The sequence below is a fragment of the Corynebacterium sp. ACRQK genome (assembly GCF_022345965.1).
Lineage (GTDB): Bacteria > Actinomycetota > Actinomycetes > Mycobacteriales > Mycobacteriaceae > Corynebacterium.
In genome coordinates, this window is sequence record NZ_JAKRMU010000001.1 from 172,161 (window position 1) to 229,831 (window position 57,671).

Annotated in this window: 50 protein-coding genes and 7 tRNA genes (2 of these 57 cut by a window edge); 12 read left to right on the forward strand and 45 right to left on the reverse strand. The window is 62.5% G+C overall.

The annotated features are described in order from the left end of the window. The 9 genes from aroC to aspS all read right to left on the reverse strand — a co-directional run. A protein-coding gene (gene aroC / locus MHX63_RS00815) for a chorismate synthase (protein ID WP_239386778.1) crosses the window boundary here: on the reverse strand, positions 1–994 show its 5' portion. 266 nt of this gene lie to the left of the window's left edge; only the first 994 of its 1,260 coding nucleotides appear in the window; the start codon lies at positions 992–994; its stop codon lies off the left edge, out of view. Between the two features lie 54 nt (positions 995–1,048). After that, positions 1,049–1,504 (reverse strand): prepilin peptidase, encoded by a 456-nt coding sequence (locus MHX63_RS00820; RefSeq protein ID WP_239386780.1) that lies wholly within the window; start codon positions 1,502–1,504, stop codon positions 1,049–1,051. A gap of 101 nt (positions 1,505–1,605) precedes the next feature. Continuing rightward, the gene (locus tag MHX63_RS00825; protein WP_239386782.1) at positions 1,606–2,490 is read right to left on the reverse strand and encodes a shikimate dehydrogenase; all 885 of its coding nucleotides are present in this window, start codon (positions 2,488–2,490) and stop codon (positions 1,606–1,608) included. 95 nt (positions 2,491–2,585) lie between these two features. Then, complete coding sequence (gene mltG, locus MHX63_RS00830; RefSeq protein WP_370643982.1) at positions 2,586–3,722, reverse strand: endolytic transglycosylase MltG; 1,137 nt, start codon at positions 3,720–3,722, stop codon at positions 2,586–2,588. A gap of 134 nt (positions 3,723–3,856) precedes the next feature. Beyond that, complete coding sequence (gene ruvX / locus MHX63_RS00835) at positions 3,857–4,324, reverse strand: Holliday junction resolvase RuvX (protein ID WP_239386786.1); 468 nt, start codon at positions 4,322–4,324, stop codon at positions 3,857–3,859. Positions 4,325–4,345: 21 nt separating this feature from the next. Continuing rightward, entirely contained in the window at positions 4,346–7,009 is a 2,664-nt protein-coding gene (gene alaS, locus MHX63_RS00840) for an alanine--tRNA ligase (protein WP_239386788.1), read from the reverse strand. Positions 7,010–7,062: 53 nt separating this feature from the next. Beyond that, positions 7,063–8,457, reverse strand: a complete 1,395-nt coding sequence (locus MHX63_RS00845; RefSeq protein WP_239386789.1) for a replication-associated recombination protein A — start codon at positions 8,455–8,457, stop codon at positions 7,063–7,065. A gap of 19 nt (positions 8,458–8,476) precedes the next feature. Then, positions 8,477–9,763, reverse strand: a complete 1,287-nt coding sequence (locus MHX63_RS00850) for a phosphotransferase (RefSeq protein ID WP_239386790.1) — start codon at positions 9,761–9,763, stop codon at positions 8,477–8,479. Between the two features lie 10 nt (positions 9,764–9,773). Further along, positions 9,774–11,576, reverse strand: coding sequence for an aspartate--tRNA ligase (gene aspS / locus MHX63_RS00855; protein ID WP_239386792.1), 1,803 nt, complete (start codon positions 11,574–11,576; stop codon positions 9,774–9,776). Positions 11,577–11,676: 100 nt separating this feature from the next. Here aspS and MHX63_RS00860 point away from each other — a divergent pair, with 100 nt between their 5' ends. Further along, positions 11,677–12,639, forward strand: a complete 963-nt coding sequence (locus tag MHX63_RS00860) for a neutral zinc metallopeptidase (protein WP_370643945.1) — start codon at positions 11,677–11,679, stop codon at positions 12,637–12,639. 43 nt (positions 12,640–12,682) lie between these two features. Here the strand turns inward: MHX63_RS00860 and MHX63_RS00865 are convergent, their stop codons facing one another. The 4 genes from MHX63_RS00865 to MHX63_RS00880 form a co-directional block, all read right to left on the reverse strand. Further along, entirely contained in the window at positions 12,683–15,460 is a 2,778-nt protein-coding gene (locus tag MHX63_RS00865; protein ID WP_239386794.1) for an ExeM/NucH family extracellular endonuclease, read from the reverse strand. Positions 15,461–15,544: 84 nt separating this feature from the next. Further along, positions 15,545–17,728: a bifunctional UDP-sugar hydrolase/5'-nucleotidase gene (locus MHX63_RS00870; RefSeq protein ID WP_239386796.1), complete on the reverse strand. Its 2,184-nt coding sequence runs from the start codon at positions 17,726–17,728 to the stop codon at positions 15,545–15,547. A gap of 284 nt (positions 17,729–18,012) precedes the next feature. After that, positions 18,013–19,353, reverse strand: a complete 1,341-nt coding sequence (gene hisS / locus MHX63_RS00875; protein WP_239386798.1) for a histidine--tRNA ligase — start codon at positions 19,351–19,353, stop codon at positions 18,013–18,015. Between the two features lie 22 nt (positions 19,354–19,375). Further along, positions 19,376–20,050, reverse strand: a complete 675-nt coding sequence (locus MHX63_RS00880) for an MBL fold metallo-hydrolase (protein WP_239386799.1) — start codon at positions 20,048–20,050, stop codon at positions 19,376–19,378. Between the two features lie 113 nt (positions 20,051–20,163). Here MHX63_RS00880 and MHX63_RS00885 point away from each other — a divergent pair, with 113 nt between their 5' ends. Further along, positions 20,164–21,030, forward strand: coding sequence for a peptidylprolyl isomerase (locus MHX63_RS00885; RefSeq protein WP_239386800.1), 867 nt, complete (start codon positions 20,164–20,166; stop codon positions 21,028–21,030). 36 nt (positions 21,031–21,066) lie between these two features. Here the strand turns inward: MHX63_RS00885 and MHX63_RS00890 are convergent, their stop codons facing one another. From MHX63_RS00890 to MHX63_RS01005, 24 genes are all read right to left on the reverse strand, one after another. Then, complete coding sequence (locus tag MHX63_RS00890; protein ID WP_304504252.1) at positions 21,067–23,334, reverse strand: bifunctional (p)ppGpp synthetase/guanosine-3',5'-bis(diphosphate) 3'-pyrophosphohydrolase; 2,268 nt, start codon at positions 23,332–23,334, stop codon at positions 21,067–21,069. A 74-nt stretch (positions 23,335–23,408) separates the two neighbouring features. Beyond that, entirely contained in the window at positions 23,409–24,008 is a 600-nt protein-coding gene (locus tag MHX63_RS00895) for an adenine phosphoribosyltransferase (protein ID WP_255710130.1), read from the reverse strand. A gap of 95 nt (positions 24,009–24,103) precedes the next feature. Continuing rightward, on the reverse strand, positions 24,104–25,789 hold the full coding sequence (locus MHX63_RS00900; protein ID WP_239386801.1) for an ABC transporter substrate-binding protein: 1,686 nt from the start codon (positions 25,787–25,789) through the stop codon (positions 24,104–24,106). 57 nt (positions 25,790–25,846) lie between these two features. Beyond that, entirely contained in the window at positions 25,847–27,169 is a 1,323-nt protein-coding gene (secF, locus tag MHX63_RS00905) for a protein translocase subunit SecF (protein ID WP_239386803.1), read from the reverse strand. Next, entirely contained in the window at positions 27,170–29,077 is a 1,908-nt protein-coding gene (gene secD, locus MHX63_RS00910) for a protein translocase subunit SecD (protein WP_239386805.1), read from the reverse strand. Positions 29,078–29,190: 113 nt separating this feature from the next. Further along, positions 29,191–29,505: a preprotein translocase subunit YajC gene (gene yajC, locus MHX63_RS00915; RefSeq protein WP_239386807.1), complete on the reverse strand. Its 315-nt coding sequence runs from the start codon at positions 29,503–29,505 to the stop codon at positions 29,191–29,193. Between the two features lie 45 nt (positions 29,506–29,550). Then, complete coding sequence (ruvB, locus tag MHX63_RS00920) at positions 29,551–30,642, reverse strand: Holliday junction branch migration DNA helicase RuvB (RefSeq protein ID WP_239386809.1); 1,092 nt, start codon at positions 30,640–30,642, stop codon at positions 29,551–29,553. Between the two features lie 50 nt (positions 30,643–30,692). Continuing rightward, on the reverse strand, positions 30,693–31,328 hold the full coding sequence (gene ruvA, locus MHX63_RS00925; protein ID WP_239386811.1) for a Holliday junction branch migration protein RuvA: 636 nt from the start codon (positions 31,326–31,328) through the stop codon (positions 30,693–30,695). Then, a complete protein-coding gene (ruvC, locus tag MHX63_RS00930) occupies positions 31,325–31,888 on the reverse strand; it encodes a crossover junction endodeoxyribonuclease RuvC (RefSeq protein ID WP_239386812.1) in 564 nt (187 codons plus the stop codon). The genes ruvA and ruvC overlap by 4 nt, the downstream gene beginning before the upstream one ends. Before the next feature lie 31 nt (positions 31,889–31,919). After that, positions 31,920–32,675, reverse strand: a complete 756-nt coding sequence (locus tag MHX63_RS00935) for a YebC/PmpR family DNA-binding transcriptional regulator (RefSeq protein WP_239386813.1) — start codon at positions 32,673–32,675, stop codon at positions 31,920–31,922. A gap of 130 nt (positions 32,676–32,805) precedes the next feature. Continuing rightward, positions 32,806–33,393 carry a pyridoxal 5'-phosphate synthase glutaminase subunit PdxT gene (gene pdxT, locus MHX63_RS00940; RefSeq protein ID WP_239386815.1) on the reverse strand — a complete coding sequence of 196 codons (588 nt, stop codon included), beginning with the start codon at positions 33,391–33,393 and terminating at the stop codon, positions 32,806–32,808. A 4-nt stretch (positions 33,394–33,397) separates the two neighbouring features. Next, the gene (locus tag MHX63_RS00945; protein ID WP_239386817.1) at positions 33,398–34,261 is read right to left on the reverse strand and encodes an acyl-CoA thioesterase II; all 864 of its coding nucleotides are present in this window, start codon (positions 34,259–34,261) and stop codon (positions 33,398–33,400) included. Beyond that, positions 34,261–35,163 (reverse strand): pyridoxal 5'-phosphate synthase lyase subunit PdxS, encoded by a 903-nt coding sequence (gene pdxS / locus MHX63_RS00950; protein WP_370643948.1) that lies wholly within the window; start codon positions 35,161–35,163, stop codon positions 34,261–34,263. The genes MHX63_RS00945 and pdxS overlap by 1 nt, the downstream gene beginning before the upstream one ends. 102 nt (positions 35,164–35,265) lie before the next feature. After that, complete coding sequence (locus MHX63_RS00955) at positions 35,266–35,772, reverse strand: hypothetical protein (RefSeq protein ID WP_239386819.1); 507 nt, start codon at positions 35,770–35,772, stop codon at positions 35,266–35,268. After that, positions 35,769–36,950, reverse strand: coding sequence for a glycosyltransferase family 4 protein (locus tag MHX63_RS00960; RefSeq protein ID WP_239386820.1), 1,182 nt, complete (start codon positions 36,948–36,950; stop codon positions 35,769–35,771). Before MHX63_RS00960 ends, MHX63_RS00955 begins: the two co-directional genes overlap by 4 nt. After that, positions 36,947–37,915 (reverse strand): phosphatidylinositol mannoside acyltransferase, encoded by a 969-nt coding sequence (locus MHX63_RS00965; protein ID WP_239386822.1) that lies wholly within the window; start codon positions 37,913–37,915, stop codon positions 36,947–36,949. The genes MHX63_RS00960 and MHX63_RS00965 overlap by 4 nt, the downstream gene beginning before the upstream one ends. Beyond that, the gene (gene pgsA / locus MHX63_RS00970; RefSeq protein ID WP_239386824.1) at positions 37,915–38,580 is read right to left on the reverse strand and encodes a phosphatidylinositol phosphate synthase; all 666 of its coding nucleotides are present in this window, start codon (positions 38,578–38,580) and stop codon (positions 37,915–37,917) included. Before pgsA ends, MHX63_RS00965 begins: the two co-directional genes overlap by 1 nt. Positions 38,581–38,613: 33 nt before the next feature. Continuing rightward, a complete protein-coding gene (locus MHX63_RS00975) occupies positions 38,614–39,204 on the reverse strand; it encodes an HIT domain-containing protein (protein ID WP_239386826.1) in 591 nt (196 codons plus the stop codon). Between the two features lie 7 nt (positions 39,205–39,211). Then, positions 39,212–41,215 (reverse strand): threonine--tRNA ligase, encoded by a 2,004-nt coding sequence (gene thrS / locus MHX63_RS00980; protein WP_239387140.1) that lies wholly within the window; start codon positions 41,213–41,215, stop codon positions 39,212–39,214. A 145-nt stretch (positions 41,216–41,360) separates the two neighbouring features. Beyond that, positions 41,361–42,614, reverse strand: a complete 1,254-nt coding sequence (locus tag MHX63_RS00985; protein ID WP_239386828.1) for a Dyp-type peroxidase — start codon at positions 42,612–42,614, stop codon at positions 41,361–41,363. A gap of 5 nt (positions 42,615–42,619) precedes the next feature. Beyond that, positions 42,620–43,261: a copper chaperone PCu(A)C gene (locus MHX63_RS00990; protein WP_239386830.1), complete on the reverse strand. Its 642-nt coding sequence runs from the start codon at positions 43,259–43,261 to the stop codon at positions 42,620–42,622. 100 nt (positions 43,262–43,361) lie between these two features. After that, positions 43,362–43,682 (reverse strand): hypothetical protein, encoded by a 321-nt coding sequence (locus tag MHX63_RS00995; RefSeq protein ID WP_239386832.1) that lies wholly within the window; start codon positions 43,680–43,682, stop codon positions 43,362–43,364. A 69-nt stretch (positions 43,683–43,751) separates the two neighbouring features. After that, positions 43,752–44,333: a copper resistance CopC family protein gene (locus MHX63_RS01000; RefSeq protein ID WP_239386833.1), complete on the reverse strand. Its 582-nt coding sequence runs from the start codon at positions 44,331–44,333 to the stop codon at positions 43,752–43,754. 193 nt (positions 44,334–44,526) lie between these two features. Further along, positions 44,527–44,601, reverse strand: a tRNA-Val gene (locus tag MHX63_RS01005). A 234-nt stretch (positions 44,602–44,835) separates the two neighbouring features. Here MHX63_RS01005 and MHX63_RS01010 point away from each other — a divergent pair. From MHX63_RS01010 to msrB, 8 genes are all read left to right on the forward strand, one after another. Further along, positions 44,836–44,911, forward strand: a tRNA-Gly gene (locus MHX63_RS01010). 48 nt (positions 44,912–44,959) lie between these two features. Then, a tRNA-Val gene (locus tag MHX63_RS01015) sits at positions 44,960–45,031 on the forward strand. Between the two features lie 47 nt (positions 45,032–45,078). Then, positions 45,079–45,154: transfer RNA gene (locus MHX63_RS01020), tRNA-Gly, on the forward strand. A gap of 41 nt (positions 45,155–45,195) precedes the next feature. Continuing rightward, positions 45,196–45,270, forward strand: a tRNA-Cys gene (locus MHX63_RS01025). 28 nt (positions 45,271–45,298) lie between these two features. Beyond that, a tRNA-Val gene (locus tag MHX63_RS01030) sits at positions 45,299–45,370 on the forward strand. Positions 45,371–45,418: 48 nt separating this feature from the next. Then, positions 45,419–45,494: transfer RNA gene (locus tag MHX63_RS01035), tRNA-Gly, on the forward strand. Between the two features lie 91 nt (positions 45,495–45,585). Further along, complete coding sequence (locus MHX63_RS01040; RefSeq protein WP_239386834.1) at positions 45,586–46,851, forward strand: glycosyltransferase family 87 protein; 1,266 nt, start codon at positions 45,586–45,588, stop codon at positions 46,849–46,851. Further along, the gene (gene msrB, locus MHX63_RS01045; protein WP_239386836.1) at positions 46,844–47,278 is read left to right on the forward strand and encodes a peptide-methionine (R)-S-oxide reductase MsrB; all 435 of its coding nucleotides are present in this window, start codon (positions 46,844–46,846) and stop codon (positions 47,276–47,278) included. The genes MHX63_RS01040 and msrB overlap by 8 nt, the downstream gene beginning before the upstream one ends. 8 nt (positions 47,279–47,286) lie before the next feature. Here the strand turns inward: msrB and hemQ are convergent, their stop codons facing one another. The 3 genes from hemQ to hemE all read right to left on the reverse strand — a co-directional run bounded on the left by hemQ (position 47,287) and on the right by hemE (position 50,724). Then, entirely contained in the window at positions 47,287–48,003 is a 717-nt protein-coding gene (gene hemQ / locus MHX63_RS01050; protein ID WP_239386838.1) for a hydrogen peroxide-dependent heme synthase, read from the reverse strand. Positions 48,004–48,124: 121 nt separating this feature from the next. Next, entirely contained in the window at positions 48,125–49,570 is a 1,446-nt protein-coding gene (hemG, locus tag MHX63_RS01055) for a protoporphyrinogen oxidase (RefSeq protein ID WP_239386840.1), read from the reverse strand. Next, positions 49,567–50,724 (reverse strand): uroporphyrinogen decarboxylase, encoded by a 1,158-nt coding sequence (gene hemE / locus MHX63_RS01060; RefSeq protein ID WP_239386842.1) that lies wholly within the window; start codon positions 50,722–50,724, stop codon positions 49,567–49,569. Before hemE ends, hemG begins: the two co-directional genes overlap by 4 nt. A gap of 63 nt (positions 50,725–50,787) precedes the next feature. Between hemE and MHX63_RS01065 the strand changes: the two genes are divergently transcribed. Then, entirely contained in the window at positions 50,788–51,411 is a 624-nt protein-coding gene (locus MHX63_RS01065; RefSeq protein ID WP_370643949.1) for a DUF3000 domain-containing protein, read from the forward strand. Positions 51,412–51,492: 81 nt separating this feature from the next. After that, positions 51,493–52,764, forward strand: a complete 1,272-nt coding sequence (locus MHX63_RS01070; protein ID WP_239386844.1) for a ribonuclease D — start codon at positions 51,493–51,495, stop codon at positions 52,762–52,764. Here the strand turns inward: MHX63_RS01070 and dxs are convergent. From dxs to dut, 5 genes are all read right to left on the reverse strand, one after another. Continuing rightward, positions 52,761–54,653: a 1-deoxy-D-xylulose-5-phosphate synthase gene (gene dxs / locus MHX63_RS01075; RefSeq protein WP_239386846.1), complete on the reverse strand. Its 1,893-nt coding sequence runs from the start codon at positions 54,651–54,653 to the stop codon at positions 52,761–52,763. The two genes, MHX63_RS01070 and dxs, sit on opposite strands and share 4 nt — an antisense overlap. Positions 54,654–54,751: 98 nt before the next feature. Beyond that, a complete protein-coding gene (locus tag MHX63_RS01080) occupies positions 54,752–56,116 on the reverse strand; it encodes a class I SAM-dependent RNA methyltransferase (protein WP_239386847.1) in 1,365 nt (454 codons plus the stop codon). Next, positions 56,103–56,861: a DUF3159 domain-containing protein gene (locus MHX63_RS01085; RefSeq protein ID WP_239386848.1), complete on the reverse strand. Its 759-nt coding sequence runs from the start codon at positions 56,859–56,861 to the stop codon at positions 56,103–56,105. The genes MHX63_RS01080 and MHX63_RS01085 overlap by 14 nt, the downstream gene beginning before the upstream one ends. After that, the gene (locus MHX63_RS01090; protein ID WP_239386850.1) at positions 56,861–57,553 is read right to left on the reverse strand and encodes a DUF3710 domain-containing protein; all 693 of its coding nucleotides are present in this window, start codon (positions 57,551–57,553) and stop codon (positions 56,861–56,863) included. The genes MHX63_RS01085 and MHX63_RS01090 overlap by 1 nt, the downstream gene beginning before the upstream one ends. A gap of 72 nt (positions 57,554–57,625) precedes the next feature. Then, positions 57,626–57,671 carry the final stretch of a dUTP diphosphatase gene (gene dut / locus MHX63_RS01095; RefSeq protein ID WP_239386851.1) on the reverse strand. It continues 431 nt past the right edge of the window, so 46 of the gene's 477 nt are visible here — the last part of the coding sequence; the start codon falls outside the window, past its right edge — the gene reads right to left on this strand; its stop codon occupies positions 57,626–57,628.

A 57,671-nucleotide genomic window follows, 5' to 3' on the forward strand; every position in this document is an offset into this window, starting at 1 on the left:
TCTTCAGCGCTCGCGGGACGGTGCTGATGGGCTTCATTGCGGCGCGGACGCGCAGCTCCTCGCCGTTGGTCATGCCGCCTTCCAGGCCACCGGCACGGTTGCTCAGGCGATGTACGCCGCCGACGGCAGCCGCCTCCATTTCGTCGTGCGCCTCCGAGCCACGGCGGCGGGCTTCCTCGAAGCCATCGCCGATCTCCACGCCCTTGATCGCCTGAATGCCCATGAGGGCGGCGGCCAGCTGGGCATCCAGTCGCTCGTCACCGGAAACGTGGGAGCCCAGGCCGATCGGCAGGCCCTTTACAACGACCTCAACGATGCCGCCGAGGGTATCGCCGGACTTCTTTGCGGCCTTGATCTCGTCGATCATGGACTCTTCAGCAGCGGAATCGAAGGCGCGCACCGAAGAAGCATCGATACCCTCCAAGTCGGAGAATTCCGGGCTCGGTCCCTCGTATGGCTCGGAGCGGCCGATGCTGATGACGTGCGAGAGCACCTCCACCCCCAGCACTTCGCGCAGCAGGGCGCGAGCAAAAGTTCCGGCGGCCACGCGGGCGGCGGTCTCGCGGGCGGAGGAGCGCTCCAGAATGGGGCGGGCCTCCTCGTGGTCGTACTTCACCATGCCGGAGAAATCGGCGTGGCCCGGTCGCGGGCGGGTCAGCTTCGCACCGCGACCACTGGCCATCTCCTTTGCCACTTCCGGATCGGACTCGTCGATCGGATCTGCGGACATGATCGTCGTCCACTTCGGCCACTCAGTGTTGCCGATCATGACGGCCACCGGGCTACCCAGGGTCTTACCGTGGCGCACACCACCGACGAAGGTCACTTCGTCCGCCTCAAACTTCATGCGCGCGCCGCGACCGTAGCCCAGTCGACGGCGAGCCAGCTGATAAGAAACGTCTTCCCGAGTTACCCACAAACCGGCCGGGAGGTTTTCGATCATCGAAATGAGGGCCTGGCCGTGCGATTCACCTGCAGTAGTCCAACGAAGCATAAAGAGCATGATACAGGCCATATGCAGCCTTAGCTTCAATGACGTCCCGGATTATTAACAGAAGATTAATGACGCCACCACCACCGCTCCCGTTGCCACCAACATCGCTGGGCCGTGGGGACTCGCCCGATCCCCGCCTCCTTGTTGCCCACGGTGAAAGAAGCAGTGCATCACTCCACTCAAACCCATCGCTGCCAGAGCACCCAAAGGAGCGACGATAGCGGCCAGTGTTCCCGTCGTCAGCGCGAGCTTTGCATCCCCACCACCGGCGGCCAGACGAGGATGTAGCAGCGGAAGCCCGAAGGCCACCGCCCACCAGATCACACCGCCGAGTAACGCCCAGCCGTTAAGACCGGGGATGAGCACAGGCATGACCCCGGCGGCGGGTACCGCGGGAAGGGTTAGATAGTTGGGCAAACGGGCGGTGCGGGCGTCCATAAGAAAAAGGGCGACACCCCACGGCACGAAAAGTAGCAGCGGCCACCAGGAAACAAGCGAAGTTGCATTCACGCTTCGGAAGAATAGTCAGGCGCGCGGACAGACTCCCGTGCGCACTGCCTCCCGAAGGATCGGCCTGTGGATAGCGAAAATTTATCCACAGCGGGGAAAAGCTATGCTTGCGTCTTGGCTCGTAACACGGTATCCAGCATCAGCCCCTCCGGAGCCAGGTGGCCTGTGAACAGGCGGAACTGTTCCTCAGCCTGGCCCGCCAACATGCGCAGACCGTCGGCGTGTGGGATCGACCTCGCTTGAGCCGCGGAAAGCAACGGCGTGGGATAGGGGTCATAGATCACGTCCACGATGCCCGCGGCGGCGCACAGCCCCTCGGCCAGCGCCTCGGCGGCGTGAGCCGGGATCGTGGAGATCACGGCGGCGGCATCGGCGCAGGTCCCGGCGATGTCGGCTTCCTCGAAGCGGGCCCAGGAGAACTCCATGCCCATGGTCTCCACCACGGCCTGCAGGTTCAGGGCGCGCTCGGAACGCGCCAGCACCGTCACCTCGGTGACGCCGGCAGCCGCCAGCGCCGCAACGGCCGGGCGGGCAGTGCCTCCGTTGCCGACGATCACCGCTTTGGCGCCCTGCAGAGCGGAGGTGTCCGCGCCGTACAGGTGTTCCAGGCAGCGAGTCACACCGTCCACGTCCGTGTTGTCGGCCAGCCACCTCCCATCGCCTTGTGGCACAAGGGTGTTGGCGGAACCGATCTCTTGTGCCCGGCTCGTTGCCAGGTCAGCCAACTCCAAGGCGGCCTGCTTGCCGGGCATAGTCACGGAGAAACCGCGAACCTGATCGCCGCACTCCCTCAACAGGCGGCGGATGTCCCGCGACTCCCCCGCCTCCACGCGGTAGTAATCCATCTCTAGCCCCAGCGCGCGGTATCCGGCGTTGTGCAGCTGCGGGGACAGCGAGTGTTCGATCGGGCTACCCAGCACCGCACAGCGCATGCCGGGCGTCTCCAGGAATTCATCTACCGACAGCACATGGCCTGCGGCGGACATACTTATTCACCCTTTGCTTTTGAGTTTGGCTCTTGAGTTTGGCTTGTTCTGGGTTGAACTGGCTTGCACAGCCTTGCACAGCCTTGCCTCGAGGTCTAACGGTTCGAATCCAGCACACCGTTGCGGCGGGATTCCTCGATGGCCCGCTCGTGCGCGTCGAAGTCGCGGTTGAAGACGGTTCGTCCGTCGAGGTCGACGGTAACGAAGTACAGCCAGTCACCCTCTGCCGGGTTCTCGATCGCGTGGAGTGCCTGCAGGCCGGGCGAGGAAATCGGAGTGTCCGGCAGCCCCTGTTTGGCATAGGTGTTCCACGGGGTCTGGCGATGACGATCCTCGTCGGTGGTGGCGACCTCAACCTCGCTCAGATCGTAGTTCACCGTCGAGTCGAACTCGAGCTTCTGGTTCTCGTCCAGGCGGTTCAGGATCACCCGCGCAACCTTGTCGAAGTCGCCCTCCGGAGCCTCGCGCTCCACCAGGGAGGCCGCCACCAGCATGTCGTAAGGGCTTAGGCCGACATTCTCGGCGGAAGACAGTAGGCCGGTGTTTTCGTACTGCTCCTTGGAGGTCTTCAGCAGAGACTTCAGAATCTCCTCCGGGCTGCTGGTTGGGTCGAACAGATGCACGCCGGGGGAAATCAAGCCTTCGATGCGCTTCGGGTCATCACCGCGCGCATTCACCTTATCCACGGCCCAGTCCGCGATCTCCAGCTGCTCCGGCGGGGTCTGCGCCGCAGCCTTCTGCAGGTCTTCAACGGACACGCAGGTGTGCTCGTCCTGGCAGGTCTGTTCGGAGATCAGCGTGAAGATACCCTTGCGGTTATCGCCATCGACTACCTTCACATCTTGGAGGGTCAAGCCGTTGGGAATATCGACCACGCCGCGGCGGCGCTCATCGCTAGACAGCCACTCCAGGGCCTTGTCCGCGGACATTTGCTCTTGCAGCGGGTAGTAGCCCGCCTGCAGCTCCGGCTCCTTGCGTTCCGCGGCGGACATCAGGGCACGGCGGGAGCCCACCACGTCCTTTTCCACCAGCTGCTCGGACAGGCTATCCACGGAGTCGCCGGGCCCCACGCGCACCATGACGACGTTGCCGTTGCCCTCACCCTCGTAATCGCGCACAGCCACGACATCGCGCTGGTACCAGACGTAAGCACAGGTGCCAATCAATAGAACGACCAGAGCGATAGCCAGTGCGGCGGCGAGTTGACGGCGCCGTCTAAACTTCGGCTGCATGTTACGGGTCGGTCCCATAGATCCGTGTGGCCTTTCGTACTGGTTTACTCTTGGGTTTGCTCTTTAACGTCAAATACAAGCTGAGCCCAACAACGTTAAGCGTCGCCCGTCATTTTCTCACGAATTGGTAAATTTTAGGAAAGCGCGCGCCGCCGCGTGTCTAACCACCCCTGCAGAATGTATACTGCTGCGGCCTGGTCGATCTTCTTTCTGCCTTTTTTACTATTGACGCCGGAGGCGTGAAAAGCCTGCGTAGCGGCCATCGTAGACATTCTTTCGTCCACCATGCGCAGCGGAATATCCGGCAATTCCTCTTTAATCAGCCGGGCAAATTCCTCTGCATTCAGGGTGCTTTGTGTATGGTTTCCGCGCAGTGCAACCGGTAGTCCCACCACAATCTCCACCACGAAATTCTCCCGGCAGATCTCCGCCACACGCTGTACATCCGCGTCGTCAGCGGTGGCCTGGACGGTCTCCACGGGTGTGGCGAGGATGCAGTCCGGGTCCGAGATCGCCACTCCAATACGCACGGTGCCTACGTCGAGGCCGAGCCTCCGGCCGCGGCCGGGATCAGTGGCTGGATTGGGCTTCTCGGTCTGCATCAGCGAAAACTCCCCAGGCGACTATCCACGCAGTGCGCTCTTGACGGCCTCGATGCCGGCGGGGATGCCGGCGGCGTCCGAACCAGAGCCCTGCGCCATGGCCGGCTTACCGCCACCGCGACCAGAAACCTTCTCCCCGAAGGCCTTGACGAGATCGCCGGCCTTAATGCCCTTGTCCACAGCTGCGTCGTTTGCAGCGGCGACGAAAGGTACCTTTTCGCCGTCTACGGAAGCAAAGACCACGACGGCGGGCTCGGAGCCCAGGCGGTTCTTAGCATCCATGGCGAGGGTGCGCAGGTCACCGGCGGCCACGCCTTCGGGCAGCCGCTCGGCCAGAACCTTGACCTCGCCGATAGTTTCGGCCTTCTCCACCAGCTGGCCGACTTGCCCCTGCAACTGCTGGGCGCGCAGCTGCTGGATCTGCTTCTCGGCGGCCTTCAGCTTGGCGGTGAGCGCGTCGATGCGCTCGGGCAACTCCTCGCTAGGGGTCTTCAGGCTGGTGGCCAGGCCAGCCACCACAGACTTCTCAGAACTGAGGAAGCGGAAAGAATCCATGCCGGTGTAGGCCTCGATGCGGCGCACGCCGGAGCCGACGGAGGACTCGCCGAGTACAGAGATCGGGCCAACCTGGGAGGAGTGCTCAACGTGGAGGCCGCCGCACAGCTCCATGGAGAACGGTCCGCCGATCTCCACGACTCGCACCTCGGAACCGTAGTTCTCGCCGAACAGAGCCATAGCTCCCATCGCCTTGGCCTCCTCCAGGGAGGTTTCGATGGTGTTCACCTGGTAGTCGCTATCCACGGCGCCGTTGGCGATTTCCTCGATCTGGGACAGCTGGTGTTCGGTCAGTTGCTCGCCGTAGTTGAAGTCGAAGCGCAGGTAACCCGGCTTGTTCATGGAGCCCGCCTGAACTGCTGTGGGGCCCAGCACCTCGCGCAGGGCTGCGTGGATCAGGTGCGTACCGGAGTGCGCCTGACGGGCCTGATGGCGCCATGCCTTGTCAACCGTGGCCTGCACCTTCTGGCCCACGGCCAGCTCGCCGCCGCTGACGGTCACGTGGTGCACCCAGACCTTCTTGCCAACCTTCTGCACGTCCTCCACTCGGGCGGCACCCGAAGTAGAGGTCATCTCGCCACGGTCGGCCATCTGGCCACCGGCCTCGGCGTAGAACGGGGTGCGGTCCAGAATCACCTGGGCGGCTGCGCCGTCTGGAGCGGTCTCCACGAGCGCGCCGTCACGGATAATGCCCAGCACGGAAGCCTCGTCGGCCAGGTTCTCGTAGCCGGTGAACACAGTCGGGTGATTGTCCACGAACGGGCGGTAGATCGTCTGATCCACGTGGCCTAGCTTCTTGGCATTGTTGTCGGCCTTGGCGCGGGCCTTCTGCTCCGCCATCAGATCGTGGAAGCCGTCGATGTCCACCTTCAGGCCGGCCTCCGCGGCCATCTCCTGGGTGAGGTCGATCGGGAAGCCATGGGTGTCGTGCAGGGAGAAAGCAACGTCGCCCGGGACGGTATCCTCGCCGCGCTCCTTGGCGCCGTGTGCCCAGTGGTCGAACATCTGGGAACCAGATTCCAGGGTCTTCAGGAAGGACTTCTCCTCTGCCAGAGCTACGGCGCGAATGCGCTCGTAGTTCTCGGCGATCTCCGGGTAGGAAGGTGTCATGGTCTCCCGCACGGTGTCCATGAACTTCTCCAGGGTCTCCCCCGTCGCACCCAGCAGGCGGGCGGAGCGAATGATGCGGCGCAGCAGGCGGCGCAGGATGTAGCCGCGGCCCTCGTTGCCCGGGGTCACGCCGTCCAGCATCAGCATCAGACCGGTGCGGGAGTGGTCGGCGATCACGCGGAAGCGCACGTCGTTGGCCTGGTCGGCTCCGTACTTGGCGCCGGTGACCTCCTGGGCCACGTCGATCACAGGGCGCAGCAGGTCAGTCTCGTACACGTTGTCCACGCCCTGCAGGATGCAGGCGACACGCTCGATGCCCAGGCCGGTATCGATGTTCTTCTTCGGCAGCTTGCCGACGATCTCGAAGTTGCCCTTGCCCAGACCCTCGCCGCGCTCGTTCTCCATGAAAACGAGGTTCCAGATCTCGATGTAGCGGGTGTCATCGACGATCGGGCCGCCCTCCTGGCCGTGCTCCGGGCCGCGGTCGTAGTAGATCTCCGAGCAGGGACCACACGGGCCGGGAATACCCATGGACCAGTAGTTATCCTCCATGCCGAGGCGTTGGATCTTGTGCTCGGGCACGCCGATCTTCTTGTTCCAGATCTCCGCCGCTTCGTCGTCGTCGGTAAAAACGGTAACCCACAGGCGCTCCGGGTCCAGGCCCAGTCCGCCTTCTTCCACCGGATCGGTCAGCAGCGTCCAGGCGTGCGTGATCGCACCTTCCTTGAAGTAAGCGCCGAAGGAGAAGTTTCCCGCCATCTGAAAGAAAGTGTTGTGGCGGGTGGTGATGCCGACCTCGTCGATGTCCAGGGTGCGCACGCACTTCTGGATGGAGGTCGCCGTGCCGTTTTCAAACGGTGGGTTCTGCTGGCCCAAGAAGTAGGGCTTGAACGGAACCATGCCGGCGTTCACGAACAGAAGGTTCGGGTCGTCCAGGATCAGCGATGCGCTGGGTACCTCGGTGTGCCCGGCCTTGGTGAAGTGCTCGATGAAGCGCTGGCGGATCTCATGCGTTTGCACGGTGGCTTTACCTCGTAGAGTTCTATGTCGACTGTAAATGGAATGCGTACATTCTACCCCCGGGTCAGGAAGGAGCGAACGATAGCCCTAAGGCTACTCAAGCGTGCGGCGATGGTCTTTTCGTGCCCGTGGGTTGTCGGCTGGTAGTACACCGCGTCCTTCAGATCGTCCGGCAGGTACTGCTGCGGCACCACACCCTTGGGGTCGTCATGCGGATAGACGTACCCCACCGCGTTGCCCAGCGCCTTCGCCCCCTGGTAGTGGCCGTCGCGCAGATGAGCCGGAACGGCCCCGCCCTTGCCTGCCTGCACGTCCCCGATGGCAGAGTTGATGGCTGCGATCACCCCGTTGGACTTCGGCGCGGTCGCCAGGTGGATCGTGGCCTGCGCCAGGTTGAGCCGTGCCTCCGGCATGCCGATGAAGCTCACCGCGTGATATGCCGCCACCGCCACCTGCAGCGCCTGCGGGTCGGCCATGCCGATGTCCTCGCTGGCATGGATAACCAGTCTGCGGGCGATGAAGCGCGGATCCTCGCCACCTTCCAGCATGCGGGCTAGGTAGTGCAGCGCGGCGTCCGGATCCGAACCACGGATGGACTTAATGAAGGCACTGGTGATGTCGTAGTGCTGGTCGCCGTCGCGGTCGTATCTCACCACTGCCTTGTTGAGGGACTTTTTTACTTGTGACGCCACCAGCTCCGCCACGCCGTCCTCCCCATCCGGCTCGACTCCCTCGGCCGCGGCCTCCAGGTACGTCAAACTACGGCGGGCATCCCCGGCCGCCATGGCGACGAGCTGATCCATTGCCTCTGAGGTCACTCGCAGTCGGCCGGCGTATCCGCGCTCGTCGTCGAGGGCGCGTTGCAGTACGGTGCGAATGTCGGCGTCACTAAGGGAAGAGAGCTGGACAAGCAACGACCGCGACAACAGCGGCGACACCACAGAGAATGAAGGATTCTCGGTGGTGGCGGCGACCAATAGAACGGTGCGGTTCTCGACAGCGGAGAGCAGCGCGTCCTGCTGGGTTTTGGAGAATCGATGCACCTCGTCGATGAACAGCACGGTGTGCTCGCCCATGACCAGGCGCTTGCGGGCCTGCTCGATGATCGCGCGAACTTCCTTCACGCCGGAGTTCAGGGCGCTCAAGGCCTCGAAGCGGCGGCCAGAAGCCTGGGAAATGAGGCTGGCGATAGTGGTCTTTCCGGTGCCGGGCGGGCCATAGAGGATGACGGAGGTATCGCCCTGGCCCTCGATTAGTCGGCGAAGCGGCGAACCTGGGCCGAGAACCTTGTCCTGCCCTACCACCTCGTCGAGGCTGCGGGGGCGCATGCGAACCGCCAGTGGGGCGTGGGAGCCGGGGTGAAAATAGGCCTCGGCGGCGTGCGCTTCAGTTCCGTGTGTGGCTCCGGCGCCACTGCCCTGCTGACTTTGGGAAAACAGATCGTCCATCGACTTGAGGTTGCAGGGGCTATTCGTCACGCTCGTTCGGGAAGGCTCCCAGCTGCGACAGCACCTTCAACAGCACTCGAGCGAAGCCACCGATGGCTGTGAAATCCTGGGAATTGCGACGACGGGAGTAACGCTCGATGGCTTCTACTGTCGTGGCCAAGTCCTCGAGCTGTTCCTCTGACATGTGGCGGATCGAGCGGGAAACTTCCTGGTTGTCAGACTCTTCGCCGAAGACGAACGAAGAGTGCTTGGCAACCGAAAGCCGACCGTAGTACATCATGATCAACGACAGGAAGGCCCAACCGATGAGGGCGGACATGACCCAGTCGTGGAAGACCTCGTCGTCGGAGATGGCCGGCCAGATCTGCTGCGCCTCCGCACGCCAGGCGGCGAGGAATTCCGTGGTTTCCGGTTCGTCCAAAGCCGGGGTGGAATTATCCTGCGGGAATCCCGCAACTACGCAAGCGACGTCGAAAGCGGCGTCGCGGAAACCCGCCCACTCGTAGTCCAGCAGCACGACGTTATCGGTAAGCATTACGTTGTCGGGCGCCAGGTCAAAGGGGGTGAAGACTAGAAACTCGGACTTGCTCTGACGCTCGGCGGCCTTAGAGGCATAGCGCTGCACCACTGGGTCGATGGTCAGCCCGTTGGAAATCATAAGGTCCACGCCCGACTGGATGAGCTCGCCGACGTTGATGTCGGACTCTTCAATCGCCTCGGGGCTGATGTGGTGTCGCTGGCACTGGCGGCTCATCAGGGTGGAGTACGACTGCGCGCCGCCAAATGTAGCTGCGTGCATCTTGCCCAGCGAACGGCCGAGCTTGCGCAGAGCCCCGATGCGGGATTTGGCATCCTGCAGGGTCAACACGTCGGTAAAACTGGTGCCATCGCCCGCATCCGACAGGATCAGCAGTCGCTGGTCGATGTCATAACCCAGCAGTACCGGGCCAGGACGCACCGTCTCCGCCAGGGTGTTGGTGTACTGATAGGCCACAACTTCGCGGAGCATGCCCAGGGCATCCGGGCCGAACTCCCCTGCGTCGCTGGAACCCTCGTTTGAGCCATTGCCGGACCCGCCGTTGCCATCAGCGTTCGCGGCGGCCACGTCCCCTTCGCTTTCCGGCGGCAGCTGCTTGATAACCACCGTGCGTTCCTGCAGGAAGGGGTCAGCGGAAATCCGGCAGCGGAGTACCGTCGAGGAGCCACTCCCACCCAGATCCTGCGGATCGCTGAGCTCGGGTGAACCTCCGAAGCGGGTCGCCAAAACCTGGGTTGCCGCCTCGACAGTGGACTCGACTGATTGCACTACTATTCGCCTACTTTTCCTTCTGGCCCTTGGGGCCCTTCTTCGGCTTGAAATCGATACCGGATTCCTTACGCTGCTCCGCGGAGATCTCGCCAGGGGCATCGGTCAGCGGATCCACGCCGCCACCGGACTTCGGGAAAGCGATTACGTCGCGGATGGAATCGCAGCCGCCCAGCAGGGAGACGATGCGATCCCAACCGAAAGCGATGCCGCCGTGCGGCGGGGCGCCGAAAGCGAACGCATCCAGCAGGAAGCCGAACTTCTCGCGGGCCTCCTCCTCGGTGATTCCCATGACCTTGAACACGCGCTCCTGCACGCCTGGCTGGTGGATACGAATGGAACCGCCACCGATCTCATTGCCGTTACACACAATGTCGTAGGCGTAGGCCAGTGCCTCGCCCGGGTTCTCGTCGAAGTTATCCAGGTATTCCGGCTTCGGGGAGGTAAAAGCGTGGTGTACAGCGGTCCAGGCGGAGTGACCCAAAGCCACGTCGCCAGATGCCGTGGCGTCCACAGCTGGTTCGAACAGCGGGGCGTCTACAACCCAGGTGAAGGCCCAGTCGCCTTCCTTGATGAGGCCCAGCTTGTTAGCGATCTCGCCGCGGGCGGCACCCAGCAGGGCGCGGGACGGCTTGGTCTCGCCTGCGGCAAAGAAGATGCAGTCGCCCGGCTTGGCACCGACATGCTCCGCAATGCCCGCACGCTCTTCGTCGGTGATGTTCTTGGCCACCGGGCCGGACAGCTCGCCGTCCTCGCCCACCAGAATGTAGGCCAGGCCCTTCGCGCCGCGCTGCTTAGCCCACTCCTGCCAGGCATCCAGCTGGCGGCGGGGCTGGTCGGCTCCGCCATCCATGACCACGGCGCCGACGTACTCGTTTTGGAACACGCGGAAGGTGGTGTTCTTGAAGAAGTCAGTGCACTCGGTGATCTGGATGTCGAAGCGCAGATCCGGCTTGTCGGAGCCGTAGTACTTCATCGCATCGGCATAGGTCATGCGCGGGATCGGGGTGGAGATCTCGTAGCCGATCTCCTTCCAAATGGCCACCAGGATCTCCTCTGCCAGGGAAATCACGTCTTCCTGGTCCACGAAGGACATCTCGACGTCCAGCTGGGTGAATTCTGGCTGGCGGTCGGCGCGGAAGTCCTCGTCGCGGTAGCAGCGGGCGATCTGGTAGTAGCGCTCCATGCCAGCCACCATCAGCAGCTGCTTAAACAGCTGCGGGGACTGTGGCAGGGCGTAGAACGTCCCCGGGCGCAGGCGTGCGGGTACCAGGAAGTCGCGGGCGCCCTCCGGGGTGGAGCGGGTCAGCGTCGGGGTTTCGATCTCCGTGAAGTCGTGCTCGGCCAGAACCCCGCGGGCAGCCTGGTTCACCCGGGAGCGCAGGCGCAGCGCATCGCCCTGGGTCTTGCGGCGCAGATCCAGGTAGCGGTACTTCAGGCGGGTCTCCTCGCCTACCTCGCCAGAGGAAGATGGATCGTCAATCTGGAACGGCAGCGCCGCCGCCTCGTTCAGAACCTCCAGAGCGGACACGTTGACCTCGATGCCACCGGAAGCCAAGTTCGGGTTCTCCGAACCTTCCGGACGTGCCTCGACCACGCCGGTTACCTTCAGGCAGTACTCGCTGCGCAGGTCGTGCGCGCGCTCGGCCACCTCGGACTCACGGAAGACGACTTGTGCCACGCCGCTGCGGTCGCGCAGGTCGATGAAAATGACGCCACCGTGGTCACGTCGACGACCAACCCAGCCGGTCAGGGTCACTTCATCACCGATATTTTCTGGGCGCAGTTCGCCCGCCAGGTGTGTGCGCAGCACGTTCCTATAGTCCTTCCTCGATCTTTAGCCTTTTCGGCCTTACAGCTTACCTTGTCCGCAATGGGGTGTATACGTCGCCTGGCTATGGCACGATTCACTTGTGACTTTTAACAACAATCTGAACAATTACTCCGACCGTGGCAGCCGCGGCGGCACGGGCTCTGGCGGCGGCGGATTCGGCTTCGGCGGTGGCGGGGGTGGCAACCGTGGCGGAGGTGGCGGCCTGATTACCGCCCTACTCTTCAGCCGCATCGGCCGGCGCTTCGGCCTGCCCGGCATCATCATTGCCGCCATCGCGTTGTTCATCTTCAACGGTGGATTGGGAATGCTGGGCGGAAACAACGGCGCCGATCAGCGTGCGGGCGTCAATAGCAGTCAGGGCGGCGAGGGCTTCGAGCACTGCCAGACTGCCGAGGACGCCAACACCAACGACGATTGCCGCGTGTTGGCCACGGCGAAATCTGTCGACCAGTTCTGGAACTCGGCGCTGCCCGATGAGGCCGGGAAGAAGTACCGGGAACCGGGCTTGGTGCTCGCCGAAGGACAGACCAGCACCCGCTGCGGCTCTGCGAACCTCGCGAGCACCGGCCCGTTCTACTGCCCCGGCGACGAGACGGTCTACATGTCCGTCCCATTCTTCGACGAACTGAAGCAGATGGGCGGATCTAACGGTCCGTTCGCCCAGATGTACGTCACCGCTCACGAGTTCGGCCACCATGTACAACACCTGGAGGGCAACCTGGGGCTTAGCGACTACGACAACCCGGGTGAGGATTCGAACGCGGTGAAGATGGAGGTCCAGGCCGACTGCTACGCCGGCGTGTGGGCCCAGAACGCTGACAAGGGTGAGGACGCTCTGTTGGAGCCCCTCACCCAGGAACAGGTCGAGCAGGCTATTGCGACTGCTCGTTCTATTGGCGATGACGCCATCCAGTCCAGCTCCGGACAGGAAGTGGATCCCGACAAGTGGACCCACGGGTCTTCCGAAATGCGCGTGGACTGGTTTATGCGCGGCTACCAGGGCGGCACCATGAAGTCCTGCCACCAGGACTTCCAGCGCTAAGCTCCGCGCACGTAGCCCCGCGGCGCCCCCGCCTACAGCGCTCTTAACGCTGCGGCGGCAGGTAAGGGCGCAGCCAGTTCGGCACCGCGCTGGCCGGGATCAGGTGGTTCACCCAACCCCACAGGCCCGCACCAGCGGCACCCAGGCCGATGATTCCCAGGATGATCGTGGTGATAATGCCCGCCTTGGCGGAGCCGCTGAGCTCCGTCTTGGAACCACCCAGAGACCCGGTGGAACCAGTGGAACCCGAGGAGCCGCCCGGCTTGTCCGGGTTGGTCGAGTCGTCCGGGTCCGGCCCCGGCTGCGGATCTGCGCCCGGGGCGTTGAAGCCCACCTTGATCGGGTCGTGGTCCGAGGCACGGAACACGTTCGGCTCGTAGAAGTCCACCACGTTGTAGTTGCGGCGGGAGTACTCAAAAGCAACCGACTCGTCGGCGTTGATGTCCCAGACATCTGCGCCGGTGGCCATCTCGGTGGCCTTCTCGTTGGCCAGGACGTGGTCCAGGGAGCCCACTCGGCCACCGAATTGGTAGGAATGGCCGGCGTCGAACCTGGTCTCGAGGTTGGTGTAGCCGGCCTCCTCGATGATGCGGATGGCATCTTCCTTCGCGTAGGCATTGAAATCGCCCAGGATGAACTGGGGCTTGTCCTTGAAGTCCGCGTCCTCGCTCAGCCACTTAACGAGTTCGCGGGACATCTCCGCGCGCAGCTGGGCGTTGTTGCCCTGGCCGTCGCCCGTATCCGCGTCGCCACGAGCCACGCTGCCCTTGGACTTGTAGTGGTTCACAACGGCTACGAAAGCCTGCTCGTCCTTCGCACCCTTGTTCTTGAACTGCTGTGCCAGCGGCTGGCGGGCGATGCCATCGAAAGCCTCTGCGTCCAAAATCTTGGACTCCCCGACCGGCTCTACCTTCTCCGGCTGGTAGATGAACGCGGTGCGGATGACATCCTCGTTCTTCGCGACAGGCGCCGGGCTCTTCACGTACTCCCACTTGCCACCGGCCGCGTTGAGCTCGTCAACCAGGTGCTTCAGCGCCGCATCGCGGTCCTTGCCGAACTTGGCGGAGTTCTGGATCTCCTCCAGCCCCAGCACCGAAACATCCAGGGTGTTGATCGCCTTGACGATCTTGGCTTGCTGATCCTTGAACGCCTGCTCGGAGTAGGCACCGCGAACGGTGCACCTGTTAGCAGAGATCGGGTTACCCTCGCGATCCTTGTAGGCACCGCAGCCGGACTCATCTTGTCCCAGATCCGTGAAGTAGTTCAGAACGTTAAAGCTGGCGATGGAGTGGCTACCGCCGACCTCCTCGGGACCATTCTCCTCGGACGGGCGGGAATCCTCCCAGTGGATCGGCATATCGGCCTGTGCGGTATCGCCCGTGATTTGAGAAGTCGGCTGCAGAGACCACTTCTCAAAGCCGTAAGACAGCACCGTCGGCTGGGTGAAGCTCACCTGGTCGCCAGTGCGCAGGGACTTAATGCCCTCGGCGGTCTTCAAGTAAGTCTGTGGGGTGTTCTGGGCATCCTTGTTACGGAAGTAATTGAGGGTCGCTCCGTCGTCCAGGGTGACGATCTTCTTGGCATTGCCAGCCTCGTAAGCCTGCGCCTCTGCTCCCGGTGCCACCATTGAGGTCGCCTGGTACAGCGGCTCATTGCCTTCCACCAAGTCAACTGAACCGTACTGGTTCAGCTCGTAATTGTTGGTGACGGTGTAGGTAGCGGAAGGCTGGAACATCATGTGCTCGTTGGCCTCGCGGGTCTCCTCGTCCAAAGGAACGGGATCCTTGATCGGCTCCGGCTTCTCGCCGCAATCCTCCGAAGGGTTGGTGGACTCGGTGTACTGGGCAGATCCGATCTGGGTGGACTCGTAGTGCTCCCCCACCGTGCCGGTGACAACAACGCACTTGCTGAGGTCGGCCGGAGTGCCACCCTTGCCGGTGTACACAAACACCGCCTGGGATGCCTCGCCGGCCTTGCGCAGCTGTGCCGTGCCGCCCTCCTGGATCACGAAGCCATCCAGGCCGCCGGAGGGGTAACTTGCGGTGACCCATCCGGCAGTTTTGACCTGCTTATCCACCAGCGGGGACTGGTTCCCCGTCCCCTGAATGTCGGAGATCTTGTGCTCCTCAGCGTCCCCTGGCTGTTCCGGATTGGCAGGCTCCCCGGGATTCTCTGGCTGCTCTGGGTCTTCCGCGTCCGGATCCAGCGCGTCGCCACCGCTGTAACGCGGCTTGGGATCGCCGACGGTGAAGTCGGCACTGTTATCGTCCGTATCGTTGCCATCTTCACTACGGGCGGCTGCCTTGGCACTAGAAAGAGACACGGTGCCAGCGGTCTCGTTCACCTGTGCATTGCCATAACCTACGAGGTCGACCGCGGGGCTTCCAGCGGCCCACTTCTCGGAGGATTTAGACAATACGACGGTACCGGCCGAACCGCCCATGGCCAGGTCGCCACCGGTGGCGTCAGCAACAAAGTCTTGGGTACCGCCGTTACCCGCCGCGCCCTTGATCAGATAGAACGACTTCGGCTGGATGGTGCCCGACAGAGCGATCGGCTTACCGTTGTTCCCGCCCTTGGCGGAGAGGTACTGGACGGTCCAGCCATCGAGGCTGATCGGCTTATCGGTGGGGTTGAACAGCTCAACGTAATCGTTCTTCAACGTGGCGCCCTTGTTTCCGCCGCCGCCATAGACGGCGCTGATGACGACGTTATCGCCGGCCGGAGTGGCCAGGGCAGTCGGGACGGTGAGGACATTAGCGCCCAGGGCCAGCGCACTGAAGATGGCCACAGAAGTGATGGTCTTGAAACGAGCTTTCATGGATCTAGATCCTGCTTTCTGGTGAAGATAGCTCCCGCTGGTGAGGCGGGAGCTAGAGGTGATTGGGGTGCTGATTAAGTTGGCCTAGATGTGGAGCATGTCGCGCGCCCACTGCGGCAGCATGTCGCGGGCCCACTGCGGAACGATGTTGGCGGGGATGCCACCGTTCTTCTGCACCCAGGAAATGGCGGTGGCGCCACCGATGATGACGGCCAGAACGCCGATCACGGCAGCGATGACGCCGCCCTTGGAGGAACCGGACAGGGAGCCGTCCGTGCCCGGCTGTTCGTCACCTTCGCCCGGCTGTTCGTCACCTTCGCCCGGCTGTTCGACGCCGCACTCCTTGTTGCCTTCGACGGCAACCGGGAAGTTGAGCTCGCTGCCGGCGTCGGTGGTGATCTGCAGGAAGCCTGCCTCCTGCGGAACCGTCAGATTGACGGTTGCCTTGCCGGTCTCGTCGTGACCATCGGTGATGGTGTTATCCATCTTGCCGTTAGCTTCGGCACCCTCGATTGCGGTCTTGCCATCGCACTTCAAGAACTTGGCGGTCGCCGTGGTCGGCTTTTGCTCCTTGCCGGTGTAAGCCAGGGAGCTGAGGTTGACGGTGACGTCCTTCTTCGACGCCAGCACGCTACCGCGCAGGGCCTCATCGGAAACCTTTGCCTCATCCACGGCCGCGCCGGACAGCTGCACGCCGACGGAGGTCTGGTTCGGACGCACGGCAATGTCCTTATTGTCCTCTAGGTAGCGGTTGAACACGTCGATGTCCATCTGGCCCGCGTCCTGGAACTCGCCCTCGGCAAACGCATCGAAGCTATCACCACCGGTCAGAAGGAAGCTGGAGCCAGCCACGCGGTATTTCTTGTTCGGATCAAGAGGTTCACCATTGACGGAAACGTAGGTGATGCGCTTGCCCTGCTCGGCATCCGGGTCGTATGCGTACTGCACGTTCTCGGACAGGCCCAGGGCCAGCATCGGACGGTCTTGGCCCGGCTTCCACTGCTGCTCGAGGGCCTGCTTCAGCTGCTCACCGGTGATCTCCACTACACCCAGGGAGTTACCGAAGGGCTGAACCGCAAATGCCTCGGCGAAGGTCACGTCGCCGGAGGCCAAATCTTCGCGCACGCCGCCGGCGTTCATCACGCCCAAGTCGGCCTTCAGGTCAGTGAGCTGGTTCACGCCGTAGAGGGTGGCGTCCGCGATCATGGAGTTCAGGGAGGACTCGGTGCCACGGTTACCGCCGGATGCGCCGTCGGAGTTTGCGCCACGGTAGAAGTCGTTCTTCAGGGTGGTAACGACCTCCTCTCCCTCGATCTTCGCTGCGTCCTTCGCCGCGGACACGATGTTGGCCACCTCCTCATCCGGAGTGTCGCCACAAACGTCCATCATGTCCTTCGCGCTGCGGTTCTCGGCGGTGACGGACACGACCTTCTTGTCTGCCTTGTCGTAGACGATGTCGATGTCGGCCAAATCCATGCCGTAGTTGGACGGCTGCACCAGTACCGGGGAGCCGTCCAGTTTGCGCAGCACGTGAGTGTGGCCGGCGACGACCGCGTCCACCTTGTCGGAGAACTTGGAGTTGTCCATGCCCTCATGCACCAGGCCGATGACGACGTCTGCCTCGCCGGATTCCTTCAGGCGCTTAGCCTCCGCGTTGGTGGCCTCAACCGCATCATCGAAGCTCAGGCCCTCGATGCCAGCCGGGGAAACCAAGTTCGGGGTGTCCGCGGTGACGGTGCCGACGTAGCCGACCTTCACGCCGTCCATCTCAACGACCTCCGACGGCGCCATGTCGCTGCCCTTGACGTTGGCACCGAGGTACGGGAACTTTGCCAGCTTGTCGCCGTTCACGCCCACGCGATCCTTCAGGTCATCCCAGCCCTGGTCGAACTCGTGGTTGCCCACTGCGGAGGCCTCCAGTCCCATCGCGTTCAGCACGTCGAGGGTCGGCTTATCCTCCAGAATGGAAGACTCGAAGGGAGAACCACCGATGTTGTCACCTGCGGAAACGAAGCTGGTGTTCGGGTTAGCCTCGCGCTCCTTGTTGATATAGCAGGCCATGACGGCCGCGCCGGGCTTGCTGATCTCGCCCTTGCGGTCCTTGGCCTGGGAAAAGTGCCCGTGGAAGTCGGTGATGCCGAGGATATTCAGGCTCACCTGGTCGGCTTCGGCGGCATAGGCGGGAACGTTCAGGCCAGCAAGGGCCAGGGTCGGCGCCATGGCCATGGTTATGACGGCGCGGGAACTGCGGCGAGACAGCTTGAACACTTTGGGTTTCTCCTCGTTGAAAAGCTAAAAGGTTGAAAGCTTAAAGACGGAAAATTTCTAACTACAGCAAGTTGCACAGCGTAGACGTGTAACAACGTGGGAGAGCTAACCATCGAAAAGTGTTCTTGTCTCGACGAACTTTTTAGCCAAACGCTTTTCACCAGGCATTTAATGCTCGGTAAGATAAGTATTAATCTTTAATTCACCAAAAATACCCCCGCGTGGTGTTACGCAAGGGTAAGGATGTGGCGGATGTTACCTCCGCCTTGTTCTAAGCCGTTCTACTAAGCGCCTGTCGCCCTCTCTGCCGGCTTCTCCGTCTTCTCGGCCAGCAACTCCACGACTGCAGTCAGATCCACCTCGTGCTGTTCGTGTGCGCCGAGGTCCTTCACCGTCACCGTGCCCTCGGCCAGCTCCTTATCACCCAGCACCAGGGCATACAGTGCACCGGCACGGTCGGCGCCCTTCATGGCACCCTTCAACCCACGGTCGCCGTAGGACATATCGGCGGACACACCGCGCTCGCGCAGGTCGTCCACGATGCCCACCATGCGCCGCTTGGCCTCTTGCCCAAGTGCCACGCCGTAGACATCAACCCTTCTTCCTGTTGACGCCCTCTTCTCCTCCGCCTCAAGCGCCAGCAGCGCCCTATCGACACCCAGCCCGAAACCAATTCCGGAAAGATCCTGCCCGCCCAGCTGAGCCATCAGGCCGTCGTAGCGTCCACCGCCACCGATGCCGGACTGTGCGCCCAGGCCGTCGTGGACGAACTCAAAGCAGGTCTTGGTGTAGTAGTCTAGGCCGCGCACCATCCGCGGGTTGATGGTGTAGCCCACACCCAGGTCGTCCAGCAGCCCGGTCACGGTCTCGAAGTGCTCCCGGGAGGAATCGCTGAGGTGGTCCAGCATCAAGGGAGCCTCGGACAGCATCTCCTGCATCTCGGGGCGTTTATCATCCAAGACGCGCAGCGGGTTCAGCTGCGCACGGCGCTGCGTCTCCTCGTCCAGCGGCAGCTTGGCCAGGAAGTCCTGCAGCTTCTGCCGGTAGGCGGGGCGGTCGTCCCAGTCACCCAAGCTGGTCAGCTCCAGGCGGAAGCCGTTCAAGCCAATGGAGGTAAAGCAGCGGTGCGCCAGTGCAATGACCTCGGCGTCCAGAGCCGGATCGTCCACGCCGATGGCTTCCACGCCCACCTGCTGCAGCTGGCGGTAGCGGCCGGCCTGTGGCCGCTCGTAGCGGAAGAAGGGGCCGTTGTAGGCCAATTTGACGGGCAGCTGCCCTCGGTCCAGGTTGTGCTCAATCACGGCACGCATGACGCCCGCCGTACCCTCGGGCCGCAGGGTCACCGAACGGCCGCCCCTGTCGGCGAAGGTGTACATCTCCTTCGACACAACGTCGGTGGATTCGCCGACGCCACGGGCGAACAGAGAGGTCTCCTCGAAGATCGGCAGCTCGACATGCTCGTAGCCTGCTGCGTGCGCGGCGGAGGTGAACGCGTCCTTGACTGCCTTGAACTCCGCCGATGTCGGTGGCACGTAATCCGGCACGCCCTTCGGAGCACTCAGTGCCTTAAACTTCTCAGCCTTAGCCTTCTGGGGCTTCTGTTGCTTCTTCTCGCTCTCAGTCACAAAAGAACAGTCTACTAAACGGCTATTGCACTGCCGCCAGGAAGCTATTGGTGCGCTTTTCTTCCCCGATAGTCGTGTGCGGTCCATGTCCCGGCAGCACAATGTCCTCGTCGGCGAAGTCGGTGGTGAGCTTCTTGAGGCTCAGCATCATGTCCTCGGGCGAGCATCCCGGGAGGTCCGTGCGGCCCACTCCCCCGCGGAACAGCACATCGCCACCGAAGATCAACCCATTCACGCGGAACATTACATGCCCCGGCGAATGGCCCGGCATGTGGTGGATCTCGAACTCCGTGCCACCGATACTGATGGAATCCCCTAGGTGACGAATGTCCTCAATCGCGGGCATGTTTGCAACATCGAAAGGCTGCGCCAACGGGCTGGCCGCTTGATCCATTTCCAACATGAAGCGATCCAACTCGTGGACGTACACCGGCACCCCGAATGCTCCCGCGTCGCGGATGTGGTCTATGTGCCCGTGGGTCAGCACGACCTTCTCCACAAAAAACTTGTGCTCCTTGGCGAGCCTTTGGATGTTCTCGAAGGCACCCAATCCCGGGTCTATAACGACCGCCGGTGAGTTTTCCCCGTTAGTGGCGTCAGAACCATCAATCACCACATAGCAATTGGTTTCGAAAGGGCCGGCGGGAAAAGAAAGGATTTGCGTCGTATCCGGCAGGAGGGTTGCATCTGTGCTCATGCCATTAAACTCTAGCGAAAGTCGCAACGAGCCCGTGCCCCTTCACCCGAATCGGCCAGTATATGGGGCATAATGGATCACCGTATCTAGCACAAGAAAGGTCCTAGAAAAACGTGTCTGACAACAACTACCCGAACGCGGCCCAGCGCGATCAGGCGCTGTCGGAGCTAGAGAAAGCTCTGAAGTCCCGCGAGCGCAAGGCCAAGATCGCACCGCTGGGCGTGGTCGCAGCAACCCTCGCCGTGCTGGTGGTCATCGTCGGCGGAATCTGGTTCGCCGCCACCTACTCCTCTGACGAGGAGGAAGATCAGGTCGCCGAAAGCGAGCAGCAGCAGTCCGAAGAGCCGGACGTGAAGCCCGTGGCCCTGCCGGAAGGCCCGAAGGAGCCCTACGGTGACACGGTGAAGTGCGAGTACAAGAAGGATCCGGAAGGCGAGCTCAGCGACGCCGGACTGCCCAACGGCAAGGACGTGACCGCCAAGGGAACCGAGAAGGTCACCCTGACCATGAACGGCCAGAAGGTCGGCCTGGAGCTGGCCAACGACAAGTCCCCGTGCTCCACCAACTCCTTCAAGCACCTGGTAGAGAAGAAGTTCTACGACTCCACCAAGTGCCACCGTTCCGTGAAGTCTGACTCCATGACGATCCTGCAGTGCGGCGACCCCGAGGGCACCGGCGCCGGTGGCCCAGGCTACTCCTTCGCAGATGAGTTCCCGACCAACGGTGTGGACAAGGACAAGGCTGAAACGCCGGTCAACTACAAGCGAGGCACCCTGGCGATGGCCAACAGCGGCCCGGATACCAACGGCAGCCAGTTCTTCCTGGTCACGGGCGACACCACCCTGCCGCCGAGCTACAACGTATTCGGCACCATCGACGAGGCCGGCCTGAAGGCCCTGGACAAGCTGATGGAAAAGGCACCTGAGGGCGATGCCTCTCCGTCCGAGGACATCAACATCGAGTCCGCGGTGCTGGGTTAGTCTTCTAGGGTTAGTTTTCTGGGCTAGCCTCCTCGGCTAGCCGCCCGTCGTGACGCGATAGACGTCGTAGACACCCTCGACGTTTCGCAGCTGGTTCATCATGTAGCCCAGTTGCTTCGTGTCCGACACCTCGAAGGTGAAACGGATCGTCGCCACCCGGTCTCCCGCAGTGTGCGAGTTAGTGGCGATGATCGGCACCTTCTGATCCGAAACCACACGCGTGACCTCCGAGAGCAACCCATTTCGATCCAAACCCTCGATCTGGATCGTGACCATAAACACCGCATTGTGGAAGCTGCTGGCCCACGAGACCTCGATGATCCGCTGCGGCTCCTGGTGCAGCTTCTCAGCGTTGGTGCAGTCCGTGCGGTGTACGCTTACTCCCCCGCCCTTGGTGATGAACCCGAAGATCTTATCGCCAGGCACTGGGGTACAACACTTCGCGAGCTTCGCAGAGAAATCTGCCTCGCCTTGCACCAGAATGCCGGAGCCATCCCCACGGCCTTCCTGCGGAGTGTTCGCAATCTTCGAGGCCGCCGAACCCGACTGCAAAACGTCGTCGGTCTCGGATTCAGGCTCCGCCCCCTCCACCAGGCGATGGCAGACGTGCCCGGCCGTGACCTCTCCCCGACCAATGGCAGTGTAAAGCGCCTCGACATCCTGGTAGTTCATGTCGCTGGCCAGCAGGCGCAGGGATTCGTGGGTAAAGAGACGATGCACCGCCAGGCCACCCCGCTGTGCTTCCGCGGCCAGCAGATCGCGGCCCTTCTCCGCTGCTTCCTCGCGGCGCTCCTTCGCGAACCACTGCCGGATCTTCGCTTTCGCGCGCGGCGAGACGACGATATTCATCCAGTCCTTCGACGGACCGGAGTTTTGATCCTTAGAGGTAAAGACCTCCACCTTGTCGCCAGTATTCAACTTGGATTCCAGCGCCACCAGCTTGCCGTTGACCTTCGCGCCAATACAGCGGTGGCCGATCTCCGTGTGCACTGCGTAGGCGAAGTCAATCGGCGTGGAACCGTTCGGCAGGGTAATGGCATCACCCTTCGGCGTGAACACGAAGATCTGGTTCGTGGACAGGTCGTAGCGCAGCGAGTCCAGAAACTCGTTCGGGTCCGCAGCCTCCTTCTGCCAGTCCAGCAGCTGGCGCATCCACGCCATCTGGTCGACCTCTGCGGACTCGCTGTTGTTGTTGCCACGGGTTTCCTTGTACCGCCAGTGCGCGGCGATTCCGTACTCGGCGTTGTGGTGCATCTCGTGAGTACGGATCTGGACTTCCAGCGGCTTGGTGTCCCGGCCGATCACAGTAGTGTGCAGCGACTGGTACACGCCGAAGCGCGGGGAGGAAATATAGTCTTTAAACCGGCCCGGCATCGGCTGATAGAGGGTGTGGATGGCACCGACTGCCGCGTAGCAATCCTGCACGCTATCCACCAGGATGCGCACACCCACCAGGTCAAAGATCTCGTTAAAGTCGCGGCCGCGCACGATCATCTTCTGGTAGATCGACCAGTAGTGCTTCGGGCGGCCCTCCACGGTGGCGTGCAGCGAACTGCGCGACATGGCCAGCTCGATCTCCTGCTTCACCTTCGCCAGGTACTGGTCGCGCTTCGGGGCACGGTCGGCCACCAGGCGCACGATCTCGTCGTACTTCTTCGGATACAGGATGGCGAAAGCCAGATCCTCCAGTTCCCACTTCACAGTCGCCATTCCCAGGCGGTGGGCCAGCGGGGCGATCACCTCGAGCGTCTCGCGTGCCTTCTTCGCCTGCTTTTCCGGCGGCAGGAAGCGCATGGTGCGCATGTTGTGGAGTCGGTCAGAGACCTTGATCACCAGGACTCGCGGGTCCTCCGCCATGGCGACGATCATCTTGCGAATAGTCTCCGCCTCCGCCGCGGATCCCAGTACCACCTTGTCCAGCTTCGTCACGCCGTCTACCAGGCGGGCGACCTCGCTGCCGAAGTCGCGGGACAGCTCCTCCAGGGAGTAGTCCGTATCCTCCACCGTGTCGTGCAGCAGCGCTGCGACCACGGTGGTTGTGTCCATGCCGATCTCCGCGGCGATGGTCGCCACCGCCAGCGGGTGCGTGATATACGGTTCGCCGGACTTGCGCTTCACGCCCTCGTGCAGCTTCTCGGCGGTGGTGTAGGCGCGGTTCAGAAGGGCCAGGTCGGCGCGCGGGTGAAAGCGCCGGTGCACGGAAATGAGCGGCCCGAGTACGGGGTTGATCTTTGGCTTACCGGTGCCGGTGAGGCTTCGCGCAATGCGAGCCGCCATCCACAGCGAACCCTTTTCGTTGCTCATAGCCGCTTAAAGTCCTGCCTGTTTCTTCTCTTCTTTCTATGGACGCTACCTGCACCAATTACCCCTGGGGGTTATCAGACGGCCTGGTCGACCACGTAGAGCGGAAGATCCTTGAGACGATCGCGACCGTCCAACGCGGATACCTCTAGCACCACGCCCAGCCCGCAGACTTTCGCCCCGGCGTTTTCCAACAGCTCGCGTGAGGCGGCGAGGGTACCGCCCGTGGCTAGAACGTCGTCGATAAGGAAGACATTCTTGCCCTGCAGCGGGATGGTGTTGTCAGCCGGGATCTCTAGGGAGGCCGTGCCGTACTCCAAAGCGTAGTCCACGTGGTGGACAGGCGGCGGCAGTTTCCCGCCTTTTCGAACTGCCAGGATGCCCACGCCCAGTTCGTAGGCGACGGCACTTCCGAGCAGGAAGCCGCGGGCATCCAATCCGCCGATCAGATCGATGTCGAAATTGCGGCAGTGCTCGGCCAGGTCTTCCACCAAGAGCCTGAAGGAGTGCGGGTCTGCCAGCACGGGGGTCAGGTCTTCGAAGACAATGCCGCGGGAGGGGAAGTCTGGGACTACCCGGATGCTGCGGCGCAGCGCGCTTGCTGCAGTTTCTGCTCGCTGCGGTTTGCTGTCTTGGCCGGAGTGGTCAGGGTGGTCAGCGTGGTCGGCGGAAGTCAAGCTCTTGGGTCTCTTTCTCTCTTAGGACTGCGAGGGATCTGCGGCAGCACAGGCATTTCCTACCTTAACGGCCCAGGCAGCCTTACAGGTGGGGCTTACTTGCTGGGCTCGTCCTCTTCGGGAGCTGCGGGGGACTCGCTAGCTTCGGTCCCCTCAGCTCCGTCGTTGCCTTCGTCAGAGGCGCGGCCAGTCGCCACTGGCTCGTCGGATTCCACCCAGCGATCCATATTCCAGCTAACCCCTGTGTCCGAGGCGCTATCCAACACGTTAGCTGCATGAACCTCGGCAAGGATAGTGCGCGGCTCGGTGACCAGCGGCAGGGTCATGGCGTCGTCAGCCAACGCAGTCTCCGCACCCCGGATCTCCTTGAGCCCGGAGCCCGACGTGGCGTTCACCGCCGAATTCCGGCCGTTGGCCGCTCGGGTGTCAAGGGCTACGTCGTAATCCACGCCCAGCAGGCCGTAGTCATCGGCCGAGCGAGGCACGGGTTCGATATTTACCCCGGCCTCCGCGCACTGGGGCTTAAGGGCGTCAACAATCTTCTTATACCGCGGCACCGAATCGAGGAAGCCAACGCGGATAGTCATCCCGTTGAGCTTAGAGCGAGCCTCCTCGACCTTGACCTTGGTGTTCCGCCCATTGATGTCGTCCAAGTAGGCGCGCAGCGGGTGCTCGGTGCCGATTACCCGCAGGCCGGTTGGCTGCACAACGGCGCCGGTCTCTTCTTCCACGGCCTTAGCGATAGCCTCGCGGTCGATGCAGGCATTCAGGGCCTTGCGGGAGTTGGGATCCTGCAGCAGGCCAAGGTCGGAGATCCGCAGAGTGTCTACGCGCTCCGAGTTGCTCTCCACCACGCGGAACTCATCACTGTTGAGCCCGAGCTCCTCGGCTACCTTTCCAGGGGTTTCCCCCGCTCCGCGGTTGGTATCCACCACGGAAAGCTGGCTATGCTCCTCCAGCTTCTTGACGTCCGTCCCCTGCGGCCAGAGGTACACCGGAGACTGGGCGGGCTCTACGCCTTTCCACTCAGGATTCTTCTCCAGCTTCAGCGAGCCATCGTCTTTCCGGGCGGCAATCTTGTACGGCCCGAAGGTCGGCACCTGGGATGGATCAGTCTTCGAGAAGGTGAACACATCCTGCCAGGCCTTACCCAGCTCCGTCAGTGCTTGTTCGTCCTTAGTGTCGACGGCGGATACGACATCCTCCACCCCAGCCTTCTCGGCCACAGTGTGGGAAGGCAGCACCGTGCCGGGCCCAAACAGTTCCCGGTAGCGTTCACCGCGCTTGTCGGCGAAGTGCACGCTGAACTGTTTAGCGCCCGCTGCGCAGTCAATGTTCTCCACCTGGCCGAACAGCGGCATGTCGGAGCCGAAAAGGTCCGGGCGAGAGCTGGCCTGCAAGCTCAGCAGAAAGTCATCGCAGACTACCGGCTTGGAATCCGAGTAGGTGGCCTTCTCGTTGATGGTGTAGTCCACCTGTCGAGGATTCCCGGGCGCCGGCTTGGCCGTCACCAGGTCGCCGTTGGGCAGGTTCTGTCCGCGTGGGCCAGCTATGAAGGCTCCCGGGTAGAGGCGGGCAGAAATCTTCGCGGCATCCGTCGCCACCCCCACCGCGGTGCCCGCGTTGGAGGTCACCAGGTCGCTCGTCAGCACGTACCCAAACTGCTCCGGAGGGTTACTCAGCGGGGAGTCCCCGGAACAGGCAGCCAGCCCCGCTGCAGCGAGGGCTGCGGAGAGCGTCAAAGCTGCGGTAGACCGTACTGCATGCCGCTTGCGGTTCATTGGTCGCCTTCCTTTATCCAACACATCTCGGCGGTATAGAGCCTGCGGGCTTCCCGGTTACATGCCCGGACGCCAGGATCGTCCGGCGTCCTCGTTATGAGTTTCGCGCTTGAAGTCCTCCGTGGAATCATCTGCCAGGCGGGCGTTCGGGCTGGATACACTACGCTTTCCGGGCTTGTTCGACTCAGCTGCGTCCGCGCCTGCTGCGGAAGCGCCAACCTTTTCGTTGGCGCCTTCGGCGGTCTCCACTGCGGCGTCCTTATCAGAAGAGCCCTCCTGCGACGCGGCGAGGGAACGGGCGCGCTCCACTCGCGCCTCGTGCTGCTTGTACTTCTGTTGGCGCATCTTGAACGTCACCAGCAGCGGTGCGGCGAAGAAGATGGAGCTGAACGTACCGGCGATCACGCCGATGAACTGCACCAGAGCCAGGTCCTTTAGCGTGCCCACGCCCATGATGCCCACGGCCACAACCAGCAGCGAGGCGATCGGTACCAGGGAGAAGATGGAGGTGTTGATCGAGCGCATGATCGTCTGGTTGATGGCTAGGTTCGTTTCCTCTGCGTAGGTGGCGCGCGTGGAACCAAACAGGCCGGACGTGTTCTCTTGTACCTTGTCGAACACCACGACCGTATCGTAGAGCGAGTACGCCAGAATCGTCAGCAGGCCGATCACGGTAGCCGGCGAAACCTCGAAGCCGACCAACGCATAGATGCCGGAGACGACGGTGAGGTCGATCAACAGACAGATGATGGCGGCGGCGGCCATGTCGCGCTCCATGCGGATCGCGATGTAGAGGAAAACCGTCAGCAGGAATACGCCGAGGGCGATGAGCATCTTCTTGGTGATGCTGCTACCCCACGACTCAGAGACGGTGGAATCGCTAATCGCGTCCTGGGTGACCTCACCGACGTTGTTCTTCGGGTGGTACTCGTTGAACAACGCCGACCGAGCCTCGCGGATCTGCTCCTCGCTCAAGCGCTCAGAAGTAATCTCGATGGACTCGGCATCACCGCTACCGACAGTCTGGGTGGACTGCGGAGCGATGCCGGTGGCGTCCTCGAAGACCTCCGAAACGCTAGATTCGGTGGCCCCGCCTGCAGGCGGCATGGTCATACGGGTGCCGCCCTCGAAGTCGATGCCTAGAGTGAAGCCGCGTACGAGGATGGACAGCAGACACGCCACGACCACCGCAACGAGGATGCCATAGAGGCGACGGCGGTTCTGCACGATGGGGAACCCACCGTTGCCGTTGTAGAGCTTCTCGAAGAAGCCGGACGCCTCGGTATCGGGCGCGTCGACCGGGGTGGCTTCGGCCGCCGAAAGTTCCTTAGACTCCACGGCCTCGGACTCCTTCGCGCTTAGGGTTTCGGGGTTACTCATTTACTTCCCCTCCTTGTCGTCGGTGGCCGGGGTATCTGCCTTTGTGGACGCCTTGTCTTGCACATCATCCGGGTCTTCAGCCTTGTCAGCCTTCTCTGGCTTCTCGGCTTTATCTGCCTTCTTGGCCGACTTCGCTCGTACAGCATGCTCGTGGGGCTTTCGCCCGTACTTGCGCTCCGCAACGCGGTAGGCCGCGCCCAGGCCATTCAGGCTCGGCGAGGCGAAGTGCGGTCGGCGGGACATCAGGATCAGCAGTGGCGCGGTCAGCAGGAATGCCACCACCAGGTCAAACACGGTCGTCAGACCCAAGGTGAACGCGAAGCCCTTGACGTCGCCGACAGCCAGGAAGTAAAGGATCACAGCGGCGATTAGGGAGACGATGTTACCCGTGACGATCGTGCTGCGAGCCCGCTGCCAAGCGCGTGGCACTCCGGAACGGAACGTAGCACCATTCTTGATCTCGTCCTTGACCCTCTCGAAGTAGATGACGAAGGAGTCGGCCGTGGTGCCCAGGCCGATGATCAATCCGGCGATACCCGCCAGATCCAGGCTGTAGCCAATCCACCGTCCCAGCAGAACGATGAATCCGTACACCAGGGCGAACGCCGCGACGAGGGAAACGATAGCCACAACACCAAGTCCGCGGTAGTAGGCCAGTGCGTATAAGCCAACCAGAACCAGCCCCACCAGACCGGCGATGATGCCGGCCTTCAGGGAGGCAGAACCCAACGACGGGGAGATTGTGGTGGTAGTGCCGCCCGGCTCGCCGTTCTCACCGACGAAGCTCAGCGGAAGCGCTCCGTAGCGCAGGTTGTTAGCTAGGTCCTGGGCCTCCTTCTCGGAGAAGCTACCCGTGATCTGGGAGACTTCGCCCGGAGGTGTCGGCGACTGGATCTCCGGCGCGGAGATCACCTCGGAGTCCAAGGTGATGGCTACACGCTTACCCATCATCTGCTGGCCAAGTGCGTACCAGGTTTCGCCACCCGGGGTCTGCTCGCCGGTCTTGAATTTAAAGGTGATGGCCATCTGCGCAGAGTTCGGCTGCAGGCCGCCGGTAATCTGCGAGTTCGTGTCGATCATCTCACCCGTCAGACGCTCACCGTTTTTCTCATCGGTCTCGCCCTTCAGCAGCGGCGCCGGCCCCAGAACCATCGGCCCCTGCTCGCTACAGGTGACCAGCGGCTTGTCTGCATCATCGGAACCCGCCATCGGGTCGTTAGCTTCACAGTTCAACAAAGCGCCGGCTGCCTGCTGCTTGTTGCCATCCATGCTTTGGCGGTCAGCCTTCAGCACCTCGACCTGCTTGTCGCGGCGCGCCTGTTCCTCGACCGAATCCTTCGGCTCCGCCGGTGGCTTGGCGGATACCTTGAGCTCCTTCGGCGCGTCCTTCAGTCCGAGCTGTGGGAAGGCCTTAACCATTTGCCCAAGGCGCTCATTGGCGAAATCAGGGGTGATAATTCCGTTCTCCACCCAGCGATTCGCCATCTTCTTCAATGCCTGGGGGAAGTCCTTGGTGGGCTGCCCCGGCTGTGCTTCGGGGCGGAACAGCAGCTGCGAGGTCCTGCCCAGCGAGCGCGCCTCGCCTGCGTCCGAACCCGGAACAGTAATAACCAGGTTGTTGCTGTCCGTCACCACGGAGGCGCCGGAAACGCCCATGCCGTTCACGCGGTTTTCCAGAATCGTGCGTGCCTGGCTCAGTTGCTCTGGCGTGGGCGTATCCCCCTGCGGAACCAACGTCACTCGGGTACCGCCCTGCAGGTCGATGCCCAGCCTGGGCTCGAAGGATTTGTTTCCCGTAAACATGATCAAGCCCAGCACGATGAGGACGACCACCACGAATGCGGCGAGCGCCCGCTTCGGCCACGCGAAGCCGCCCTGTGCAGCAGTTCTCTTTTTCTTCTTTGCCACCGCTTTAAGTCTCCTGCAATCCAGTCGCGAGCATGCGCGACCGGTGTACTAAAAAATCTAACCCCGTGATACTAACGCCTGGGTTCGGACAAACGGAATACCGAACCAGCTAGTTAGTCGTCTTTTTCTTCCGTCAGCTGCGTCTCTTGCTGCGAGCCGGGCTCCACAGAGTCGACGGTCTCCAGGATGGACACCTTCTCCCACGTGGTAACTACGCCCGTTGCGATCTCCAGGTCGATGGTCGTATCCCCCACGTGGACCACGCGACCGTGCATGCCGGAGGTGGTCTTTACGACCATTCCCGGACCCAGCTGATCCTGAAACTGGCGGATCTCCTGAACCCGCTTATTTTGCTTGCGGATCTGGATCAGCGGCAAGCCGACGAACACAAATAGGACAAGGACGATGAGAATAATTTCAATTGGCATAGTGACAATTTTGCCATATGGCCTTCCCACATCCCCTTTGCCCCGCTATAGCCCGATTGTGCCTTCCGGTGGTTCGAAGCCGATGTGTCGCCACGCCGCCGCCGTCGCCACGCGCCCACGCGGAGTACGGCTCACCATTCCGGCTCGCACGAGGTAGGGCTCGCAGACTTCCTCGACCGTTGACGGTTCTTCACCTACCGCCAGTGCAAGGGTATTGACGCCCACAGGTCCACCGCCGTGGCCTTTCACCAAGGCTTCGATGACTGCCCGGTCGAGCCGATCCAGCCCAGATTCGTCGACGTCGAAAACCAGCAGCGCGGCGCGCGCCACCTCAACGGTGATCTTTCCGTCGGCATTCACATCCGCGAAGTCGCGCACTCGGCGCAACAGTCGGTTGGCGATACGCGGGGTTCCGCGGGAACGGGAGGCAATCTCCGCTGCGGCGTCACCAGTAATTTCAACTCCCAAGATCCCCGCAGCGCGCGTCACCACCCGGGTCAGGTCGGCGATGTCGTAGAACTCCATCTGGGCGGTGAAGCCAAAGCGATCACGCAGCGGTCCGGTGAGCATGCCCGCGCGGGTGGTGGCGCCCACCAGGGTGAACGGGGCGATCTCGATGGGGATGGACGTGGCGCCGGGGCCCTTGCCGACGATCACATCGATACGGAAGTCCTCCATGGCCATGTAGAGCATCTCCTCGGCGGGGCGGGCCATGCGGTGGATCTCGTCGATAAACAGCACGTCGCCCTCCATCAGGTTGGAGAGCATGGCGGCCAGATCGCCCGCCCGCTCCAGGGCGGGGCCGGAGGTCATGCGCAGGGAACTGCCGAGCTCCTGGGCGATGATCATGGCCATCGTGGTTTTGCCCAAGCCGGGCGGGCCGGCCAACAGCACGTGGTCGGGAGCTACTCCGCGGGAACGCGCGCCGCCCAGCACTAGATCCAGCTGCGTACGTACCTTCGGCTGACCGATGAACTCATCCAGTGACTTGGGGCGCAGCGAAGTATCAATGTCCGATTCCCCGGCGGATTGCTGCGGGTCCAGGTCCGCGTTCTGGGAGAAGCCTTGGCCGCCGGGTGCGGGGCCCGGCCCCACGCCCGGTGGAAGTTCAAACTCTGTGCGCTCGGTGTCGCTCATGGTCTCCAGTCTCCCCTATTCTTCAGCCGTGTACTAGCGCTTGCCTGTGCCTATTTAATTGCCGCCAGCGAAGCACGCAGTAGCCCGGAAGCATCCGGGGCTTGCGGGGCCGACCACTGAGTCAGCACCCCATCAATGGTGGTTCCAGCCTTCGACTCCGTGAACCCGAGCCCCACGAGCGCCTCGAGAACCTGTTCCCGCACATCCGTCGCCACGGCTTGGCCGTCACCTGCAACGCCGGCGGCGCCAGCCGCCCCGGCTTCCCCGGCATCAGCGGTCTCCCCCAGATCTGCCACCTTGCCCTTCAGATCCACAGCCATGCGTTCGGCCAGGCGCTTGCCCACGCCCGGAGCCTTCTGCAGGGTCTTGTGATCGCCGTTGGATACCGCTCGGGCGAGTTCCTGCGGGCTAATAACCGACAGGATCGCCAACGCCAAGCGTGCGCCTACGCCGGAGACGGACTGCAGGGTGGAGAAGGCGCGCTTCTCGTCCGCATCCTTGAATACGTACAGCGTCTGCGAGTCCTCGCGCACCACCATCGCGGTCGTCACGAAAACTTCCTCGCCTCTCGGCAGCTCCGCGATCGTGGTAGCGGTGCCTGTGCATTGATAGCCCACGCCCGCGCACTCGATGATGACGTAGTCCAGTCCTTTATCAATCACGGTTCCGCGCAGCGATGCGATCATGGTTTCCCCTTTACTAGATGGTTCAGTGGCGCCCGCCAGCAATGGCACACGGCCAGAGCCAGTGCATCGGCCGCATCCGGTGGTTTCGGTGCTTCACTTAGCCCCAAGATGCGGGTAATCATGCGCGTCATTTGCGCCTTATCCGCCCGGCCGTTGCCGCTGATGGACTTCTTTACCTCGCTGGGGGTGTACATGTGCACATCTACCCCGCGTCTGGCGGCGGCCAGCATCAGTACGCCGGATGCATGGGCGGTGTTCATCACTGTGGAGACGTTCGAGCGTTCGAATACGCGCTCCAGCGCCACAACGTGTGGCTGGTAGTCGTCAAACCACTCCTCCACCGCATTGAAAAGCTTGTTGAGGCGCTGCTCTACCGGCATGTCCGACGGAGTGCGCACCACCCCCACGGCCACGGGGTACACGGCCCGCCCCTTCCCCGCCTGCACCACGGATAACCCGCAGCGCGTTAGCCCGGGGTCTATCCCCATGACGCGCAGCCCGGCCAGGGAGGTCGGGCCTCCGGCGGGGCTGCCCCAGGCAGAATTATGTGGAGTGTTCATCGTGCAGCCAAGAATAGCACACGTGTTTTAATTACTCGCTGTCCAGCTCCGCCAGCACGTCATCCGACAGGTTCATGTTGGTGAACACGTTCTGCACGTCGTCGGAATCCTCCAGCGCGTCGATCAGGTTGAACACCTTCTTCGCGGTGGTGGCATCCGCCGGAACCTCCATGGACGCGCGGAAGTCCAGCTCGATGGAGTCGTAATCGATCCCGGCTTCCTTCAGCGCATCGCGCACGGCGTTGATGTCGGAGGATTCGCACACGACCTCGAACTTCTCGCCGATATCGTTGACCTCTTCCGCGCCGGCGTCCAGCACGGCGAGCAGGATGTCGTCCTCGGTGTTCTCGCCCTTGTCCAGCACTGCCACGCCCTTGCGGGTGAACAGGTAGGAAACGGAGCCCGCGTCCGCCATATTGCCACCGTTCTTGTTCATGGCGGTGCGCACATCGGTGGTGGCGCGGTTGCGGTTATCAGTCAGGCACTCGATGAGCATGGCCACACCGTTCGAGCCGTAGCCTTCGTACATCACGGTTTCCCAGTTAGCGCCACCGGCCTCTTCGCCGGAGCCGCGCTTGCGGGCGCGCTCGATGTTGTCGTTGGGCACCGAGGACTTCTTGGCCTTGGTGATCGCGTCCTGCAGCGTCGGGTTCGCGCTGGGGTCACCACCACCGGTACGGGCCGCCACTTCGATGTTCTTAATCAGCTTGGCGAACTCCTTGCCACGCTTTGCGTCGTTGGCAGCCTTCTTGTGCTTGGTAGTTGCCCATTTGGAGTGGCCGGCCATGATCCTCTTTCGGTAGTCGGGTTCGTCTGTTTCGTTTCCATACTAGACCCCCACGGTATAGCCGCCGTCACGCACGTCGCTTTTTCTTTATGACGCCCCTACGCCCCTAACCGCTGAACCTATGCGGCAGCTATTCCACGCCGTACTGCTTGACCATTCGCAGGAAATACTCGTGCACGCGGTCATCCTCGGAAAGCTCCGGGTGAAAGCTGCATCCCAGCGCGTTGCCTTGCTGCACGCCGACGACCGTGCCATCCGGCAAGGTGGACACCACCTCGACCCCATCCCCCACTTCTTCCACCTTGGGAGCGCGAATAAACACGGCCTCGACGGGCGTGTCGATATCTCCGTACGGCAGCTGGGTCTCGAAGGAGTCCATCTGGCGGCCGAAGGCGTTGCGCCGCACTGTGATGTCCATGGCGTGCAAGCTGTGGGCGTCATTACGAGTGTCTAAGACCCGATCAGCCAACAGAATCAGCCCAGCGCACGTGCCGAACACGGGAAGGCCGTTGGCAACCAGCGTCCGCAGAGGCTCAAGCATTCCGCCGAGTTCCAGCAGCTTGGACATGGTGGTGGACTCCCCGCCGGGCATGATCAGCCCGTCGAGGCCCTCCAGGTGCTCGGGGCGGCGAACGGCACGAGCCTCGTGGCCCAGGCGTTCGATGCTGCGCATGTGCTCAACGAAGCCGCCTTGCACGCTCAACACGCCAATGATCATCGGCCTACTGCTCCTTCAGTGGCACCGATTGGGCGCCGTCGCGCAGGGTGCGAGTCAGCCCCTCCTGGGTGACCACGGCCACCAGGTCGCCTTGTTGGTTGAAGATCCGCCCGTGCGTCAGCGCACGGCCACCGTGGGCGGACGGGGAAACCTGGTCGTACAACAGCCACTCGTCGGCGCGGAAGGGGCGCAGGAACCACATGGCGTGGTCCAGCGAGGCCTCCTGGAACTCAGCCGGACGGTGCGGCACCAGCGCGGACGACAGCAGAGTCATGTCCGACATGTAGGCCAGGGTGCAGACGTGCAGGGTGTCGATGTCCGGCAGCTTGGACTTCGTGCGGAACCACACTACCTGCTGGGAGGCCGTGTACTTGTTGTGCTCGTAGTCCTCCGGCGGAACGATGCGCACGTCCCAGTCGGCCCACTCGTCGCGGAACAGCCGCTGGACGCGGGTCAGCGACTCAGTATCCACTTCGATAGATTCCGGGTCCGGCACAGCGCGCATCTCATCGGAATGCTGCGGGCCGTGGTCGTCGCGGATGTGAAAGCTGGCCTGCATGCTGAAGATCGCCTTGCCGTCCTGCACTACTTTCACAGAACGGGAGACGAAGGATCGACCGTCGCGCACACGGTCGACCAAGAACACCGTCGAGGCATCGGGATTGCCTGGACCGACGAAGTAACCGTGCAGGGAGTGCACGGCGAAATCCTCGCTGACGGTGCGGGTGGCCGCCACCAAAGCTTGCGCGGCAACCTGGCCGCCGTACGTGCGCGCCAGCTTCGACGGCAGCGGGCTGCCGCGGAAAATGTCGCGGTCGATGCGCTCTAGATCCAGGACATCCAGGATCTTCGGACGGTGCGGAGCCATTACCAGCCGCGCTCCGCGAGGCGGTGCGGCTGCGGGATATCGTCGACGTTGATGCCAACCATGGCCTCGCCCAGGCCGCGGGAGACCTTGGCGATGGTCGCCGGGTCGTCGTAGTTCTGGGTAGCCTGCACGATGGCGCGGGCACGCTGCTCCGGGTTGCCGGACTTGAAGATGCCGGAGCCAACGAAGACACCTTCGGCGCCCAGCTGCATCATCATCGCAGCGTCGGCCGGGGTGGCGATGCCGCCAGCGGTGAACAAAACGACCGGCAGCTTGCCGTTGGCAGCAACCTCGCGCACCAGCTCGTAGGGAGCCTGCAGCTCCTTGGCGGCCACGTACAGCTCGTCCTCGGCCATGGAGGTCAGACGGTTGATCTCTGCACGGATGGTGCGCATGTGGGTGACTGCGTTCGAAACATCGCCGGTGCCGGCCTCGCCCTTGGAGCGGATCATGGCCGCACCCTCGTTAACGCGGCGCAGCGCCTCGCCCAGATTGGTAGCACCGCAGACGAAGGGAACCTCGAAGTCGAACTTGTCGATGTGGTTCTTGTAGTCGGCCGGGGTGAGCACCTCGGATTCGTCGATGAAGTCCACGCCCAGGGACTGCAGAACCTGTGCCTCGACGAAGTGGCCGATGCGGGCCTTTGCCATAACCGGGATCGATACAGCATTGATGATGCCCTCAATCATGTCCGGGTCGGACATGCGGGAAACGCCACCTTCGGCGCGAATATCGGCGGGCACGCGCTCCAAAGCCATAACGGCGGTGGCGCCGGCATCCTCGGCGATCTTTGCCTGCTCTGGGGTAACGACGTCCATGATCACGCCGCCCTTGAGCATGTCGGCCAGGCCGCGCTTCACGCGAGCGGTACCGGTGTTCGCAGCAGAAGAGTTATTGGTCACGATGCTTAACTTCCCATCTATGAAGAATTTTAGATCTGTTCTAGTCTAACCTGTCTACTTTCCAATCCCACTATCGGGATTAGATTAAAACTCGCTCTCCGTTTAGCCCCCGCTGCCGGCGGAATCTTCGCTGGGCGCGGGGCTGGACAAAAGGGCTTCGTAGTACTCCGGTAAGGGCGCCCTGCCGGCCAGGCGCAGTGCACGCACCAGCGGACGGGAACGCACGCTCAAGGTATCGGAGACCGCATCGTTGTAAAAGCGCGCTGCCAGGTCTACCTTCGCCGAGGCCTCCAGGAAGCTAGGGTTAGCCCACACCTGCGAATCCAGCTCGCTCAGCAGCTCGTTCTCCGCCTCGCTGCGCGCGCCCATGTCAGTGGCCCGCAGTGCTACTCGGTTCACATGCGCCACATCCTGTCCTAACTCCGGCTGCAGTGTTGCAACCACACTGGAGCGGGAATGCAGCGCCCCCTCCAAGCTCACGCGCGCAGAGTCCGTGCGGATATGCAGGCGGTTCAGCCGGCTGGCCATGCCGGAGGCCCACACGCCCACAACGGCTGCGAGAATCAAAACTAGCGCGATGATGAAAACCCACACGGGAATTGTGATCATGCCAGTGCCACCTTTCGCCCCTTGACCGTCACCGTGTCATACACCTGTTCCACCTGGTCGGTTACCGTCTGCCAGTCGAAATCCATGGCGCGCCGCGCTCCGGCCTCGATGAGCCTGCTACGCCCCTCGTCGTCACGCAGTAGACCGATAGCCTTCTCCGCCAGGTCCTGGGCCGAACCATTGCGGAACAGGCGCGCGGACTTACCGTGCTGGCCGACGGCTTCAAAGGCTGGAATGTCGCTGGCTAGCACCGATGCCCCGGCTGCCATGCCCTCCACCAGGACGATGCCGAAGCTTTCGCCGCCTGTATTCGGGGCCACGTAAACATCACTTGCGCTCAGCGCGCTGGCCTTGTCCGCGTCACTGACACGCCCGAGAACGCGCACGTGGGCGTCACTAGACTTCGCGCTAGGCGCCAGCCCCACACAGACGGACAGGCCGAGCTTCCTTACCCGCTCGACCAGGGCGTCGATGTCGCCGCCACCGGCGATCAGCAGCTCCACGTCCGGCACTTCCGCGACGATCCGCGGCATGGCCTCCAGCAGGATCTGCAGGCCCTTGCGGGGCTCCTCGAAACGACCCAGGAACATCAGGCGCGGACGCGGCCGGGGCTGTTCGAGCGTGCCCAGCCCGGCCAGGGGTTCAGCGTTCCGGTAGACGGAAGTCTCCACGCCGTTGGGAATCAGCACCGGGTCGCCTGCCAGGTTTTCCACCTGCCAACGGCGGGCCTCCTCACTTACCGCGATGCCACCGTGAATACGCTCCAGGTAGGGTCGCAGGAAAGGCAGCGCCATTTTCAAGATCTTCGACTCGCTGGCCGAGGCGTGATACGTCGCCACGATCGGCCCCTCCGCAACGGCCATCGCCATCATCGAATACGACGGGGAGTTCGGCTCGTGGATGTGTAAAAGGTCGAACTGATTGTCGCGGATCCACTGCTTCAGGTGCTTCTTCGTCCGCGGACCAAAGCTCAGTCGAGCGACTGAGCCGTTGTAGCGAATCGGAATGCTGGAGCCACCCAGCTCCACAAAATCCGGCAGCCCCTCGGTGGATTTGCCGGGGCCGATCAGGCTGACTTCGTGGCCGCGCTTGCGTAGCTCGGTGCACAGGTCGATGGCGTGGATCTGCACGCCGCCCGGTTCGTCGAAGGAATACGGGCAGACCATTCCTATCCTCATTGGTCCTGCCCTTCCGTCGGGCTGTCGTCACCCAACCCCATGCGTTTGCGGCGTGCCTCCGATAGGTCCGAGAACCACAACGGCTGTAGCATGTGCCAATCCTGAGGGTCCATGGCGATGCCGCGGGCGAAGTTATCCGCCATCTGCTGCACGACCTGCTGGAGGCTCCGTCCCTCCACCTCTACGGAAGTGACCTCGTGCTCCCAGGTCTCCGGCGTGCCCCGCCGCTCGGGACGAGGATCCGTCGAACCGCCTCGAAAGGCCACGCGCGCGGTGAACAGGTTCGCCCCGGTGCGCTGCGCCAGCAAGGCCGCTCCGGCGGGCATAGAGGTCTTCTCCCCGAAGAACTCCACCTCCACCCCGTGGCCGGTCAGGTCGCGCTCCCCCATCAGACACACGGTTCCGCCGCCGCGCAACACTTCCTCCATCCGTTCCAAGGGCGGCACGTCCGCGCCTGTCAGCGCGATGATTTCAAAGCCCAACGACTCGCGGTACTCCACGAACGCTTCGAACAGGATCTCCGGTTTCAGGCGCTCGGCCACGGTGGTGAAGGTTCCGTAGTGGTGCACCAGCCATACCCCGGCCATGTCCCAGTTGCCCGCGTGTGGCAGGGCAATGACGGTGCCCCGACCGGATTCGGCGCTCGCGTGCAGCAGCTCCAGCGAGCCGGGTACGAAGTTACGGTTCAGCTCTTCCGCCAGCTCACGCCCGGCCATGGCCGGCAGCTGGAAGGCCTCGCGCCAATAGCGCATGTAGCTGCGCATGGAACGGCGTACCAGGTCGCGCGTCACGTTTTCCGGCCCCACTATGTGGGCGAGGTTGCGGCGTAGTTGTTCTGGGCCTTTACCCTTTTTGGACGCCACGTCCGCGCCCCATTCAAACAACGCTTTCGCCACCGGTTTCGGCAGCTTGGAGGTTATCTTCCAGCCGGCGATATACGCCGCGGCCGACAGCCGCTCACCCATTAGTCTTCACTCCCCTCGGCGGAGAACTCGCGGGCTCCTTCGGGTGCCGCGATGGTCTGGGACGCGGCGTCCGAACGAGCGACAATAACCAGTCGCTCGACAACCGTGTACAGCGAACCAGCGGCGAGAATCCACAGTCCCCACGCCAAGACGTGCGGCACTCCGAGGCCGCCGATGCCTACGGCGACCAGGGAGATGATGAGGCGCTCTGGGCGCTCGATGAGCCCGCCGACTACCTTGATGCCCGAGGCCTCCGCGCGGGCTTTGACGTAGCTGGTGACCTGGCTGGCGACAAGGATGACCAGGCAGACGCTCATCATCACCACGTTCGCGGGCTCCTGCAGGCCAAACCAGAGAACCAGGGCGCCGAAGATGGCGCCGTCGCTGAGGCGGTCGCAGGTGGCATCTAGCGTGGCGCCGAAGCGAGTGCCGCCGCCACGCATGCGAGCCATCGTGCCGTCGACCATGTCGGTGGCGACCGTAAGGCCGATGAGTACGGCGGCGGCGAAGTGGTGACCGGAGGGAATCAGCCAGAGCGCGAAACCGATCGCCAGCAGGGTGCCGAAAACGGTTACTGCGTTGGGGGTAATCCCCATCTTGTGCAGCACCCGGGCGATCGGTTCAATGATGACCGCGGCGGGGCCACGGCCGTGCACGCTAAGCATCGCTGAAGTTATTCTCCCTAATGGTTTGAACCGCTAGTCGGTGGAACGGGTAACGCTTTTCCAGGCCTCTGCCAGCAGCGCTCGGGTCTCCCGCAGCGTCTGCGGCAGTACCTTGGTGCCCGTCATGACTGTCATGAAGTTAGCATCACCAGCCCACCTAGGCACTATATGTTGGTGCAGGTGTGTCGGAATGGATCCGCCGGAGGCCTTGCCCAAGTTAAGGCCTACGTTCACCGCCTCGGGATTGGAAACTGCCCGCAATGCCTGCAGCGCAATCTTTGTAAACTCCGCCAGTTCCGCCGTTTCTTCAATGCTGAGCTCCGTATAGTCAGCCACTTGGCGATAAGGAACCACCAGCATGTGGCCGGGGTTATACGGGTACAGGTTCAGCACGCAATAGACAGATCTTCCCCGGGCGACAATCAGGGCCTCTTCGTCCGAAAGTTCCGGCAGCGTGGCAAAGGGGTCGGCGGACCGTTTGGATTTGGCGATGTACTGGGAGCGATAGGGTGCCCACAGTCGCTCCAGCCCGCCTTGCAGGTCCGGTTGGGAGCCTACGCCTGAATCCACATACGGTTCGGTCTGCTGTTTCGGTTGTCGCTGCTGCTCCGTTTGCTGCCCCACTGCTGTCTTAAGCCTCCACCAGTGGCTGGATCAGCTCCGAGCTCGGTTGGTCATTGCGGCGCTCAGCGATCCAGGTAGAGATGATGCGCAGCGCCTCCTCGCGCGGCACGCCATTGACTTGGGTGCCGTCCAGGAAGCGGAAGCTTACAGCGTTCGCCTCTACATCGCGGCCACCGACGAGCAGCATGAAAGGCACCTTGCCGGTGGTGTGATTGCGGATCTTCTTCTGCATGCGGTCGTCGGAGGTGTCAACCTCCGCACGCATGCCCTGCGCGCGCAGATCTGCGGCGAAGCTCTCCAGGTACTCGTTGAATTCATCAGCGACCGGGATGCCGACGACCTGGTGCGGCGCCAGCCACGCGGGGAACGCACCGGCGTAGTGCTCCAGCAGCACGCCGAAGAAGCGCTCGATGGAGCCGAACAGCGCGCGGTGGATCATGATCGGGCGCTGCTTGGAGCCATCCGGGGCGGTGTACTCCAGGTTGAAGCGCTCCGGCAGGTTGAAGTCCAGCTGCACGGTGGACATCTGCCAGGTTCGCCCGATGGCATCGCGAGCCTGGACGGAGATCTTCGGGCCGTAGAAGGCCGCGCCCGCCGGGTCCGGAACCAGTTCCAGGCCGGACTTAGTGGCCACTCGTTCCAGGGTTTCGGTGGAGCGCTCCCAGATCTCGTCCGTACCCACGAACTTGTTCGGATCCTTGGTGGAGAGCTCCAGGTAGAAGTCGTCCAGTCCGTAGTCGCGCAGCAGGGAGATGATGAACTCCAGCACCGTGGTCAGTTCCTGCTCTAGCTGGTCCTCGGTGCAGTAGATGTGCGCGTCGTCCTGGGTGAAACCTCGGGCACGGGTGAGGCCGTGAATCACACCGGACTTTTCGTAGCGGTACACCGTGCCGAACTCGAACAGGCGCAGCGGCAGCTCGCGGTAGGAGCGTCCACGCGAGGCGAAGATCAGGTTGTGCATCGGGCAGTTCATGGGCTTGGCGTAGTAGTCCTGCGCAGGCTTAGTGACGTTGCCCTCGTCGTCGGTTTCCCCGTCCAACTGCATAGGCGGGAACATGCCGTCGGCGTAGAAGTCCAGGTGACCGGACTTCTGGAACAAATCGCCCTTCGTAATGTGCGGGGTGTTGACGAAGCTGTAGCCCGAGGCGATGTGACGCTTGCGGGAGTGCTCCTCCATTTCCAGGCGCACAATACCGCCGTCCGGGTGGAATACCGGGAAGCCGGAGCCAATCTCGTCGGGGAAGCTGAACAGATCCAACTCCTGGCCCAGGCGACGGTGGTCGCGCTTTTCGGCCTCCTCCATCATCGTCTGGTATTCCGCCAGGGCTTCCTTCGACTCCCAGGCGGTGCCGTAGATGCGCTGCAGTCCGGCCTTGGACTGGTCACCACGCCAGTAGGCGGCGGAAGAACGGGTCAGGGCGAAAGCCGGGATGTAGCGGGTGGTCGGCACGTGCGGGCCGCGGCAGAGGTCGTACCACTCGACCTCCCCGGTGCGCGGATTCACGTTGCTGTAGGCGGTCAGCTCGCCGGTTCCGACCTCGGTGGCTTCGTCGGAGTCCGGATCCACATTGCCCTTGTCGGCAATCAGTTCGGTCTTGAAGGGCTCGTCTGCGTATTCCGCGCGAGCCTGCTCTGCGTCGGCATAAGCCTTGCGCTCGAACTTCTGGCCGGACTTGATGATCTTCTTCATCGTCTTTTCCAGCTTGTTCAGGTCCTCCGGGGTGAAGGGTTCTGCAACCTGGAAGTCGTAATAGAAACCATTGTCGATGGCCGGGCCGATGCCCAGCTTGGTACCGGGGAATTCCTTCTGTACTGCCTGCGCGAGCACGTGGGCGCAGGAGTGGCGGATTACACCCCGACCCTCATCGGTGTTCGCCGGAACGGCGGCCACTTCCGCGTCCTGCTGGGGCGCCCAGGAGAGGTCGCGCAGCTGGCCGGCATCCTCCCCCTCGGTCTCCTTCACACAAACGATGGCTTCCGGCCCCTTGTTGGGAAGGCCCAGCTCGCGCATGGCGGCGCCGGCCGGGGTACCGGCCGGAACTCGGAAAGTAACGACGCCTGGGGTGTTTTCGGGGGTACTCACTTGTGGATCGTGCTCCTTCTCGGGCTTTAGTGACGGTCACATACCTGGTGACGGTCCTCAACGCCCGTAGATTCTACCCCTCCAGAATCTCTTGCCCCCAGTACGCCCCGTTTTGTGTGCCGGGCAGTACCCAGAAGACCGCTGAACCGACGTGGGTGATCCACGTATTCAGCCGGTCCTTCTCCGCGAGTCGCTTCTGCAGAGGCGTGAATGCCTCGTCGGGGTCGGCCTGGAAGCAGATGAAAATCAGCCCGCTGTTGCCCAGTGGGGTGACCTCGTTGTCCCAGTTGTAGGCGCGGCGCCTCATGTGGGTGCCCTCGCCTGCAGTAATTCCAACGTGGCTGCGCTCGTCGATCAGCGGCAAGCCGTCATCGCCGGTCTTGTTGAGGTCCACCGGGTCGAACTCGTCCTTCGCGCCCAGCGGCGCGCCGGTGTCCGCGTGTCGGCCGAACACGACCTCTCGGGACTTCCGGTCCAGCTGTTCCCACCCCGGCATGTCGAACACGACTCGGCGGACCACCATTGCGCTGCCGCCCTGATCGTCCCAAATGGATTCGTCGTACTCTTCGTCGGTGCGGGGAATGGCGGTGCCATCCTTGAAGCCCATCAGGTTGCGCGGGGTTTCGCCTGTCGGCGAATCCACAAATCCGCGCTGGGTCCATTTCGGCGTCGCATAATCACGACCGCCACGGGTCAGCACACGCGCAGCATGGCTCACGGCCGTGAGGTCATCGCCACAGATCTGCAGCACCACGTCAGCACCGCCGAAGTCCGGGTCAAGCTTGTCTCCCTTGAACTTCGGCAGCCCGTTGAGGTTCTTCTTCACCCAGGAAGGAGCCGCGCCAATCAAGCCCGCATCCTTGATCAACTTGGGTCCCCACCCCGCAGTCACCGTCAGGTTCTGCGGGGCTATAGATAGCTCGTGTTCCAGGTCCGCCAGGGCAACCTGCCCCTGGGTCAGGGAACGCGCATCACCGGTCCAGATGCGCATCAGGCGCTCCAGGTTCGTCTTCAGCCCACCGCGCGGTAGCCCGTCCCTCTTGAGGTTAAAAGCCACCAACAGCGCGTGGTTCTGCGAGTCTTCCCGGATACCCGCCTGGTGCGGGCCATCGAAATCAATCTTTCTTATTGACGCCCCATCGCCAGCACCATCGTTCCCAGCTGTAGAAGCAGAGTCTTCTGCTGTGCTGCAGGCTGCCAGGACGGAGGCGGCGCCGGTCATCCCCAGTCCCGCAAAGAAGCCACGGCGAGTGAACTTCACACCTCGGGTGGGCTCGGGGGTGGGGGCGTCAGAAATGGAAGGAAGAAAACGTGCGGGGTCAGGCATGGGTATTAGTGCTCGTGTCCGTGCTCTTCACCGTGCTGCATGCCGTCCATGCCATCCATGTCGCCGCCGTCTTCGTCACCGTAGTGCTCGTGGGTGGACTGCTGAACACGCACCGGAACGTTATCCAGCTTGTACTCGTTGCCATCCTCGTCGACCAGGGTGAAGGACAGGGAATCGCCAGCGGCGATCTCGTCGGAAACTTCCATGATCATGATGTGGTTTCCGCCCGGCTCCAGCACGCTATCCTCGCCCGCGGGAATAGTCAGGCTGGAGATCTCCTGCATCTCGCCGTCAGCGTTGACCTCGTGCAGCTCGTACTTCGCACCGTCAATGTCGCCCTTCACCTCGGTGATGGTGATGTCCTTGTCGGTGGTGTTGTGCAGAGTGCCAAACACAGACGTCATGTTCTTGTCTGCAGGCTTGGCGGTGACATAGGAGTCGTTAAACTCCAAAGCCTGCTCGTCCGCAGCCTTGTCGTCGGCGGAATCAGCGGACTCAGCGGACTGAGTAGCCTCCGCCGAGGTGGAAGCGTCGTTCTTATCTTCCCCATCGTCCGAGCATGCAGAAAAGAACAGCGCACTGCTCAACGCAACGGCAGCCGCGGCTGCGGCACGCTTCTTGGTGTTGTTCAGGGAGGTCAGGGACATAACAAACCTTTCAATTAAAAGGCGTGCGGGCTTCCCAACCATTTGTGTGCCCGGGGCTATATCCCGAACACGCTATACGCGATCTCTAGCGTTTCGCGTGCTAGTTGGTGGCACCCGACGCGGATGCTGCGCCGGTGGCGGTTGCCTCGGCGTTACCGGTGGCCACTTCAGCGCCGCCCATCTCAGTCTCTACGGAAGCGTCGGTCTCCTCCGCATCGGTAGCGTCGGTCTCTTCAGCCTCGGACTCGGACGAGTCGGTAGCTGCTTCCTCGGTGGACTGGATGCTCGGGCTAGCCGGGCCGGTGGTTGCGGTGTCCTCGCGCTGGCCGCCGTCATTCTCGTTAGGAGGGGTGCAAGCGGACAGTGCAAGGGCGGTGGTCAGAGCCAGAGCGGCAGCGGTTGCAGAGCGGAACTTCTTCACGGGAAATCTCCTGATCAGGTAATCGTCAACTAATCGGACATGAGGAACGCTCTATCCAACCACTGTCGGCTAGTCGTTCTTCAAGTCACGAAAGCGTGCGATGGCGATTGCCACGGCACCTACAATTACGACAATACCGCCCAAAGGCAATAACCAAGAAGGAAATGGGGACTGCTCCCCCTGTGTCCCCTCTTCGGAGCCACCTTCGGATGGGCTTTCGCCACTGCTATTACTTTCGCCACCGTCCCCGGAAGCCAAGTTGAACTTCAGGCTGCCGCGGGTGGAGTGACCGTCGGAGCTAGTGATCTGATAGCCGACGGTGTACTCGCCACCGTCCTTCTTCTCCTGCACATCCGCCGGAACATCGACGGAAAGCTCCCGACCATTGGCCGCCGGCTCGTCGCGGACGAGTACCTCTCCATCGTGCGACAGCGCGATGGTGTTGAAGCCTTCCTGCGGCTCACCTGAGAAGTTCAGTACGATCTTCTCCGGCAGGTGATCGACCGTTGAGTTGGCCTCCGGGGTGGACTTCACCACGACGTCGTGGGCAGAAGCTGGCGCACCAAAACCCACGGAAACGGCGGCAACCATTCCAGATGCCGCCAGGATGCGGCCTAGGGGGCGTCCCAAAGAAGAAAAACGGCGAGGCATGTAAACGGTGAACCTTTCTGTCACGACACTGCTAACACCATAGCGCCGAAAAGATTTGCCTCAACCATGCGAGGCTTTCCAGCGCTATTCAAGTAGTCGGGCGCCGCGCCGAAAGAGTTCCCAGCCCTTACCCCGCGGGGGTACCTTCAGGGCTGTAATAAAAAACCGCCCGGCAACAAAGCCAGGCGGTATGTGGTGGTTCCAACTGGGTTCGAACCAGCGACCTTTCCGGTGTGAGCGGAACGCTCTTCCACTGAGCTATGGAACCTTCAAGAGGGAAAGGTACCACTAGCCCCTAAGCAAGACCAAAACCCGTAGGCTGACACCGCATCGATGCCAAATGGTCGAATTGCAAAGCTGTAGTTCCGGAACCTTCAACCGCCACAAAAACAGTCTTTAGAAGCACGTATCTACCTGGGGATTTGTGAACTAGGTGACTAACAGGCTAGTGTTTGTTGTCGCAGCGACGAAGAATTGCTTTTAAGCACTCAAAGTTGCTCATGCGGATGTAGCGCAGTTGGTAGCGCATCACCTTGCCAAGGTGAGGGTCGCGAGTTCGAGTCTCGTCATCCGCTCCAAACTCAAGCAAGATCTCGAGTTCGTTTCGGGGCTTGGGTTTTGTTTTAGCGCGTTTAGCTCAGCGGGAGAGCGCTTCCCTGACACGGAAGAGGTCACTGGTTCGATCCCAGTATCGCGCACAGGATCCCCTTCGGATCCACCAGCGAAGGATTATAACCTTTCGCACGCGGATGTAGCGCAGTTGGTAGCGCATCACCTTGCCAAGGTGAGGGTCGCGAGTTCGAGTCTCGTCATCCGCTCCACGGTTCACTAAAGTGGGCCACGAGCAAGAATTTCTTGCCGCGGTGGAATGGCTGAGTGGCTTAGGCAACGGTCTGCAAAACCGTGTACACGGGTTCGATTCCCGTTTCCACCTCCACATTCTTTAAACCCATAGTGAACTTAAGGCGCGTTTAGCTCAGCGGGAGAGCGCTTCCCTGACACGGAAGAGGTCACTGGTTCGATCCCAGTATCGCGCACTGGATCCTATTTGGAGCCTCTAGCGTAAGGGTTAATACCTTTCGCATGCGGATGTAGCGCAGTTGGTAGCGCATCACCTTGCCAAGGTGAGGGTCGCGAGTTCGAGTCTCGTCATCCGCTCCAGTTTTCGGGGACCTCCGGGTCCCTTTTTTCATGCCCTACCAGCGGCGTGGCAGCGCTAACGAAAACATTCGGGGTCTAAAATTAGTCGGCGATGAATGCCGAGAAACTTTCCTCTACACGTACAGATGGCCGCGTAGACACCTCGCAGATCCTCTGCTGGGTGTTCTGGCCGTTGGCTGTAATGACCTTTATCCAGCGCGTATTCGTTCGCCCTTGGAACTCGCGCCTCACCGACGACTTCGGTACGGTCATCTCAGCGCTGTACAAGTTCCGCGCCCAGGAGGCGATCTACGACCAGGATTACTCCTCCACGGATCCGCACTACCTCTACTCCCCCGGCGCCACGCTACTACTGAGTCCCCTGTCGCTACTTTCGAACCTAGAACTGGCACGCGCCGTGTACGTGGTCGGCAACGGTGTTGCGGCAGTGCTGGCGGTTGTGGTGCTCACGAAGCTCTTTGGCTATTCCCTGCGATCCTGGGTCTTGCCCGTCGGCATCTTCTTTCTCTTTAGTTCCGAATCGATCGCCAACACCCTTGGCTTCGGCAATATCAACGGCGTGCTGTTGCTGGCTGAGTCGCTGTTCCTGTGGCTCCTTATCAACAATCGAGGGCTGCTGGCGGGCATCGTCATCGGCCTGGCCATCACAATCAAACCGCAGTTTTTGCCACTGCTTTTCATTCCCCTGATGCGCCGACAGCTGTCCACTATCGTCACTGGCCTGGCGGTCCCGGTAGTCATGAATGTCATCGCCTGGCCGCTCACCACAAACGCTGGCGATTACTTCGACAAGCTGCTGCCCTACCTCAGCGAGGTACGGGATTTCGCCAACTCGTCGATCCCCGGCGTGGGTGTCTATTTCGGCTTCCCGGACTGGACGATCTGGCTTTGGCGCATCCTGGCCGCTATCTGCGTGCTTGTGGCACTGGCCATGCTACTGCGCTTCCGCGACCGAGAGCCGGTTATGTGGGCCGCCAGCACCGCCGGCGTGCTTCTCACGGGCGTGTTCCTGATTAGCAGCCTGGGCCAGATGTACTACTCGATGCTGCTGCTGCCGCTGCTATTCACCGTTCTTTCCTCCCGCTCCGTTATGCATAACCCCGTGGCGTGGCTGGGCGTGTACTTCTTCTTCAGCCACGACTCCTGGTTTTCGGATCGATGGGTCAACTACGGCCGAGTGGCGGAATATACGCGCGGCACTATTGGTTGGTCATTGTTGCTGGTCGCCGCTGCGGTGGTTTCTACGATGTGGTTCTTTAGGGAACGACGCCACAACGTCCACCCCCTAGGCGATGTACACACGAACGGTCTCTTCTACCGGGACAAGACTAGGACAGGAGAAGCTACTGATGGCTGAGTTGAACCCGACCGCTGATTTCCGCAAGCTCACTGACGAGCAGTGGCGCGAGCGCCTGACCCCCGAGGAGTTCGCCGTGCTCCGCCGGGCCGGAACTGAAGCTCCCTTCAAGGGCGAGTACACGGACACGGAAACGGAGGGTGTGTACGCCTGCAAGGGCTGCGGAGCAGAGCTGTTCCGCTCGACCGAAAAGTTCCATTCGCACTGCGGTTGGCCGAGCTTCTTTGACCCGAAGGATTCGGAAGCGGTCATTACCCGCGTCGACGATTCCCTCGGCATGCGCCGCATCGAGGTTCTCTGTGCGCAGTGCGAGAGCCACCTGGGCCACGTTTTCGAGGGCGAGGGTTACCCCACGCCCACCGATCTGCGCTATTGCATCAACAGCATTGCTTTGACGCTGCAGCCGGCCGCAGATCCGGCCGATTAACTAGGCGGCTAGGCCAGCGACTCCACGAAGCTGGCCAGCTCCTCCTTGTCGCCGTTGACACGGCGGCCGGTGAAGAACGGGATTTCCTCGCGCACGTGGTGACGCGCCTCCGTGTAGCGCATCTTGTACATCAGCTCGACGATGCGCTCCAGAGTCGGGGACTCGAAGGCCAGGATCCACTCGTAGTCACCCAGTGCGAAGGCGGGGACGGTGTTAGCACGAACCTCGTCGAAGCCCAGGGCGGCCTTGCCGTGCTCGCGCAGCAGGCGGGAGCGCTCCGCGCGATCCATGGTGTACCACTCGTAGCTGCGGACGAACGGGTAGACGCAGATCCAATCGCCCGGCTCCTCGCCCATGATGAAGGACGGCAGGTGAGCCTTGTTGAATTCGCTCGGGCGGTGCAGGCAGGTGTTGGACCATACCGGCTCGCAGGCCTGTCCCAGCTTGGTTTCCTTGAGGAAGCGGCGGTAAGCCACCTGTAGATCCTGCATCTTCTCCGCGTGCCACCAGATCATGACGTCGGCCTCGGCGCGCAGCGCGGACAGGTCGTAGACGCCGCGGATCATCAGTTCCTCATGCTCAAAGGAATCAATGAATGCCTGAAAATCAGCAGCTACCTCCGAGCGATCCCCCAGCACGCCAGGCTCGATCTTGAAGACCGAGTAGGTGGCGAAGCGAACGACGGCGTTGAGACGCTTGATATCCTGCGCGTTCAGTTCAGTCATTGTGTTTAGCCTCTTTAGCCTTTCTGAGTTCCATTCATAGGTTCTTTGGCAGCCGTTAACGGCTTATACGAAATCCAATCTACGCGAGATCACCTTCCTGAGGAGCTAGGCGTGGGGTGGATCACGCCATCTCGCGGATGATCTCCCGCGCGGCCTCCACGCCCGAAGCGGCGGTTGCGGGCACGCCCACACCGTTGAGCATCGAACCGGCCAGCGCCAGCCCGCGGATGCCCAGTACCTCGTCGTAGGCCTGGGACATTGCATCCATGTAGCCCACACCGTAGCGCGGCAGTCCACCCCACCAACGTTGGACGAAGTACTCCTCCGGGGTCTTCCGCTCGCCGGTGATGCGCTCTAGATCCTCGACGGCAAAACTCAGCAAGGCGCGATTATCTACGTCCAAGTGCCACGGGTTGCCAAAGCTGCCGAAGCTAGCCCGCACAAAAGCTCCCCCGCGTTCGCCCAGGTGCGGCCACTTACGAGACGAGAACGTGAAAGCCTTCGCCTCCGTGGGTGCGTCACTTCCCAAAAGAACACCCGAACGCTCCGGGATGCCGTGGGCGGAAGCCATCCGCATACCGACAACTACGCTGCTGGCAAGATCAATATCACCCAACACATCTGCAGCGGTGGGAGCCATGTACTGCAGGATCGCCGAGGCAGTGGGCGCCGGGGTGGCTACGATGACTGCATCGAACTCACCGATCGGATCGATGTAGTAGCCGCCTCGGGTGCGACCGATGGACTCCACGGCAGTGTTGCGCAGCAGCTCCGGGTCTGCGTTGCGCACCAGCGCGTCTACCAGGCTGGCGTAACCCCCGCGTAGGCTGCGGAAGACAGGCTTCGGCTTCTCCCCCTCCTTGGGCGCAGGCCGCTGGGAAAGAAGGCGCTCGATGGCATCCACCAGGAAGAACGGCTGGCCTAACGCGCCGCGGCGGTCCAGCTCCGCCGCCAGCTGCGGAAGCGTGGCGCGCACTCCCAGATCAAAAGCGTTGCAGGAATACACGCCGCCCAGCAGCGGGGAGACCAAACGGTCGACCACAATGCGGCCCAGGCGGGCTTCCACCAACTGTCCGACGGAAGTGTCCTGTCCCGGCGTCCACGTCATCGGCTGGCCGTTCCGCTCAGCGTCGATGCGGGCAGCGCCGTCCTGCCCCACAACCTCGGCAACGTCCGCGCCGCGGGAAGGGATGCCCATTAACGTGCGCCGCGGAATATCCACAAGCGCGCCGTCCACATAGAAGCCACTCGGCAGGCCAGAGGGCACACACAGCTGGTTCCCCAGCCCAACGGATTCAACCAGTTCAGTGAAGTCCTGACGGAAACCCATGTAGGCCTCCGCTCCCATGTCCACCGGACCGTTGGCATAGTTCACAGTCTTGAGCTTTCCGCCCAAGCGGTCGTAGGCCTCGGTCAGCAGAATGCGGGTGTTCGGCCCCAGCTGACGGCGCAGCTCCCATGCCGCGGCCAGGCCGGCGATGCCGCCGCCGATGATGGCGACGCGCAGCCCCTCCAGCCCGAAGGTCTCTAGTTTCTCGAAGTGGCAGGAAAACTGGTTGGCCTTCATCGTTTGTGGACCTCCTCGAAGGCGCGGGTGATGGCATCGGGATCGGTGTTCGGCAAAACTCCGTGGCCGAGGTTGAAGATGTGTCCGCGAGCCTGGCCACGCTCGATAGCGCGGTCAGCCTCGGCACAAACGCGGGCGATCTGCGCCTCTACAACGTCCGCGCCGGCGAATAGCACGGCCGGATCCAGGTTGCCCTGCAGCGCCTTGGCACGGGTGGTCGGCTCCGCCGTGGGGGCGGCCTCCTGCAGTGCGGCGGATACGCGCGTGGCGGCGGAATCCAGCGGCACGCGCCAATCCACGCCCACCACGTCGGGGCCGGCCAGAGCCATATCGCCCAGCAGCTCCCCGGTGCCTACGCCGAAGTGGATCATCGGTACGCCATAGGCGCGCATCGCATTGAAAATCTCGGTGGAATACGGGCGGACGAACTCGCGGTAATCCCTCGCCGTCAGGTATCCAGCCCAGGAGTCAAACAGCTGCAGGGCGTCCACGCCGGCTTCCGCCTGAACCTGCAGGAAGCGGATAATAGTGGGGGTCAATCGGCGCATCAAGGCGTGCCACACTTCGGGCTGAGAGTACATCAGGGCCTTCGTGACCTCGTGGTTCTTCGAAGGACCACCCTCAACGAGGTAAGAGGCAAGAGTAAAGGGCGCGCCGGCGAAACCGATGAGGACCTGGTCGTCGCGCAGCCCCTCAAGCACTCCGCCGATGCCTTCGACGATGCTATCGAGCTGACCGCCCTCGACAATCGGCAGCGCAGCTACCTCCTGTGCCGTGCGCACGGGGTGCTGTACGACGGGACCGCGGCCGGCAACAATATCCAGATCCACTCCTGCGGCCTTGAGCGGTACCACGATGTCGGAGAACAGGATCGCCGCGTCCGCGTCGTGCCGGCGGACCGGCTGCAGGGTGATCTCCGCGAGCAGCTCCGGATTAAAGCACGATTCCAACATTCCGTAGTCTTTACGGATCTCGCGGTACTCCGGCAGGGAGCGGCCGGCCTGGCGCATCATCCACACCGGGCGGCGACTTGGGGTTTCTCCGCGCGCTGCGGCGAGGAACGGTGCGTCCTTGTGGGCGCGACGCTTTAGCTCCGCGGCAGCGGTGTCAGCTTGGATGGGGCAATCAAAAGGCTCACTCGTCATAGATGCCATTATGCCAGCGCCCTCGGCGCGCCTCACAAACGCGACAAACCTTAAAGGCTAGGTTTAGGCCTTGTGAGTCAAGAGACTGAGATCCCAGAGTACTTCCACGAAGCGGTGCGCTCCATGTCGGAAGCACAAGTGCGTCGCGGCATCAGCGTCGGAGACATCCGACCGCCCCGAAACCTCGCCCCCCTCAGCCACGCCATCGGCCTCGAGGTGCTACCCGCCGACGAAGACAGCGAAGACAGCACCGGCACTCCCGCTGGCGATGCCTTCGGCCGCCTGATCCTGCTGCACGACCCACAGGGCGACGAGCAGTGGAAGGGCAAGCGTATGCGTATGGTCGCCTATATCCAGGCGGACATGGACGCTGCCGTGGCCTCCGACCCGCTGCTACCGGATGTGGCGTGGGACTGGCTCAAGGAGCAGCTGGACTCCCCCAACTGTGAATACACCAACCTCGGAGGCACGGTGACTTCCACAGCTTCCGTCCGCTACGGAGAGATCGGTGGACCCCCGCGCGCCTTCCAGCTGGAAATGCGCGCCTCCTGGACTGCCACCGGTTCCGACCTCACCGGCCATGTCCAAGCCTTCGCGGAGGTGCTGGCAAACGTCGCCGGCCTCCCACCCGAGGGCGTGACCAGCCTGGCCTTCGGCGCCCGTCCCGCAAGCACCACAGCCGCAAACGACTCCTAGTAACTCCTAATAAAACTACTCTTAGTAAAGGCAAGAGGCTCCGAAGCGAGGCAAGCGGCGGGCTGACGTATCGTTATAGCCGTGAGTTTTGTCTCTGTCCCCGCCGCCGGCACCCCGGTTCTGCGGGATACCCCGCAGCACATCGACGCCGCCGCCCGCGCACTTGCCGCAGGCCACGGCCCCATCGCCATCGACACGGAGCGCGCCTCTGCCTACCGCTACGACGATCGCGCGTTCCTGATTCAGCTGCGCCGCCACGGCTCCGGCACCTTCCTGATTGATCCTGAGGCCGAACCCCAAGCCACTCGCCGCATGGCCAAGGTCGTGAACGAGTCCGACTGGGTGCTCCACGCCGCTCACACCGACCTGCCGTGCCTGTTGGCTTTGGGTTGGCGCCCGCGCGTGCTGCACGATACGCAAATTGCCGGACAGATCCTGGGCGCCGAACGCATTGGTCTTTCCGGAATGCTAGAGGCCTACTTCGACATCGAAGTGCCCAAGGATAAAGGCAATGCGGACTGGTCGCGCAGACCGCTGACCGAGGCGATGCTGAACTACGCCGCCCTCGACGTCGAATGGCTGCTGGAACTATTGAATTGCTGCCTCGATGACCTCGCCGAGACCGGCCGCACCGAGTGGTATGTCCAGGAGTGCGGCCACATACTGGCCTCTGCCTCTCCCCTGTCCGCCAACGACTGGACGGGACTGAAGGGTTTGAGTTCGCTGCGCCGCGCTCTTCCCCGCCGGATCGCCCACGACCTATGGGAATCCCGCGACGTCATGGCCCGCCGCGGCGATATCTCCCCGGAGGCGATCTTGCGCAGCCGCGACCTCGTGGACATCGCCGGCCGCGCGGATCGTGACCGCGCTGGCGCACTACGACAGTTGAACTCCTGTCTGCATCACTCGCGGGCGCGCATAAAACCTCGGGCTCGCAGGCAATTAGCCGAGCTTCTTTCGGACGCCCTCATGTCCGATCCTCAGGATCTCGAGACCCAACAGTTCCACCCGCCACGTATCCCCACGAGAGGCATCCCGGACCACAAGGTCTGGCCTGAGGAATACCCCCGCGCGGCTGCCTACTCCGAAGCGATTCTCTCCGCAGCCGATAACGTAGCGGATGCCCTACAGATCCGCCTGGACACGATTGTGACCAGGAAGAATCTGCGTCAAGCCGCCTGGGGCTGCTGGGTGGCTGAAGACACCGGCGCGCTGGATGGCTCAGATGACCCAGTTGCGGAATGGGAGCAACTACTCGGCGACAAGTGGACCGCCCTGGGGCTGCGGCCCTGGCAGGTGGAGGTGTTGCTTAACGCAACAACACCCGCCGTCGCGGCGGTGTACGCAGACTAGAGCTTCTCCGCGTAGCCCACGACAGTCCCGGCGACAGTCTCCACATCCAGGCCTAGATCCTCCAGCACTTCGCCGCGCGAGGCATGAGCCAGGAACTCCTGCGGTACGCCCAGGTTGCGGACGGGCACATCGATGCCCGCCTGAGACAAGTCGTAGTGCAGGCGGCTGCCCGCTCCGCCGTGCACGCCATTGTCCTCGATCGTGACGACGAGGTCGAAGTCGCGGGCGAGCTCCAGCAAGCTATCCGCAGTGGGAACCACCCAGTGGGGATCCACGACGGTGGCGGAGAAGTTGGCGTCACAAAGAGCCTGCGCAGCGCCTCGCGCCTGATCCGAAAGAGCTCCGAACGAGACAATGAGCACGCGACCAGCAGTTTGCTCCCCGCCCTGCTCAAACAACACGTCGAAGTCGGCTTCTTCTCGAACCGCAGGCACATCCGCGGGGGCGTTGCCCTTCGGGAAGCGCACGACGGTCGGTGCATCGTCGATGGCCACTGCGCGGTCGAGGGCCAACTCCAGGGTTCGGGCGTCACGTGGGGCGGCCACGTGGATGCCAGGGACGATGCCCGTGATCGACAGATCCCACATGCCGTTGTGGCTCGCGCCGTCAGAGCCGGTGATGCCCGCACGGTCGAGGACGAGGGTGACGCCCAGCTTCAGCAGGGCAACATCCATCAAAAGCTGGTCGAATGCGCGGTTGAGGAACGTCGAGTAGACAGCCACCACCGGATGCAGACCACCAAGAGCCAAACCAGCGGCGGAGGTCACCGCGTGCTGCTCGGCAATGCCAACGTCGTAGGTGCGGCTGGGGTGTGCCTTGGCGAAGTCGGCCAGGCCAGTCGGTCCAGCCATTGCGGCGGTGATGGCCACGATGTCCTCGCGCTCGTTGGCAATGTCGATCAGATGGTTCGAGAACACCTTGGTCCAACTGATCGCGCCCTCAGTCTTCTTCGCCATCGACTCACCGGTGATCGGGTCGATCACGCCGGTGGAGTGCATCTGGTCAGCCTCGTCCTGCTCGGCGGGGTCGAAGCCCTTGCCCTTCTGAGTCACAGTGTGGACAATCACCGGGCCGCCGTAGTCCTTGGCGTAACGCAGGGCGTTCTCAACCTGCTTCAGGTCGTGGCCATCGACGGGACCGATGTACTTCAGCCCCAGCTCCGGGAACATCTCGTGCGGAATGACCGTGTGCTTCACGCCCTCCTTAAGACCGTGAATCACCTGGAAAGCGCGGTCGCCCACCCAACCCATACGACCCAGGGCGTTCTTGCCCGTATCCATCACCCGGTCGTACATCGGCTGTAGGCGCAGGGCGGCAAGGTTTTCGGCCAGGCCGCCGATCGTGGGCGAATAGGAACGACCGTTGTCGTTGACGACGATGACCAGACTGCGGTTCTTCGCAGCGGCGATATTGTTCAGCGCCTCCCACGTCATGCCACCGGTCAGCGCGCCGTCGCCGACTAGGGCGACAACGTGGCGGTGGACCTGGCCGGTCAGCTCGAAAGCCTTGGCCAGACCGTCTGCGTAAGACAGCGAGGCGGAAGCGTGGGAGGACTCGGTCCAGTCGTGGGGGGACTCCGCGCGATCTGGGTAGCCGGAGAGCCCATCCTTCTGACGCAGCGTGTCGAAAAGATCCCGTCGCCCCGTCAGGATCTTGTGCACGTAGGACTGGTGGCCGGTGTCGAAAATCAACGGATCCGAAGGCGAGTCGAATACCCGGTGCATAGCGATCGTCAGTTCTACAACGCCCAGGTTTGGCCCCAGATGGCCACCGGTTGCGGAGACCTTCTGGATAAGAAACTCGCGGATCTCCGCGGCCAGCTGCTCTAGCTGGTTTGTGTCCAGCCCCTTGAGGTCAGCGGGCGAAGATACCTTGTCGAGAATTCCCATGTGAAACTACTCTTCTCCGTCCTCATGTCTCGCGCCGAATGATATGTCCGTCCATTCTAACTGCGCCCAAGTGTTTTGAAAGAATCCCCAACCGGTTGCTAGGAGCCCGCACGACCGCTTCGGTCTGGAACTAAATATGCCAGCAGCTCTACGTGGTGATTCAAACCGAACGCATCCACCACGCACAGCTCCTTGATTGCGTAGCCATTGTCGATCCAGGCGGCAAGGTCGCGGGCGGCAGTGGCCGGGTCGCACCCTACGTGCACGACGTGCCGTGGGCGAGCCTTGGCGATGTCAGCGACGGTCTGTGTGCCTGCGCCTGTGCGCGGCGGATCAAGAACCACTGCGTGCAGGAAACCGCCGCGTGCCAGTTGGGGAACTTGGCCCGCCACATCGCCACCGACGAACTCGACATTATCGATGCCAGCTGCCGCCAGGGCCTGCGCCCCTGCCATGCTGGCGCTACCGGCCACGTCCACACACACCACGCGGTCGGCCTTACGGGATAGCGCGGCGCTGAATACTCCAGCGCCGCCGTACAAATCCCACGCGATCGACTGCTTAGGATTTGCCCCTTGGGACTTCTCCCCCTGTGCTATCGGCGGAATGTGGCGGGCGATCCAGGCGGAGTAGAACTCCGGCGCTGCGTGGTGGGCCTGCCAGAAGTCCTGCACCTGGCTCTCCCACTGCACGTCGAATTCCCGGTCGAGGCCGGCCCCGAAGTGCACGGTGCGGGATACTGTGGGGAGCTCGCCCGCACCATCAGTTGGCGCGTCGAATGAGCCGAATGCCTTGACCCGCAAGTCGGAGGACTTTCCCTGCAACTGCACCATCTTGCGGGTGCCGTAGTCTGCCACGGCAACAGCGATCTCGGAATTGGGTACCAAGCTTCCGGCTTCTCGCAGCTGCTCGATCTCCTCTGCCAGCCCTTCTCGCAGGGCTTCGCTCCACTGCGCACAGGGATGCTCTACGGGCACCACCTGGTGCGAGCCACGGGCGCGCTGGCCAACATTGCATTCCTCGTCCACGGCCAACCGCACGCGTGTGCGCGAGCCTGCGAAAGGCTGCAGACTCTCGGTATTGATAGTGATTGTTTGCAATGCTTCGGCGTCGATCTTGCCTACGCGAGCCAACTGATCCAGCACTACTTGCTTCTTATAGTCCAGCGCCCCGGCGGCGTCCACGAAATCCAGGTCGCAACACCCCGCCCCGGCCTGCGCTGCCGGGCATACCGGGGCAACGCGGTGGGGACTCGGCTGCCCAATGGCCACAGCCTCGCCGTTGCGGAACCCCTTCTTGGAGTTCGAGTTCCGCGCCGGATCGAGCGCCACCGTCACGTCCTTTTCGCCCGGCAGGCCTCCACGCACGAACACGATTTGCCCATCCAGCCGGCCGATCACGGTGCCGCCGTTCGCCGGCCCCGCCAGGTCGATCACTACTTCTTCATTCTCAGTGACGCCCATCGGTATCCACCTCTTCGTTGACTACTTCTATGCTTTCCGCTTCGACCAGCTCTGGGGCTTGTGCGTCATCCGTACCTTCTGGCTCTTGCGTGTCTTCAACCGGCTTCTCCAGGTGCCGCCCCTCCGCTCGGTTCGCTGCCTTCACCGCCCATACAGTGACTGCCACCGCCACCAGAGTCAGGGGCCATCCCATTGCGATGCGGGTGTAGCCAAGGGCGTCAGTCATATCGGCAGCATAGAGCCACTGCTGGACGGCGAAGCGGGCGAAGAACACCACGGCCCATGCGAAGGTGGCGATGTTGAAGGCCCGCACTGCCCTCCGGTTAGTGCGCCAGCGGTGATCGTCGCCATTAATTCCGCGCCATACCGCGCCGACCAATGGCCAGCGGAAGAAAATCGAAATGATTGATGCGATGCCCGCCACCAGCGAGTACCAAATGCCGTAGGCGAAATAACCCTTCGCGTCCCCCATGATCCAGGCGATCGATGCGCACAGCGCGACCGCGAGGAAGCCGGAGATCGCCGGCTGCAGGTTCTCCTTGCGAGCCACACGCCACACCAGAATCAACACCGCGACTGCCAGCGCGGACACCAGCGCAGGCCCCAGACCCCACTGGCTGTTTACCGGCACCAAAACCAGCACCGGAAGTGTGGAGGAGACCAGTCCGGACAGACCGCCCATTTGCTCCAGCAAGGTGGCCTGGGCTGCATCGCCGCCCTGTTGCGGCTCTGTCTTACCTGCCATTACTGCAGATCCTCGCCCCGGTTCCGGGTAGCTCCCTGGGATTCGGCATTCTGGCGGTGCGCCAACTGCTGCAGCTGCTCCTGCAGAGCATCCGCCATGGCCTGCGGCATCAACACCGGCAACGGCTGTCCCGCCGGAATTGGATCATTGCCACGACGAATAAAGGTACGTGCAATGATCTCCCGCGCGATTTTGGCCAGCTCATCGGCCTTGGACTTCTCACCGGCCAGCGTCGCCCGGAACATCCACCGTGGGCCGTTCACTCCGATCAGGCGCATCTGTCCATCACCGGCCACCGCGCAGATTTCCTGCCCCCACGGGCCGTCTTCGACGTAAACGTCCAGGCCGTCCTTCGTCATGCCCGCGACCGTTTCCTCGACAGACTCGGCCCACAGGTCGCCGTTTCGCGGTGCGGCGAAGGCGATCGGGGTGATACGCCCAGCGTCGATCTCCAGGTGAATCATCTGGGGGCCCTCCGGGCCCATATCCACCTTCACCTCACCGCCGTGAGGCACCGGAATGAGCATGGATCCCAGATCCAACGCACCGGTGGCGAAATCCGAGAAGTCGAAGTCCTGGAAGTTCACCGTGTCGCCATCAAACGGGCCAAAGTCGTTTTCTGGCTGATCCTGCTGCGGCTGGGTGACTTCCTCGGCCGGGTTCTTGTCTTCTTTATTCTTACGCCCAAACATCCCAAAACTCCGTCTTCTGTTGGCTTTTTAATCTACTTTAAGTGCTGCTATGTGCTGCTCAATACAGTCGCCCTACACCCCGGTGGACCCGTACCCAGACTCGCCCCGCGCGGTCTCT

Bases quoted from the DNA above. Each gene is read 5' to 3' on its own strand.
- MHX63_RS00825 (WP_239386782.1), bottom strand. From the start codon at position 2,490: ATGTCCGCCGCAGGCCATGTGCTGTCGGTAGATGAATTCCTGGAGACG.
- mltG (WP_370643982.1), bottom strand. From the start codon at position 3,722: ATGCAGCCGAAGTTTAGACGGCGCCGTCAACTCGCCGCCGCACTGGCT.
- ruvX (WP_239386786.1), bottom strand. From the start codon at position 4,324: ATGCAGACCGAGAAGCCCAATCCAGCCACTGATCCCGGCCGCGGCCGG.
- MHX63_RS00845 (WP_239386789.1), bottom strand. From the start codon at position 8,457: ATGGACGATCTGTTTTCCCAAAGTCAGCAGGGCAGTGGCGCCGGAGCC.
- MHX63_RS00865 (WP_239386794.1), bottom strand. From the start codon at position 15,460: ATGAAAGCTCGTTTCAAGACCATCACTTCTGTGGCCATCTTCAGTGCG.
- MHX63_RS00880 (WP_239386799.1), bottom strand. From the start codon at position 20,050: ATGAGCACAGATGCAACCCTCCTGCCGGATACGACGCAAATCCTTTCT.
- MHX63_RS00890 (WP_304504252.1), bottom strand. From the start codon at position 23,334: ATGAGCAACGAAAAGGGTTCGCTGTGGATGGCGGCTCGCATTGCGCGA.
- MHX63_RS00900 (WP_239386801.1), bottom strand. From the start codon at position 25,789: ATGAACCGCAAGCGGCATGCAGTACGGTCTACCGCAGCTTTGACGCTC.
- secF (WP_239386803.1), bottom strand. From the start codon at position 27,169: ATGAGTAACCCCGAAACCCTAAGCGCGAAGGAGTCCGAGGCCGTGGAG.
- yajC (WP_239386807.1), bottom strand. From the start codon at position 29,505: ATGCCAATTGAAATTATTCTCATCGTCCTTGTCCTATTTGTGTTCGTC.
- ruvB (WP_239386809.1), bottom strand. From the start codon at position 30,642: ATGAGCGACACCGAGCGCACAGAGTTTGAACTTCCACCGGGCGTGGGG.
- ruvA (WP_239386811.1), bottom strand. From the start codon at position 31,328: ATGATCGCATCGCTGCGCGGAACCGTGATTGATAAAGGACTGGACTAC.
- ruvC (WP_239386812.1), bottom strand. From the start codon at position 31,888: ATGAACACTCCACATAATTCTGCCTGGGGCAGCCCCGCCGGAGGCCCG.
- MHX63_RS00935 (WP_239386813.1), bottom strand. From the start codon at position 32,675: ATGGCCGGCCACTCCAAATGGGCAACTACCAAGCACAAGAAGGCTGCC.
- pdxT (WP_239386815.1), bottom strand. From the start codon at position 33,393: ATGATCATTGGCGTGTTGAGCGTGCAAGGCGGCTTCGTTGAGCACATG.
- MHX63_RS00945 (WP_239386817.1), bottom strand. From the start codon at position 34,261: ATGGCTCCGCACCGTCCGAAGATCCTGGATGTCCTGGATCTAGAGCGC.
- MHX63_RS00955 (WP_239386819.1), bottom strand. From the start codon at position 35,772: ATGATCACAATTCCCGTGTGGGTTTTCATCATCGCGCTAGTTTTGATT.
- MHX63_RS00960 (WP_239386820.1), bottom strand. From the start codon at position 36,950: ATGAGGATAGGAATGGTCTGCCCGTATTCCTTCGACGAACCGGGCGGC.
- MHX63_RS00965 (WP_239386822.1), bottom strand. From the start codon at position 37,915: ATGGGTGAGCGGCTGTCGGCCGCGGCGTATATCGCCGGCTGGAAGATA.
- pgsA (WP_239386824.1), bottom strand. From the start codon at position 38,580: ATGCTTAGCGTGCACGGCCGTGGCCCCGCCGCGGTCATCATTGAACCG.
- thrS (WP_239387140.1), bottom strand. From the start codon at position 41,215: ATGCGCGAGCTGGGCCTTCCCAACAAGGGGCCGGAAGCCATCGTTTGT.
- MHX63_RS00985 (WP_239386828.1), bottom strand. From the start codon at position 42,614: ATGCCTGACCCCGCACGTTTTCTTCCTTCCATTTCTGACGCCCCCACC.
- MHX63_RS00990 (WP_239386830.1), bottom strand. From the start codon at position 43,261: ATGTCCCTGACCTCCCTGAACAACACCAAGAAGCGTGCCGCAGCCGCG.
- MHX63_RS01000 (WP_239386833.1), bottom strand. From the start codon at position 44,333: ATGCCTCGCCGTTTTTCTTCTTTGGGACGCCCCCTAGGCCGCATCCTG.
- MHX63_RS01040 (WP_239386834.1), top strand. From the start codon at position 45,586: ATGAATGCCGAGAAACTTTCCTCTACACGTACAGATGGCCGCGTAGAC.
- msrB (WP_239386836.1), top strand. From the start codon at position 46,844: ATGGCTGAGTTGAACCCGACCGCTGATTTCCGCAAGCTCACTGACGAG.
- hemQ (WP_239386838.1), bottom strand. From the start codon at position 48,003: ATGACTGAACTGAACGCGCAGGATATCAAGCGTCTCAACGCCGTCGTT.
- hemG (WP_239386840.1), bottom strand. From the start codon at position 49,570: ATGAAGGCCAACCAGTTTTCCTGCCACTTCGAGAAACTAGAGACCTTC.
- hemE (WP_239386842.1), bottom strand. From the start codon at position 50,724: ATGGCATCTATGACGAGTGAGCCTTTTGATTGCCCCATCCAAGCTGAC.
- dxs (WP_239386846.1), bottom strand. From the start codon at position 54,653: ATGGGAATTCTCGACAAGGTATCTTCGCCCGCTGACCTCAAGGGGCTG.
- MHX63_RS01080 (WP_239386847.1), bottom strand. From the start codon at position 56,116: ATGGGCGTCACTGAGAATGAAGAAGTAGTGATCGACCTGGCGGGGCCG.
- MHX63_RS01085 (WP_239386848.1), bottom strand. From the start codon at position 56,861: ATGGCAGGTAAGACAGAGCCGCAACAGGGCGGCGATGCAGCCCAGGCC.
- MHX63_RS01090 (WP_239386850.1), bottom strand. From the start codon at position 57,553: ATGTTTGGGCGTAAGAATAAAGAAGACAAGAACCCGGCCGAGGAAGTC.